The sequence below is a fragment of the Mariniflexile sp. genome (assembly GCF_052728615.1).
This window is the reverse complement of the sequence record NZ_JBFVFE010000030.1, coordinates 1-50700: the sequence shown is the minus strand read 5'-3', so window position 1 is coordinate 50700 and position 50700 is coordinate 1. Positions and strand designations below refer to the sequence as shown.

42 protein-coding genes and 1 tRNA gene are annotated in these 50700 nt (G+C 34.5%); 27 read left to right on the top strand and 16 right to left on the bottom strand.

Going from position 1 to position 50700, the window contains the following annotated elements:
* Window positions 1–425: 425 nt before the first annotated feature.
* From rnpA to ACU1LP_RS12170, 4 genes are all read left to right on the top strand, one after another.
* A complete protein-coding gene (gene rnpA / locus ACU1LP_RS12185) occupies window positions 426–803 on the top strand; it encodes a ribonuclease P protein component (RefSeq protein WP_445734606.1) in 378 nt (125 codons plus the stop codon).
* 175 nt (window positions 804–978) lie between these two features.
* Window positions 979–2613, top strand: a complete 1635-nt coding sequence (locus ACU1LP_RS12180) for a S41 family peptidase (RefSeq protein ID WP_445732947.1) — start codon at window positions 979–981, stop codon at window positions 2611–2613.
* Window positions 2614–2723: 110 nt separating this feature from the next.
* Window positions 2724–3578: an OmpA family protein gene (locus tag ACU1LP_RS12175; RefSeq protein WP_445734608.1), complete on the top strand. Its 855-nt coding sequence runs from the start codon at window positions 2724–2726 to the stop codon at window positions 3576–3578.
* Window positions 3565–4974 carry a T9SS type B sorting domain-containing protein gene (locus ACU1LP_RS12170; protein ID WP_445736389.1) on the top strand — a complete coding sequence of 470 codons (1410 nt, stop codon included), beginning with the start codon at window positions 3565–3567 and terminating at the stop codon, window positions 4972–4974. Before ACU1LP_RS12175 ends, ACU1LP_RS12170 begins: the two co-directional genes overlap by 14 nt.
* A gap of 303 nt (window positions 4975–5277) precedes the next feature.
* Here ACU1LP_RS12170 and ACU1LP_RS12165 read toward each other — a convergent pair whose 3' ends face one another.
* The 3 genes from ACU1LP_RS12165 to rpiB form a co-directional block, all read right to left on the bottom strand.
* Window positions 5278–5721: a GNAT family N-acetyltransferase gene (locus ACU1LP_RS12165; protein WP_445736388.1), complete on the bottom strand. Its 444-nt coding sequence runs from the start codon at window positions 5719–5721 to the stop codon at window positions 5278–5280.
* A 220-nt stretch (window positions 5722–5941) separates the two neighbouring features.
* Window positions 5942–6865: a cation diffusion facilitator family transporter gene (locus tag ACU1LP_RS12160; protein ID WP_445733311.1), complete on the bottom strand. Its 924-nt coding sequence runs from the start codon at window positions 6863–6865 to the stop codon at window positions 5942–5944.
* Window positions 6866–7300: a ribose 5-phosphate isomerase B gene (gene rpiB, locus ACU1LP_RS12155; protein WP_445736387.1), complete on the bottom strand. Its 435-nt coding sequence runs from the start codon at window positions 7298–7300 to the stop codon at window positions 6866–6868.
* Between the two features lie 727 nt (window positions 7301–8027).
* Between rpiB and rnr the strand changes: the two genes are divergently transcribed.
* From rnr to ACU1LP_RS12140, 3 genes are all read left to right on the top strand, one after another.
* Window positions 8028–10253, top strand: coding sequence for a ribonuclease R (gene rnr, locus ACU1LP_RS12150; RefSeq protein WP_445736386.1), 2226 nt, complete (start codon window positions 8028–8030; stop codon window positions 10251–10253).
* Between the two features lie 185 nt (window positions 10254–10438).
* Window positions 10439–11113, top strand: coding sequence for a head GIN domain-containing protein (locus tag ACU1LP_RS12145; RefSeq protein WP_445736385.1), 675 nt, complete (start codon window positions 10439–10441; stop codon window positions 11111–11113).
* Between the two features lie 134 nt (window positions 11114–11247).
* Window positions 11248–11928, top strand: a complete 681-nt coding sequence (locus ACU1LP_RS12140) for a LysE family translocator (protein WP_445736384.1) — start codon at window positions 11248–11250, stop codon at window positions 11926–11928.
* Window positions 11929–11974: 46 nt separating this feature from the next.
* Here the strand turns inward: ACU1LP_RS12140 and ACU1LP_RS12135 are convergent.
* Window positions 11975–12045, bottom strand: a tRNA-Cys gene (locus ACU1LP_RS12135).
* A gap of 90 nt (window positions 12046–12135) precedes the next feature.
* Complete coding sequence (gene folB / locus ACU1LP_RS12130; protein WP_445736383.1) at window positions 12136–12498, bottom strand: dihydroneopterin aldolase; 363 nt, start codon at window positions 12496–12498, stop codon at window positions 12136–12138.
* A 79-nt stretch (window positions 12499–12577) separates the two neighbouring features.
* Between folB and ACU1LP_RS12125 the strand changes: the two genes are divergently transcribed.
* The 3 genes from ACU1LP_RS12125 (at window position 12578) to ACU1LP_RS12115 (ending at window position 16443) form a co-directional block, all read left to right on the top strand.
* Window positions 12578–14581, top strand: a complete 2004-nt coding sequence (locus tag ACU1LP_RS12125; RefSeq protein ID WP_445736382.1) for a glutamine--tRNA ligase/YqeY domain fusion protein — start codon at window positions 12578–12580, stop codon at window positions 14579–14581.
* Complete coding sequence (locus tag ACU1LP_RS12120; RefSeq protein WP_445736390.1) at window positions 14577–15044, top strand: DUF1761 domain-containing protein; 468 nt, start codon at window positions 14577–14579, stop codon at window positions 15042–15044. The genes ACU1LP_RS12125 and ACU1LP_RS12120 overlap by 5 nt, the downstream gene beginning before the upstream one ends.
* Window positions 15045–15285: 241 nt before the next feature.
* Window positions 15286–16443, top strand: a complete 1158-nt coding sequence (locus ACU1LP_RS12115; RefSeq protein WP_445736381.1) for a GNAT family N-acetyltransferase — start codon at window positions 15286–15288, stop codon at window positions 16441–16443.
* 414 nt (window positions 16444–16857) lie between these two features.
* On the opposite strand, the gene ACU1LP_RS12110 is transcribed toward ACU1LP_RS12115, so the two are convergent.
* The gene (locus ACU1LP_RS12110) at window positions 16858–17787 is read right to left on the bottom strand and encodes an SPFH domain-containing protein (RefSeq protein ID WP_445733405.1); all 930 of its coding nucleotides are present in this window, start codon (window positions 17785–17787) and stop codon (window positions 16858–16860) included.
* 286 nt (window positions 17788–18073) lie between these two features.
* Entirely contained in the window at window positions 18074–19585 is a 1512-nt protein-coding gene (gene gltX, locus ACU1LP_RS12105; RefSeq protein WP_445736380.1) for a glutamate--tRNA ligase, read from the bottom strand.
* Between the two features lie 455 nt (window positions 19586–20040).
* On the opposite strand from gltX, the gene ACU1LP_RS12100 reads away from it, so the two are divergent.
* From ACU1LP_RS12100 to ACU1LP_RS12075, 6 genes are all read left to right on the top strand, one after another.
* Window positions 20041–23277: a hypothetical protein gene (locus ACU1LP_RS12100; RefSeq protein ID WP_445736379.1), complete on the top strand. Its 3237-nt coding sequence runs from the start codon at window positions 20041–20043 to the stop codon at window positions 23275–23277.
* Window positions 23243–23449: a hypothetical protein gene (locus tag ACU1LP_RS12095; RefSeq protein ID WP_445736378.1), complete on the top strand. Its 207-nt coding sequence runs from the start codon at window positions 23243–23245 to the stop codon at window positions 23447–23449. The genes ACU1LP_RS12100 and ACU1LP_RS12095 overlap by 35 nt, the downstream gene beginning before the upstream one ends.
* Window positions 23442–23852: an rRNA maturation RNase YbeY gene (ybeY, locus tag ACU1LP_RS12090; RefSeq protein ID WP_445733408.1), complete on the top strand. Its 411-nt coding sequence runs from the start codon at window positions 23442–23444 to the stop codon at window positions 23850–23852. The genes ACU1LP_RS12095 and ybeY overlap by 8 nt, the downstream gene beginning before the upstream one ends.
* 82 nt (window positions 23853–23934) lie before the next feature.
* Window positions 23935–25806, top strand: a complete 1872-nt coding sequence (gene mnmG, locus ACU1LP_RS12085; RefSeq protein WP_445733409.1) for a tRNA uridine-5-carboxymethylaminomethyl(34) synthesis enzyme MnmG — start codon at window positions 23935–23937, stop codon at window positions 25804–25806.
* A gap of 256 nt (window positions 25807–26062) precedes the next feature.
* A complete protein-coding gene (locus ACU1LP_RS12080) occupies window positions 26063–26935 on the top strand; it encodes a class I SAM-dependent methyltransferase (protein ID WP_445733410.1) in 873 nt (290 codons plus the stop codon).
* Between the two features lie 217 nt (window positions 26936–27152).
* Entirely contained in the window at window positions 27153–27668 is a 516-nt protein-coding gene (locus ACU1LP_RS12075; protein ID WP_445736377.1) for an OmpH family outer membrane protein, read from the top strand.
* Window positions 27669–27767: 99 nt separating this feature from the next.
* Here ACU1LP_RS12075 and ACU1LP_RS12070 read toward each other — a convergent pair whose 3' ends face one another.
* On the bottom strand, window positions 27768–28766 hold the full coding sequence (locus ACU1LP_RS12070) for a hypothetical protein (RefSeq protein WP_445730734.1): 999 nt from the start codon (window positions 28764–28766) through the stop codon (window positions 27768–27770).
* Window positions 28767–28919: 153 nt separating this feature from the next.
* On the opposite strand from ACU1LP_RS12070, the gene ACU1LP_RS12065 reads away from it, so the two are divergent.
* The 9 genes from ACU1LP_RS12065 to dcm all read left to right on the top strand — a co-directional run bounded on the left by ACU1LP_RS12065 (window position 28920) and on the right by dcm (window position 38758).
* Complete coding sequence (locus tag ACU1LP_RS12065) at window positions 28920–29273, top strand: hypothetical protein (protein WP_445733411.1); 354 nt, start codon at window positions 28920–28922, stop codon at window positions 29271–29273.
* 83 nt (window positions 29274–29356) lie between these two features.
* Window positions 29357–29953: a hypothetical protein gene (locus ACU1LP_RS12060; protein WP_445730732.1), complete on the top strand. Its 597-nt coding sequence runs from the start codon at window positions 29357–29359 to the stop codon at window positions 29951–29953.
* 82 nt (window positions 29954–30035) lie between these two features.
* The gene (locus ACU1LP_RS12055; protein WP_445733412.1) at window positions 30036–31298 is read left to right on the top strand and encodes a hypothetical protein; all 1263 of its coding nucleotides are present in this window, start codon (window positions 30036–30038) and stop codon (window positions 31296–31298) included.
* 19 nt (window positions 31299–31317) lie between these two features.
* The gene (locus tag ACU1LP_RS12050) at window positions 31318–33108 is read left to right on the top strand and encodes a T9SS type A sorting domain-containing protein (RefSeq protein ID WP_445736376.1); all 1791 of its coding nucleotides are present in this window, start codon (window positions 31318–31320) and stop codon (window positions 33106–33108) included.
* 962 nt (window positions 33109–34070) lie between these two features.
* Window positions 34071–35528 carry an ATP-binding protein gene (locus tag ACU1LP_RS12045; protein ID WP_445730741.1) on the top strand — a complete coding sequence of 486 codons (1458 nt, stop codon included), beginning with the start codon at window positions 34071–34073 and terminating at the stop codon, window positions 35526–35528.
* 46 nt (window positions 35529–35574) lie between these two features.
* Window positions 35575–35958, top strand: a complete 384-nt coding sequence (locus ACU1LP_RS12040) for a hypothetical protein (RefSeq protein WP_445736375.1) — start codon at window positions 35575–35577, stop codon at window positions 35956–35958.
* A 265-nt stretch (window positions 35959–36223) separates the two neighbouring features.
* Window positions 36224–37006 carry an enoyl-CoA hydratase/isomerase family protein gene (locus ACU1LP_RS12035; protein WP_445736374.1) on the top strand — a complete coding sequence of 261 codons (783 nt, stop codon included), beginning with the start codon at window positions 36224–36226 and terminating at the stop codon, window positions 37004–37006.
* A gap of 122 nt (window positions 37007–37128) precedes the next feature.
* Window positions 37129–37404 (top strand): DUF6471 domain-containing protein, encoded by a 276-nt coding sequence (locus ACU1LP_RS12030; protein ID WP_445736373.1) that lies wholly within the window; start codon window positions 37129–37131, stop codon window positions 37402–37404.
* Between the two features lie 13 nt (window positions 37405–37417).
* Window positions 37418–38758, top strand: a complete 1341-nt coding sequence (gene dcm / locus ACU1LP_RS12025; protein WP_445736372.1) for a DNA (cytosine-5-)-methyltransferase — start codon at window positions 37418–37420, stop codon at window positions 38756–38758.
* Here the strand turns inward: dcm and ACU1LP_RS12020 are convergent.
* Both ACU1LP_RS12020 and ACU1LP_RS12015 read right to left on the bottom strand, forming a co-directional pair.
* Window positions 38725–39414 carry an NgoBV family restriction endonuclease gene (locus ACU1LP_RS12020; RefSeq protein WP_445736371.1) on the bottom strand — a complete coding sequence of 230 codons (690 nt, stop codon included), beginning with the start codon at window positions 39412–39414 and terminating at the stop codon, window positions 38725–38727. The two genes, dcm and ACU1LP_RS12020, sit on opposite strands and share 34 nt — an antisense overlap.
* A 117-nt stretch (window positions 39415–39531) precedes the next feature.
* Window positions 39532–40215: a hypothetical protein gene (locus ACU1LP_RS12015; protein WP_445730690.1), complete on the bottom strand. Its 684-nt coding sequence runs from the start codon at window positions 40213–40215 to the stop codon at window positions 39532–39534.
* A gap of 347 nt (window positions 40216–40562) precedes the next feature.
* Here ACU1LP_RS12015 and ACU1LP_RS12010 point away from each other — a divergent pair, with 347 nt between their 5' ends.
* Complete coding sequence (locus tag ACU1LP_RS12010) at window positions 40563–41636, top strand: PA0069 family radical SAM protein (protein ID WP_445736370.1); 1074 nt, start codon at window positions 40563–40565, stop codon at window positions 41634–41636.
* 271 nt (window positions 41637–41907) lie between these two features.
* Here the strand turns inward: ACU1LP_RS12010 and ACU1LP_RS12005 are convergent, their stop codons facing one another.
* Window positions 41908–42516: a hypothetical protein gene (locus ACU1LP_RS12005; protein ID WP_445730692.1), complete on the bottom strand. Its 609-nt coding sequence runs from the start codon at window positions 42514–42516 to the stop codon at window positions 41908–41910.
* Between the two features lie 678 nt (window positions 42517–43194).
* Between ACU1LP_RS12005 and ACU1LP_RS12000 the strand changes: the two genes are divergently transcribed.
* Complete coding sequence (locus tag ACU1LP_RS12000) at window positions 43195–44067, top strand: AraC family transcriptional regulator (RefSeq protein ID WP_445730693.1); 873 nt, start codon at window positions 43195–43197, stop codon at window positions 44065–44067.
* 234 nt (window positions 44068–44301) lie between these two features.
* On the opposite strand, the gene ACU1LP_RS11995 is transcribed toward ACU1LP_RS12000, so the two are convergent.
* The 5 genes from ACU1LP_RS11995 to ACU1LP_RS11975 all read right to left on the bottom strand — a co-directional run bounded on the left by ACU1LP_RS11995 (window position 44302) and on the right by ACU1LP_RS11975 (window position 50639).
* A complete protein-coding gene (locus ACU1LP_RS11995; RefSeq protein ID WP_445733419.1) occupies window positions 44302–44955 on the bottom strand; it encodes an HD domain-containing protein in 654 nt (217 codons plus the stop codon).
* 52 nt (window positions 44956–45007) lie between these two features.
* On the bottom strand, window positions 45008–47893 hold the full coding sequence (locus ACU1LP_RS11990; protein WP_445736369.1) for an SNF2-related protein: 2886 nt from the start codon (window positions 47891–47893) through the stop codon (window positions 45008–45010).
* A gap of 254 nt (window positions 47894–48147) precedes the next feature.
* Complete coding sequence (locus ACU1LP_RS11985) at window positions 48148–49140, bottom strand: acyl-ACP desaturase (RefSeq protein ID WP_445730696.1); 993 nt, start codon at window positions 49138–49140, stop codon at window positions 48148–48150.
* A gap of 9 nt (window positions 49141–49149) precedes the next feature.
* Window positions 49150–49887: a lysophospholipid acyltransferase family protein gene (locus ACU1LP_RS11980; protein ID WP_445730697.1), complete on the bottom strand. Its 738-nt coding sequence runs from the start codon at window positions 49885–49887 to the stop codon at window positions 49150–49152.
* 440 nt (window positions 49888–50327) lie between these two features.
* The gene (locus tag ACU1LP_RS11975; protein ID WP_445736368.1) at window positions 50328–50639 is read right to left on the bottom strand and encodes a Fic family protein; all 312 of its coding nucleotides are present in this window, start codon (window positions 50637–50639) and stop codon (window positions 50328–50330) included.
* Window positions 50640–50700: the final 61 nt, after the last annotated feature.

Here is a 50700-nt window from a genome sequence, read left to right as displayed (position 1 = left end):
TAAACACAAAATTATTCAATAAATATGTCAGGGCTAACGCCCCTAATTCCCATCATGATACATTTTGCTACGAAGATCACTGGGCTGACGCTCCTAAATTTTCAAAAATAAAATCTATTTCAACACATTTCAGCTTTCCGCCTTAAAAGATTACTCATCTTTAATATTTTAAAAATTTGAAATCGTGAATGCTTTGCGTTAAGGATTGAGGCGGCATCCTTTTGGTTTTAATGGGCAAGAAACGGACCCTAGTAACAATGCCTCTAACTTTGATTGTGGATTCCTGCCTTCGCAGGAATGGCAAAAAACCAAAAGATACAGCCGAAAGCCTGACCCTTTTGGGTAACGCCCAAACATTAAATTAGAATCTTAGAACGATACCGTTTTTATAATTTACTACCTTTGGCATCAACTAAAAAACGCTTTTGAAATACACATTCAATAAAAAAGAAAAACTTAAAAGCAAAAAGCTTATTGAGCAATTGTTTGCTGAGGGGAAATCGGTTTCGGCGTTTCCGTTGCGCTTGGTTTTTTTGCCCACCAACTTTGATGAAAATGTAGTTGCGAAAACAGGTGTTTCGGTAAGTAAGCGTCATTTTAAACGAGCGGTGGATAGAAACCGTATAAAACGTTTGATGCGAGAGGTTTACCGACTTAATAAAACCGAGTATTTTAACAACATGACAACACAATATGCGTTTATGATTTTGTACATTGGCAAAGAGTTACCAACTATAGCCCAAATTGAAACCCGAATGAAACACTTGTTTGAAAAGTTTTTAAGCAATGTTTCTTCTGAATAACCTTTTTAAAAACAGACTGAAAGTCTGTTAAATTAGTGAAATTCAAAACCTTTATTAGTGGCAGAAATTTTTAAAATGAATGAATAGATTCGTGTATTTGTGGCAGAAATCTTTAGAGGTTAGAAACTAAAGCCCAAAAGACCCTATTAAATTCGAGACCAATAAACCCAGTAAAATGAAACATCTACTAAAAAAGAAAATCATAATTCCTGTTATAGCCGCTGCTTTGTTTTTTACAACCACAGCGTTTAGAAACGATTTTTTTGAAATAGCGAAACAAATAGAAATTTTTACCACGCTGTTTAAGGAGCTCAACATGAATTATGTGGATGAAACCAACCCTGGCGATTTAATGGACACAGCCATTAAAAGCATGTTGGCAGATTTGGATCCGTACACCAACTTTATGAACGAGCAGGATGTAGAGGCTGCCAGAATCAACAATACGGGCGATTATACGGGCATTGGCGCTAAAGTGAAAACCCTAAAAGATAAATTGGTAATTGTGGAGCCTTACAAAGATTATCCTGCCGATAAAGCAGGTTTGAAAGCGGGCGACGAAATTATAAAAGTGGGCAACACCCTGATTGCTAACTACAAAGAAGAGGCGGGCGAATTGCTTAAAGGTGCTACCGATACGCCTGTGGAAGTAACTTATAAACGCCAAGGAAAAACGCAAACAGCTACCATTAAACGTGCTGAAGTGGAAATTAAAGCAGTGCCGTATTTTTCGATGGTTAATGCCAAAACAGGGTATATTGTGTTGAGCCGTTTTAACGAACGCGCTTCTGCTGAAACCAATTATGCGTTGCGCGACTTAAAGGCCCAAGGTGCCGAAAAAATAATTTTAGATGTTCGTGCAAACCCAGGTGGTTTGCTTAACGAAGCGATTAATATCGTGAATTTATTTGTGCCTAAAGGGCAGTTGGTGGTCACCACAAAATCTAAAGTTAAAAAATACAATAAAACCTATTACACCCAAAACGAACCCATAGACACTCAAATACCTTTGGTGGTTTTAATTGATGGCAGTAGCGCATCGGCGAGCGAAATTGTTTCGGGAGCCTTACAGGATTTGGATCGGGCGGTTATTGTGGGTTCCAGAAGTTTTGGAAAAGGCTTGGTACAACGCCCAAAACAACTCACTTATGGTACGCAGGTAAAAATTACCATTTCACGGTATTACACACCTTCGGGACGCTGTATTCAAGCTTTGGACTATTGGCATCGCAACGAAAAAGGGGAAGCAGTTCGTGTAAATCAGGAAAACTACAACGAATTTAAAACCAAAAGCGGTAGAAAAGTGTATGATGGCGGTGGGGTGTTTCCTGATGTCCCTTTTGATGCTTCCAATAACGCCTTTATAATCAATGCCATTGTTGATAACGATTTGATTTTTAATTACGCCACCGATTATTATTATAAACATAACCTGAAAGATGTATCTAATTTTAAACTTACAGATACCGATTTTTCAAACTTTAAAAACTACTTAAAAACCAATAATTTTTCATTTGAAACCGCCACTGAAAAAGCGCTGAATAAAGCTTTTGAAGCGGCTAAAAATGAGGACTTGGACGATAACATTAAATCCGACTTTAATACCTTAATGGCTAATTTAAACAAATCTAAAACCAGCGTTATCGACGAAAATAAAGCCTACTTACTAGAGCTGTTAACCGAAGATATTGTAAAACGCTACGTGTATAGAGAAGGGTTGTACGACTATTACAAAACCCACGACGATAAAATAAAAAAAGCGGCCGAGATTCTTGGTAATCCATCAACATATTCAGGCTATTTAAGGTAGTACATCCTGTTTTTCAACCTATTGTATTGGTAGTTGAACTTAAAATGATTCCCGTCTTCATGGAAATTCATTAAAAATAGTATATTTATATTCAGTTCTATGCGCCTACTATGAACAAACTATTGGTTTTCATATTATTAATGCTTCATGCCCCCGCTGTTTTTTCACAAAATGAATTAACGCACGAAGTGTATTTTGATACTGATAAGTTTGATATTATTCCCACCGAAGAAAGTCGCTTACTTCTTTTCATTTCCAACCTAGCGGATATTGATATCGCGTCTATTTCCATATTTGGGTTTTGTGACGATATTGGTGCCGTTTCATATAACCTAAAATTATCGCAACAACGTGCCAATGCCATTAAAACCGTGTTTTCAAATAATGAAATCAGCGAGGATTTAATCAGTAATGTAGATGGTAAGGGCAAAATTTTATTGAAAATTGTTGAAGAAAAAAACCTTGCTAAAATTAGGGGTTTAAACCGAAAAGTAGAAATTATTGTAACTCCTAAACCACCTAAAATTGTTGAAGTTAAAGCCGAAAAGAAAGCTGAAGAACCTAAAAAGAAAGATGCTCCCGAAATATTAAAGGGCGACTTAAAAGTGGGCGATAAAGTGGTGTTTGAAAATATTTTATTTAAAACGGGTTACAGTCAAATAATGCCTGAATCTAAAAAAAACTTAGAGGCTATTGCCAATGTTTTGGTTGAACGAAAAGATATTTACTTTACCATACAAGGGCACGTGTGCTGTACCCAAAACAGTAGGGATGCTGTGGATAGAAAAACAAAACTGAGAAACCTTTCCGAAGCGCGTGCCGAATACATTTATAATTACTTTATAAAAAAAGGGGTGGATAAAAAACGCATGCGCCATTTGGGTTTACGAAGGAAGTTTCCGCTTGGTGGCGACCCAAAATTGGATCGGCGCGTTGAAATTGTAATAACCTATGTGGGCAAATAAAAACAATGTATGCGCCCTTATTTTAATATTAGTGGCTTTTGTTGGCGTATCGCAAACCACGGCGATTCCAGACCCTAATTTTGAACAGGCTTTAATTGATTTAGGGTACGATGCTGCGCCATTGGATGGATTAATATTAACGGCAAACATTAGTGGTGTAACCAACTTGGATGTTCAATCTAGAAATATTTTAAATTTAACTGGTATTGAAGGGTTTATTAATTTAACAATTTTTAACTGCGATGGAAATTTACTAACAAACTTAAATATTTCCCAAAACACAAAACTGACCCAGCTGTTTTGTAGTGATAATCAATTAACCGCCGTCGATACCTCACAGCAAATAAACTTAGATATTTTTTGGTGTTCTAACAATCAATTAACAACCTTAGATCTTACAAATAACACCAAATTAATATCATTGGTTTGTGCCAATAACTTTCTAACAAACTTAGATACCACACAAAATAACAGCTTAAATGTTTTGGTGTGCGAAAACAATCAAATTTTAAGTTTGGATGTTTCAAGCAATAATGCTCTCAGCAGATTGCAATGCGGTACTAACTTATTATCAGATTTGGACGTTTCAAAAAATCCAAATTTAGGATTTCTTCTATGTGAAAATAACCAATTGAGCACTTTGGATGTAAGTACCAATACCCTTTTAAGTACTTTAAATTGCGGGTTTAATAACCTTCAAGAGTTAGACCTATCAAGTAATAGCGCATTAACCGAATTGAATTGTAGTAACAATAACTTATGCCGATTGAATATTAAAAACGGCAACAATGCCAATGCAGTTGTAGATTTTCAATCGAACATCAATCTGAATTGTGTGGTGGTCGATAATCCGTCCGGAAACCATGGTTCTTGGAAACCTGCCAGCTTTTCAAACTACACATCTTCCCAAAACCAATGCCGTAATTTTGTGAATGTGGATACTCTCGAAAGTGTCGTTACTAATAAAATCTACACTTTGCCAATACTGACTTATGGCAACTATTTTACATTATCTGAGGGAAATGGGACGCCTTTATTTTCGGGTAAAGACATAACGACTTCTCAAACCGTTTATATTTACAATGAATCGCTTTGTGCTACCAACGAAAGCAGTTTTTATGTTTTAATTACTTCTGAAGATTATTATATCCCTAAATATTTTACCCCAAATAATGACGGAATGCACGATTTTTGGAAGGTTCAGGATTTTACGAATACCATTGAAAGCATCAGTATTTTTAACCGTTACGGAAAGCTTCTAAAATCCTTGCCATCCAATTCCTCTGGCTGGAACGGTATTTTTAATGGCAAACTATTGGTTAGCGATACCTATTGGTACGTTATTGCGCTAAATACAGGGGAAACCATTAAAGGCTATTTTGCTTTGAAACGGTAAGAAGTTATTGGGTTATTATTGGATGTCAAAAACACCCCTATAATCCCATTTAGGGGATAACCAATTGCGTACAAATAACGTAGATATTTTGTTTTTAAAGTACCTAATTAACTTTCGTAGATGACAAAAAATTAAAAAAAAAGCTCAAACCATTAATAATGAATGTCCTAATTATTCCTTCCTTTTTTTTAAAGGGAAAGCCCGTGCCGAATTCATTTCGGTATGCCGATAGGCGAGGGGGCCATGATATAAGCTACTCACATAATAACTAGGCTATTTTACCAGCTATTTAGAAAATTAACCTTATTCCCTTATCATCGCGATATGCGGAATACCATCTTCCAAATATTCCTCGCCTACTTCGGTAAAACCACAATTTCTATAAAAGGTTTTTAAATACGCTTGCGCGGAAATTTTAATTTTTTTCTCCTTAAAATGGGTTTCAATGGCTTCAACGGAAACCTTCATCATATCATAACCATATTTAAAAGCACGTTCTTTTTTTGAAACCACTACTCTACCAATACTGGCGTATTCAAAATAATCTCCACGTTTAAAAAGGCGTGTATAAGCAATAATTTGGTTGTTTTTTATACCTAAAACATGCAGCGCTTTTTCGTCTTTCCCATCAACATCTTGGTAAACACAATCTTGCTCAACAACAAAAACTTCACTCCGCAGTTGTAAAATTCCATACAACTCTTGAAGGGTTAATTCTGAAAAGGTTTTTACTTGGGTTTTTAACATAACCGTTTTAGCGAGACCTTAAAAAAGCCGTGGCAATCTTTTTTAAAATTGAACTTCTAATTGTTTTTATTAAAATCGTCATTGTGCGCTTTTTCATTAGAAAAAAGCAAAGCAATCTTTTTATTTGGACTAAAAATAAACTTTAAAGAAACCATCATAAGATTGCATCGTTTCTCGCAATTACGGAAATAATCAACAGATTCCCGCTTTTGCTGGAATTTTAATCCTGAACAATCACATCTTTAGCATCATTCTTACTATATTCGGGTTGAATGTTTACGTGGTTGATGTGATATTTTTCAAAAACCAAATCTTCTATATCATGTAAAATGGTATCAAATTGGGAAAGTGTAATATTCTCATTGAAATCGATGTGCGCTTCTAAATGTATTTCTTCTTCATTTAATTGCCATACGTGTACGTGGTGTACATTTTTAATAGGTTCAAAAGCATTGATTTGGTTGACTATGTCTTTTAAAGGAATTGTGTTTGGCGTAAATAACATCAACACTTTTGTGGAGTTTTTCAATAAATCATAACCCATCCAAATTAAATAAATGGCAATGGCCAAAGTTAAGGCACTATCTACCCAATAAATTTGGTAAAATTTCATAAGCAAACCACCTACTAGTACCGCAACACTCGCCATCATATCGGTTAATAAATGAATATAGGCGCTCTTCATATTCATGTTGGACTTGGAATCTTTTTTAAGTAAAAGCACGCTCAGCCCATTAGCTATAATAGCAATAAACGATAACCAAATTACTAAGCCGGTTTTTATTTCTTCAGGATTTTGAAATCGTTTTACAGCTTCAATTATCAATAGAACAGCCACAATTATTAATGTAGCAGCGTTTATAAACGCTGCTAAAATTTCGGCACGTTTATAACCAAATGTTCTATGTATGGATGCCTGTTTTTTAGAAAGTCTGTTAGCCGCATAACTAACAACCAGCGAAATAACGTCGCTAAAATTATGGAGCGCATCACTTAAAAGTGCCAAACTTCCAGAAACCAAACCCCCTATTACTTGAGACACCGTAATAAGAATATTCAGTAATATGGAAATAAAAAGATTGCGTCCTTTTAGGTCGTTATGGCTATGCGAATGCGCGTGATTATGCGTATGTGAATGGCCCATTTAGCAGGACAAAGGTATTTTATCTATTCTATTTTGATGTCTGCCACCTTCAAATTCCGTATTCAAAAAAACATCAACCATTTCAACAGCTTGATGAATAGCGGTAAAACGAGCAGGAATACATAATATATTCGCATTATTATGGCTGCGGATAAGATGCACAATTTCTTTGTTCCAACATAAACCAGCACGTATTTTTTGGTGCTTATTGGCGGTCATGGCAACGCCATTGCCACTGCCGCAAATTAAAATACCATACGTAGCTTGATTGGTTTCAACGTCGTTAGCAACCGGGTGTACAAAATCGGCATAATCCACGCTCGCATCATTATCGGTTCCGTGGTTAATAACCGTATAACCTCTAGCTTCCAAATGCTTTAAAATGGCAAATTTATAATCGGTGCCTGCGTGGTCGTTTCCTATGGAAATTATCATTTTTTTATAAATTGTATTAACCATACAAAGTTACTAAATATTTAAGATACCTGTTCATGTAAAAAAATAATAGCTTTAATAACAATCACCACACAAAATATATTCATTAACTGTTAATAAGTGTTTATTAGTTTTTAAAATAAAAATATTGAATATCCAATTAATTTTCCAATCAAAAACCAACATCACATCGCCAAAAATTTAACCCAGTTTTTTTAGCATAATTATTAGCCTTTAAGTCGGTGGATATAAACAGCAAAATTAATATAGTTATAAGCTTTTTGGGCATTTTTTATGTTGTTAACAACTGTTCATATCATAGCTAAAATAGCTAAAAATGAACTTATTGCATCCATATAACCTGTTAACTAACTATTAATGGAATGTAAAAAAATTGTAATCAAAATAAAAGCAAAAAAAGTTATCGCCACTATTAACACACTATAATAACCATCATTAATTTTTTTAAATTTTAAAAATAAAATAATAATATACTATATATTGTGGATAACCCTGTTTTGGTTAATTTAACATTAACAAAACACAGTTTAATATTTAAAGTGTAACTTTGCATAAAATAAATAGCAATTCTTCTCCTAATTAATGCTATTTTAACAACCTATTTTGTTCCTGACACTTCGGCGACTGAGTTAAAATAAAACAAAGAGATTCCCTCGTCCCGATAACTTTCGGGATCCAAAGGAATAAAATGATTACAATAAATTAAATGACAAGAAAGAAACAAGGGAAATCCAAAAAGAAAGGCATTTCCAACCTCACAAATACCATTCTAAGTATTTTAAAAAAAGATAGAAACCAATCCTTTAATTATAAACAAATAGCTGCTAAAATTGGTGTTAACGATGCCAGTAGCAGAAATCAAATTATAAAAAAGCTTCGCGATTTACAAGGGAAACAAGAAATTGAGGAAGTAGAACGCGGTAAATTTAAAGTGGTTATTAACACCGAATACCACAAGGGTGTTTTAGACTTATCCGGTAAAGGAACGGGTTATATTATCTGCGATGATTTTGATGATGATGTTTTTATAGCATCCAATAATATAAATAAAGCCTTAAATGGCGATGAAGTAGAATTTTACGTTTACAAACGCCGCCACCGCGGTAAGCTGGAAGGCGAAATTACACAAGTATTAAAACGTGATAAAAGTGAGTATGTTGGTGTTATCCAGTTACATAATAACTACGCATTTGTTGTTGCCGATAGCAATAAAATGTACAAGGATATTTTTGTGCCCATTAATAAAACCAATAAAGCGGAGGATGGTGATAAAGTTTTGGTAAAATTGGAAGATTGGCCAGAAAATGCCGATTCGCCCAATGGAAAAGTGATTCAAGTTCTTGGAAAACCAGGCGATCATGATACTGAAATACATTCTATTTTAGCCGAATATGGATTGCCCCATGAATTTCCTCAGGAAGTGGAGGAATTTGCCAATAAATTGGATACGTCCATTACTGCGGAAGAAATTAATAAGCGTCGGGATATGCGACAAGATTTAACCTTTACCATCGACCCAAAAGATGCCAAGGATTTTGATGATGCCTTATCGTTTAAAATTCTTAAAAATGGATGGTACGAAATAGGAATCCATATAGCAGACGTGTCGCATTATTTACAAGAAGGCACGGTGTTGGATGATGAAGCTTACCAGCGCGCTACCTCTATTTATTTGGTAGATCGTGTGGTGCCGATGCTTCCTGAAGTGCTATCAAACAATGCCTGTTCTTTAAGACCAAATGAAGAAAAACTGACATTTTCAGCAGTGTTTCAAATGAATGATGCCTGCGAAATTAAAAACGAGTGGTACGGTAGAACGGTAACCTATAGCGATGCCCGTTTTGCTTATGAAGAAGCCCAAGCTATTATTGAGAATAATGCACATATTCCTGCGAATGCAGGAATCCCTTCAATCAATACCAGCATTCCAAAAGAAATTTCCATCACAGATAAAACATATAACACAACCCCAGAAATAGCCCAGGCCATCCTAAAAATGGATTCATTAGCTAAAAAAATGCGAGCTAAACGTATGAGTGCGGGTGCTATTTCGTTTGATAAAGTGGAAGTAAAGTTTGATTTGGATGAACATGCAAATCCCGTGGGCGTGTTCTTTAAAACCAGTAAGGATGCCAATAAACTCATAGAGGAATTTATGTTATTGGCAAATAGAAAAGTATCGGAATTTGTCGGTAAAAAAGATCCTAAAAAAACCTTTGTGTATCGTGTTCATGATGAACCGGACGAGAGTAAATTAGCTAATTTACAAGGTATTGTATCAAAATTTGGCTATAAATTAAATTTTAAGGATCGTAAAACCACTTCGGCGTCCCTTAACTATTTACTTAAAGAAGTCAATGGAAAAAAAGAACAAAATTTAGTGGATACTTTAACCATTAGAAGTATGAGTAAAGCTGAATATTCCACCCACAACATAGGGCATTACGGTTTGGCGTTTGATTATTACAGTCATTTTACTTCGCCTATTCGTCGGTATCCTGATGTGATGGCGCATCGCCTTTTACAACTGTATTTGGATGGTGGAAAATCGGTTAATGAAGATATTTATGAAGAAAAATGCAACCATTCCAGTAATATGGAAAACCTAGCCACCAAAGCTGAACGCGATTCCATAAAATACATGCAGATTAAATTTATGCAAGATCATAAAGATGAAGAATTTGTGGGCGTTATTTCCGGGGTCACCGATTGGGGCATTTATGTGGAAATTATTTCAAATAAATGTGAAGGTATGGTAAGTGTTCGTGACATGAAAGACGACCATTATGCGTTCGATCAAGAGCAATATGCCATGGTTGGTAAAAACAATAAAATCACTTATCAATTAGGTGATGAAGTTATTGTAAAGGTTAAAAATGCCGATTTAGTTAAAAAGCATCTCGATTTTAATATGATAGGAAAAAACGAATAGCTAAAAAATATAACAATTTCAAATTTTTAAAAGTAGCCCCTTTAATGATTCCTCCCCTTTTTTTAAGGGGAGAGCCTGTGCCGAATTTATTTCGGTATGCCGATAGGCGGAGGGGTCATATTAGAAATAATTATTTTTAATGGAATAATTATTGATATTTCACGTTGAAACAAAAAAACAAACAAATGAAAAAAACAATTTTATTACTGGCAATCCTAATATCTGGAATAACCATGGCTCAAAAACCAATAGAAAAATCTATAGGAGACTTTAAGGAACTTAAAGTTTACGACTTAATAGAAGTGGAATTGGTAAAATCAGACGAAGACAAAGTCATTATAACAGGAAATAATAATGAAGATGTTTTTATAATCAACAAAAATGGCACCTTAAAAATCAAAATGAACATTGAGAAAATTTTTGATGGCAATAAAACAAAGGTCGTATTGCATTATAAATCCATAGATATTATAGATGTTAATGAAGGCTCTAAAGTCTATGGAAAAGATACCATTAAACAATACGAACTAGATTTAAGGGCACAAGAAGGCGGAAGTATTGAGGTGCCAGTGGATGTTAGTTACATAAACATTAAATCGGTAACCGGAGGACAAATAAAAGCAACAGGCCATTCCACATCCCAAAAAGTATCACTTTTAACAGGCGGTATTTACAATAGTGAAACCTTGGAAACTGAAAAAACCGAAGTTTCTATCAATGCTGCGGGCGAAGCGCATGTAAGGGCATCAAAACTGGTGGATATTAAAATTAGGGCAGGTGGCGATGTATATGTGTATGGAAACCCGGAAACCATAAATGAAAGCAAAGTTTTGGGAGGAAGAATAAAAAAAATGGATTAAATAGGCTCCAACAAATTCAAGGATATTTTTAGAAAACCCATTGCTTGCAGTGGGTTTTTCTGTTAATAGACATTTAAAGGAACCGTATTTTTTAAAATATTTCTTTACTTTGTGTAAAACCCTATCATAATTTTATGTTTGATGATATTTTAACGGCCATTCCATTTGGTATTATACTCGCTTTTACAATAGGCCCCGTTTTTTTTGTGCTTCTTGAAACGAGCGCTACCAAAGGATTTAAAAGTGCTTTAATATTTGACTGTGGGGTTATGTTGGCAGATATTCTTTTTATTCTAGTCGCTTTTTTTAGTACCAATAAACTTTTGGAAAAGGTTAAGGACGACCCAAGTTTTCTGATATTTGGGGGTGTTTTATTGGTGGCTTATGGCTTTATTTCATTTGTAAAAACCTCAAAATCATTTAGAAACATTGTTAGGGAATACCATAAGATCCAAATTAAAAAGGGCTATGGCAAATTGTTTTTAAAAGGGTTTTTATTAAACTTTATCAATATTGGTGTTTTAATAGGGTGGGTCGCTCTAATTGTTCTTGGCACCAGTTTAACAAAAAGTAAAGATGGTGTCATCGTGTTTTTAAGCACCATTTTAATCGTCTATTTTTTGGTCGATTTGGTTAAAATAGTGGTTGCTAAAAAATTGAGGAACCGATTGACACCAAGGTTAATTTTTAAAACCAAAAAAATTATTGCTTTGGTTATTTTAGGCTTTGGTGTTTTGCTTTTGGTACAAGGTTTTTTTCCTAAAGAAAAAGAGCTTATCAAGGAAAGACTTGAACAAATGAGTCCTATACGATAAATTTTACTCAATAAAAAAACCTCCAAGAACACTTGAAGGTTTTAAGAGGTGTCGAGCAGATTCGAACTGCTGTAGCAGCTTTTGCAGAGCTGAGCCTAGCCACTCGGCCACGACACCTTATTCCTGCGAATCCCGATAACCATCGGGAAGCAATCTCTATACGAGAGTGCAAATTTAAAAAAAAATAACACTTTTCAACACTTAAAATTACTTTTTACGCTTATCGGTCATTTTTATGGTTACTCTCGCTACATCACCACCAATGGGCGGGTTAAGTTTACTGATTAAAACAGTGGCTTTTTTAACCATGCTATCTTCGTTAAAAATACGGTTTAAAATACGTTTTGCAACGGTTTCCAACAATAGGGATGCCACCGCCATTTCCTGCTTAATGATCCGATTTAAAAACACATAATCCACGGTGTCACTAAGTTTATCTGTCTTGGCAGATTTCTGTAAGTTGGCCTCCACTTTTAAATCTACGCGGTAATCACTACCAATTTTTGATTCTTCGGTTAAGCACCCATGATAGGCAAATACCCGAATGTTTTCAACTTTTATAATTCCCATTATATGCGATTTTAAGTCGGTAAAATTACCTAATTTTACACAATATTTTTGTTTAATTTCCTATTGCGAAAAATTTTTTATGTCTGAAGAAAGAAAATCACTCAACTTTTTAGAACAAATTATAGAAGAAGATTTGGCCCATGGCATGCCAAAAAACAAATTGCGTTTTCGTTTTCCTCCAGAGCCTAACGGGTATTTGCATATTGGCCATACAAAGGCCATAGGTATTAGTTTTGGTTTTGGCGAAAAGTATGATGCCCCGGTAAACCTGAGGTTCGACGATACCAATCCGGCCAAGGAAGAACAAGAATATGTGGATGCCATAAAAGAAGATGTGGCTTGGTTAGGTTACAAATGGGATAAGGAACTATTTTCTTCCGATTATTTTCAACAACTTTATGATTGGGCTGTTCAATTTATAAAAGAAGGAAAAGCCTATGTAGATTCGCAAAGCAGTGAAGCGATGGCAGAACAAAAAGGAACACCCACACAACCCGGAATTGATGGACCTTATAGAAATAGAAGTATTGCCGAAAATTTGGATTTGTTCCAACGTATGAAAGCAGGCGAATTTGAAGAGGGTTCGCATATATTACGGGCAAAAATTGATATGCAACATCCCAATATGTTGATGCGCGACCCGATTATGTACCGTATTTTAAAGAAGCACCATCACAGAACGGGTAATGATTGGTGCATTTACCCCATGTACGATTGGACCCATGGAGAAAGCGATTATATAGAACAAATATCGCATTCGTTGTGTTCATTGGAATTTAAACCACACAGAGAGCTTTACGATTGGTTTTTAGACCAAGTTGCACACCCAAACCTAGTAAGACCCAAGCAATGTGAATTTGCGCGCTTAAACCTAAGTTATACCATTATGAGCAAGCGTAAGTTGCTTAAATTGGTGGAAGATGGCATTGTGAGCGGTTGGGACGACCCGCGCATGCCCACCATTTCCGGATTGCGCCGTCGGGGCTATACACCAAATGCCATTAGAAAGTTTGTGGAAACCGTGGGTGTTGCCAAACGCGATAATATGATTGACGTATCGCTTTTGGAATTTTGTATTCGAGAGGATTTAAACAAAACCGCCCCTCGTGTTATGGCGGTTTTAGATCCTGTAAAACTGGTAATTACCAATTACCCTGAAGGCAAAGAGGAATGGTTGGAAGCCGAAAACAATCAGGAAGATGAAAGTGCCGGTTTTAGAAAAGTACCATTTTCCAGAGAGTTGTATATTGAAAAAGAAGATTTTAAAGAAGTCGCCAATAGCAAATATTTTAGGTTGGGTTTAGGTAAGGAAGTACGCCTGAAAAATGCCTATATCATTAAAGGCGAAAGCGCTGTAAAAGATGCTGATGGAAATATAACCGAAATTCATTGTACCTATTCCGAAGATACCTCTAAAAAAATAAAAGGTACGCTGCATTGGGTGTCCATAAAACATGCCATTAAAGCGGAAGTGAGGGAATACGATCGCTTGTTTATGGATGAATCTCCAGACAGCCATCAAGAAAAAGGCTTTATGGATTTCTTAAATCCGGAATCCTTAAAAATCATTGAAGCTTTTGTGGAGCCCAGTTTAAAAGAGGCGAAAGTGGGCGATCGGTTTCAGTTTCAACGTTTAGGGTATTTTAATGTTGATAAAGATTCTACTTCAAATAAATTAGTGTTTAATAAAACCGTTGGATTGCGCGATACTTGGGCAAAAAAAGACACATCAAATCCATCTGAAAATAAACAAGTTCAACAAAATAACAATTCGCAATTGCAACGTAAGGCCATTGATGTCATTCAACAATTGGGAAAAAAATACACCAATCTGCCCGAAGCTAAGCAATTAAAGGCTAAAGAGGAAATCCAGCAATTGGCAAAAGAGGTGGGTTATGAAGAACTGCAACCTTATTTTAACACCGCTGCAAAAAAAGTGGGCACACGTATTGCCACGATGATAACATTGGGTATATTGGTTAAAAATGGTTTAAAAAGAACAGAGGAAGCAAACGAATTTATTAAAAATGCTTTAGAAGACTCCAATGAAATTTTAGTTTTAGAGGCAAAAAATTTAAATTAACGAATTTCATTGTATTGTATCTGCTCTGGTTGTCGGATTTATTTGGTACCATCCAAAAGTATTTGGAAATGCTTGGATGCAGGCAGCTGGTTTAACCGAGGCACAATTAAAAGGCGGTAACATGCTTAAAATTTTTGCTTTAGCACTTTTGCTTGCTTTTTTATTGGCAACGGCACTTCCCGGAATAGTTATCCATCAAATGGGTGCTTACAGTTTAATGGGTGCTGATGAAGGGAATGCGCTACCTTCTTATTTTGCTTTCGTAAACGATTACAAAGACGCTTTTAGAACCTTTAAGCATGGCACATTACATGGTATTTTAACAGGTGTTTTTGTTGCCTTACCCATACTTGGCACCAATGCTTTGTTTGAACGAAAAAGCGCAAAATATATTTTAATTAACAGTGGTTATTGGATAGTGTCCCTGGGCATTATGGGCGCCATTATTTGTGGCTGGAAATAATATTTTGTAATTATTTAACATACATGAAGACTGAGGTGGATTAACTTCGGTCTTTTTTATGGACTCTTTTAAAACCGTAAACTCTTATGTAGCTTTGTGCTTTTTTTGTGCAGCTTAGTGTAATAGCTATGTCACGTCCCGATAGCTATCGGGATCACAGAGAAAATAGAAATTTCACAAAGCAAAAAAAGTAATTCATAACCTAGTTTAAAAACTACAGGCAAACTTTTCATTCCATATATTGAAATCATTCCAAATTTATCAAACTGTTGAAAACTTTCCCGATGTATGGGACCATCTGGTTGCTCACGATATTTTTTTACAATCAAAATATTTAAAAGCGCTTGAAGAGGCGTCGCCAGATAACATCCGATTTTTTTATGTGGGAGTTTTTGATGAAGTTGACCTTGTTGGTGTTGCCATCATTCAACGCGTTCAATTGTATTTAAAAGACATGTTCCGAAAAACGGATGCATCCTGTTTAAAGGAATTTATTCAAAACACTGTTTCAAAAGCACTTAAAGGCAATATTTTGGTGGTTGGCAATTTGACGCATACCGGACAGCATGGTCTGTTTTTCCAGAAAGAAAAAATATCCCAAAAGGAATTTATAAAATCAGTTTTTGATGCTGTTGAGGCCATAAAAAAGGATATAAAAAAAGAAAAGGACAAAGCCATACGTGCCATCATGTTCAAGGATTTTTTTCAGAATGACAGCATTCATCTGGAAAACAACTTTTTTCAGTCAAATAAAGTGTACAAAGTTTCGGTACAGCCTAATATGATTATGCCAATTAACCCAGATTGGTTAAAGTATGACGATTATATAAATTCACTTAACAAAAAATATAAAAAACGCTTTAAAACGGCTAGAATCAATCTAAACGGGATAAGATGTTCAGAACTGGATTTGGAAGCCATTAAAGCCCGTGCCAATAGGTTGCACGAACTCTATTTAAATGTGTCAAACCATGCCAAGTTCAACACGTTCATACTACCTGAAAACCATTTTTATAGTTTAAAGCTACAGTTAAAAGATAATTTTAGGGTTTTTGGATATTATTTAAATGATGGCCTTATTGGATTTTTTACTTTAATATTGAATGGTAAGCATTTAGAAACGTATTTTTTGGGCTATGATGAAGCGCACCAATACAAAAACCAATTGTATTTAAACATGCTTTATGACATGGTTATATATGGAATTGAAAATAAGTTTAAAACGATTGTTTATGCCAGGACCGCCATGGAAATTAAAAGCTCTGTGGGTGCTAAACCCGAAGCCATGGTTATTTATTTAAAGCATACCAATAACCTGATTAACGCTCTTTTAGAGCAGGTTTTTGGCTTAATGAACCCGAAACAAGATTGGAAGGAACGGCATCCGTTTGTAAAATAGTTTTCCTGGAAGAACGTGAGTTCGCGATCGCCATTAATCTAAATAATTCCTCGACGGTTCTGCCTCGGGGTTTCCGAATTTACCTCCTTTGGGAGCTCGGAATTGCCTTTTCGCAATTCTGGGTGGGGCAAAACATATAATTCTATAGAGTGTATTTCCTCCTTAAGGAAGGTTAGGGAGGTGTTATTTGAAACTTGTTACACCCCTATGAGCTTCGCTCGGTAGCTTCCAAACAAAATATATTTTGCTTCTCGCTAATCCTCAATGGGATGATCCACAACCAACATGTGAGTTGATTACTTTGTATTCAATGTATTTAATATTATGTTGGATTTATCTTAAAAGACCTGACAGCCCCGATAGCTATCGGGATTAAAAACCTGTCAAGGTCTATAAAAAAAAGTCATTGTATTCTTATTTTTTACTCGGCTTATTGGGTCTATTCGCTTTCATAGCTTCACCAATTTGATTGCTTGCCGTAAAACTCGCTACCATATCGTTCAGCATTTGGCTTCCTGCTTGTGGTGAATTTGGCAATAAAATAAGATTGCTATTGGTTTCACTTCCAATGGCTTGTAAGGTATCGTAATGTTGTGTAACTACAATCAACGCAGAGGCTTCCTGACTGTTAATACCAACCCGATTCAAAACATCCACCGATTCTTCCAATCCGCGCGCAATTTCACGGCGCTGGTCGGCAATACCCTGTCCTTGTAAACGTTTGCTTTCAGCTTCGGCCTTTGCCTTTTCAACAATTAAAATACGCGCGGCATCCCCTTCGTATTGGGCCGCTGTTTTTTCTCTATCGGCTGCATTAATACGGTTCATGGCCGCTTTTACTTGGGCATCGGGATCAATATCGGTTACCAAGGTTTTAATGATGTCGTAACCATAATCCAGCATGGCATCGTTCAATTCTGTTTTTACGGCAATGGCAATATCATCTTTTTTTAAGAATACGTCATCCAAAATCATTTTTGGTACTTCGGCACGCACCACATCAAATACGTAACTTGTTATTTGGTCGTGCGGATAATCCAATTTATAAAAGGCGTCTTCAACTTTTTCTCTGATCACTTTAAATTGAACCGACACTTTTAATTTAACGAACACGTCGTCTTTGGTTTTGGTCTCTACAATAACGTCCAATTGCTGAATTTTAAGACTCAATCGGCCAGCAACTCTATCAACCAATGGAATTTTTAATTGTAAACCAGATTGACGGATGCTTTGAAATTTGCCAAAACGTTCAATAATAGCGGCGGTTTGTTGTTTTACCGTAAAGAATGATGAGATCAAAAGAATGGCTCCTAAGAATAATACAATGGAAAGAAAAAGGCTCATAATATTTATATTAAATGGTTATAAAATTTTAATTACTAAATAATGCTATATGTGTTTATAAGAAAACCTAAAGATACGATGAAAAACGCATAACTCGTCTTATTGGTAGCCTCTATATGATGTTTTTTTGCAAAAGATTTGCGGATTTAATAGAATGCTGCTATTGGGGCAGGTTTGGGATTTAGAAACTTGAAAACCAAAATTTAGATTTTTCTGGTGGAAAGTCAGGTTTTTAATCCCGATAGCTATCGGGGCTTACAGGTGTAACTTGTTGGTTAGTTGACACTTAAATAGATGAAACTGCCTTCTCGATCCGCTTCACGGCCTCTACTTTCCCAATCATAAACATGATATCAAACACATCGGGGCCTTGTAAAGCACCAACCAAAGCTAAACGAAGAGGCATCATTACCTGCCCGAAACCAATATTGTTTGTAGCTATCCAACTTTTAATTTCTGTTTGAAGGTTTTGTACTGAAAAGTCTTCAACTGAGTTAATGATGGATACCACTTGAGCTAAAACATCCTTTGTATTTTCTTTAAATGCTTTTTTAGAAGCTTTTTCATCATAAGATTTAGGTGCTTCAAAAAAGTAAGCACTAAGTTCCCAAAAGTCAGACACGAAGGTGGCACGTTCTTTAATCATACCAACTACAAGTGCAATATAGTTTACATCGATTTCAGCTAATTCTGATTGTTGATTTTTGAATATTTCAGCTAATTCATCATTATGTTGCTCTTGCATATAATGATGGTTAAACCACTTAATTTTATCAGGATCGAAACGTGCACCCGATTTATTGACGCGTTCCAATTCAAAAGCGTTAATGAGCCCATCAAGACTGAAAATTTCTTGTTCCGTTCCCGGGTTCCATCCTAAAAACGCTAAGAAATTAACCATAGCTTCCGGAAAATACCCATCTTCTTTATAACCTCTAGAAACTTCGTTGGTTTTAGGGTCTTTCCAAAGTAATGGAAATACAGGAAAGCCTGATTTATCGCCATCACGCTTGCTTAACTTTCCTTTTCCAGTTGGTTTTAAAATAAGTGGTAAATGTGCAAATTCTGGTGTTTCCCAACCAAAAGCATCATAAAGCTGATAGTGTAAAGCTAAAGAAGGTAACCATTCTTCGCCACGAATAACGTGGGTTATTTCCATTAAATGGTCATCGACAATATTTGCTAGATGATAGGTTGGCATGCCGTCACTTTTAAACAACACTTTATCATCTAAAATATTGGTATCGATTTTAATATCGCCACGAATCATATCTTTTAAGCGCAAAGTTTCATCATGGGGAGATTTAAAACGGATGACATAATCATCACCAGCATCTAATTTAGCTTTTACTTCTTCCGCGCTAAGCGACAAAGAATTGCTCAATTTTAAACGGTTGTGCCAATTGTAAATAAAGGTTTTTCCTTTGGCTTCATGGTCTGTTCTGTGGAAATCCAAGGTTTCAGCGGTATCAAAAGCATAATAGGCATGGCCACTGGCCATTAACTCGTTAGCATACTTTTTATATAAATGTTTGCGTTCGCTTTGACGGTATGGCCCAAATTTTTCATTTTTATTAATACCTTCATCAAACGGAATTCCGCACCAATTTAGGGTGTCAATAATATACTGTTCGGCACCTTGCACATAGCGGTTTTGGTCGGTATCTTCAATTCTTAAGATAAAAGTACCTTGGTGTTTTTTGGCAAATAAATAGTTGAACAACGCTGTACGAACGCCGCCTATATGAAGTGGTCCTGTTGGGCTTGGTGCAAAACGCACACGAACATTTTTGGTCATGTTTTGTAATTAAAATGAACTCTTAAACGTTAAGTTTAAGTATCGATTGAAACTGTCATCCTGAACTTGTTTCAGGAAGTTGTGGCAAAGATATGTATTAAGACAGAAGACGTAAGACAGAAGACGTAAGTTTTTTGTTAAGACACGAATTTGCTTCGCCTGTTCGCTAATGCTCGGGCCACAGATTGGCATGAATAAATGGGTTTAACTCATTTAAAATCAGTAAAACCTTCCTGCCAGAATAGGCTGGTAGTAGTCCAAAGAGATAACTCGAATAGAAAAATCTTTAGATTTTTCAGAAATTAGTGAAATTCGTGTCTTATCATTTTTAATACATTGGCTCTTTAATTAACAACTAAACATAAATCCCGTAATAAATAAAATTGTAGTTTAGTAAATTGTATTTATCACATGTCCGCGCATGCAGAAATCTCGTAACACAGAACTTAACCACAATGACAAATTTTAATAACATACAAAACAAATTAGAGGCATTCATTAAGCGCTATTACACCAATGAATTGCTAAAAGGCGCTATTTTGTTTTTCGCCTTAGGGCTGTTGTATTTTTTATTTACCCTTTTTGTGGAGCATGTTTTATGGCTTAACACCACGGCAAGAACGCTCTTGTTTTGGCTGTTTGTTTTAGTTGAATTAGGGTTATTGGTTAAATTTATCGCTATTCCTTTGGCTAAATTGTTTAAGCTTCAAAAAGGAATTAATTACGAAGACGCCTCTAAAATTATTGGGCAGCATTTTCCTGAAGTGAACGATAAATTATTGAACGTGCTTCAGCTTCACCAAAACCCATCACAAACAGAATTGCTTTTGGCAAGCATCGAGCAGAAATCGGTTGAATTGAATCCCATCCCTTTCAAACTCGCTGTCAATTTCAGAAAAAACATAAAGTACTTAAAATTCGCCGCCATTCCTGTATTTATCCTTTTGTTCACGTTTTTATTTGGAAAAACCAATTGGTTCAGTATGAGTTTGGAGCGTGTGGTGCATTATAAAACAGCTTACGAACCACCAGCACCGTTTCAGTTTTTTGTAGTGAATGGCAATTTGAATGCCATTGAAAACAACGATTTTAAACTGATAGTTAAAATAGCGGGAGATGTTATTCCAGAAAGCGCACAAATAGTGTATAATGGTGAAACCTATTTTTTACAGCAAAAAGGCATCGGCGAGTTTGAATATGTATTTTCGCAACCCAAGGAAGCGATTGAGTTTCAATTGACTTCCAATAATGTAACTTCCAAACCATACATTATTAATGTAGTAGAGATGCCATCCCTGTTGAGTTTTGAAATGGTTTTGGATTACCCCAATTACACAAAAAAAACTGACGAAACTTTAAAAAGCACGGGTAATGCGATGGTGCCCGAAGGAACCTATGTTACTTGGCGACTTAAAACAAAATCCACTGATAAGGTACAATTGTTTTCTAAAGACACCATAGATTTTTCCTCTCTTGAAAAAGGAATTTTTGAAACGGCGAAAAGGGTTTATAACAATTTCAGTTATGGTTTGAGTACCAGTAACAAGGCGTTGAAAAATTACGAAAATCTGGCGTTTCGTATGGATGTCGTAAAAGATGAATATCCAGCAATCGATTTAAAAATGAAGCAAGATAGTCTCGATTTACAAACCCTTTATTTTTACGGACAAATTAGCGACGATTATGGTTTTAGCAAGTTACAGTTGGTTTATTATCCGTTGGATAATGAATCCAAAAAGAAAACACAAACAATAGCAGTTTCAAATTCAAATATTGCTGATTTTATCACAGCTTTTCCAAATAATTTAAATATTGAAGCGGGCATTCCTTATGAGTTGTACTTTCAAGTATTTGATAATGACGAGGTTAACAAGTATAAAAGTGTAAAAAGCGCTATTTTTACCTATAGAAAGCGCACCAAGGAAGAAGAAGCTAATAAACAACTGAATGCACAAAGCGAATCGATTAAGGATTTGAATAAATCCTTAAAAAAGTTTGATGAGCAGGAAAAGCAATTGGAAGAATTATCGAAAACCCAAAAGGAAAAGTCGCGATTAAATTTCAATGATAAAAAGAAATTGGAATCCTTTTTAAAACGTCAGGAACAACAGGATGAACTGATGAAAAATTTCAACAAAAAGCTTAAAGATAATTTGGAGGAATTTCAAAAGGAAAACAAAGAAAAGGATGCTTTTAAGGAAGATTTAAAAGAGCGATTAAAAGAGAATGAAGAGCAATTTAAAAAAGACGAAAAGCTTTTAGAAGAATTAAAGAAGCTTCAAGATAAAATCAATAAGGAAGATCTAACCCAAAAACTGGACGAGCTGGCAAAACAAAACAAGAATAAAAAAAGAAGTTTAGAGCAGTTGTTGGAATTGACCAAGCGTTTTTATGTAGAGAAAAAGCTTGATAAACTTAAAGACGATTTAACAAAACTAGCCATAGACCAAGAAAAATTATCCAACGAATCTGAGGATAATAACACTCAGGAAAAGCAAGAGGAATTAAACAAGGCTTTTGAAGAATTTAAAAAACAATTGGAGGATGTAAAGAAAGAAGGAAAGGCTTTACAGAAACCTATAGAAGTGCCACAGGATAAATTGGAGGAAAATGAGATTCAAAAAGACCAGCAAAAAGCCTCTGATGAATTGATGAAGAAGAAAAAAGAGCAAGCTTCTGAAGAAAATAAGAATGCACCAAAAGACAACAACCAGAATTTAAAAAATGCGCAGCAAAGTCAAAAGAAGGCAGCGAAAAAGATGATGAACATGAGCCAGAAAATGCAAAGTGCCATGCAAGCAGAAGGTGGCGAACAAATGCAAGAAGATGTTGAAATGCTTAGGCAGGTTTTAGATAATGTGTTGCTGTTTTCTTTTGACCAGGAAAAGCTCATGAAACAGTTTGAATCGGTTGAGGAAAACCACAACAAATTTGCTTCCTACCTTAAAAAACAAAATAGCTTACGGGAACATTTTGAGCATGTTGACGACAGTTTATTTGCCTTGTCGCTTCGTCAACCTAAACTATCAGAAGAAGTAAATAAACAAATTACAGAAGTATATTATAACATTGACAAAGCTTTGGAGTTGTTTGCAGACGACCAGATGTACCAGGGCATTTCCAACCAACAATTCACGATTACGGCAGCCAATAATTTATCGAATTTCTTGAGTGATGTTTTGGATAACATGCAGGAAAATTTAAATATGTCCGCAGGTAAAGGGGGTCAAGGCGACATGCAACTTCCGGATATTATTATGAGTCAGGAACAGCTCAATAAAATGATGGAAGAGGGTATGAAGAAGGGCGAAAACGGAAAACCAAAAGGTGAGGGCGGTAAGAAAGAAGATGAAAAAGGAAAAGATGGCGAAAAGGGTAATAAAGGTGATAAACAGAGTGAAGGAAAGGACGGCAATAAAAGCGGAGGAGAAGGCGAAGGGTCTAATGATGAATTGAACGGATTGTTATATCAAATATACCAACAGCAACAGGAATTACGCAATGCGCTCCAAGAGAAGTTGGCTAAGGAAGGTAAAAGCGGCAATGGCGATGCGTTGGTCAGGAAAATGGAAGAGATAGAATTTGATTTATTGAACAAAGGGTTCACGAACCAAACGCTTCAAAAAAATGATGGAATTAAAACATCAGTTGCTCAAATTGGAAAATGCAACCTTGCAACAAGGGGAGGATGATAAACGCGAATCGAAAACCAATCAAGGCGAATATAATAACAATTCCAACAACCAGATCCCTACGGCGAAGCAATATTTTAATACCACTGAAATATTAAACAGACAAAGCTTACCTTTGCAGCAAGTTTATAAAAAGAAGGTTCAAGAGTATTTTAAGCAAAGCAATGATTAATTTTAATTACGAAACAGCGTTCTCATTAGCTAATGAGGAACAATTAGCGAATTGGATTGCGAATGTTATTTCTTCCGAAGGGTACAAATTGGAGGAGGTCAATTTTATTTTTTGTGATGATGAGTATTTGCTGAAATTGAATGTAGAATTCCTTAATCATGATACCTTAACGGACATTATAAGCTTTGATTACTCGGTCGGAAAACTTATACAAGGCGATATTTTTATTTCTGTGGAAAGAGTTGCTGATAACGCCAACGATTTCAATGTATCGATGCTTGAGGAATTGCATCGTGTTATGGTACATGGTATTTTACATTACTGTGGCTATAAGGACAAGTCTGAAGCCGATGAAAAGATGATGCGCCAAAAGGAAGACCATCACTTAAAGCAACTGGCTTGATATTAGAAAATCAGTGTATATTTGCAAACCCAAATTTTAAAAATAAATAATGTTCCACGTGGAACAATCAAATAAATAAGTTATGTTTAATGATGTTTATGATGTTATCGTAGTTGGTGCTGGCCACGCAGGAAGTGAAGCCGCCGCCGCTGCCGCCAACATGGGAAGTAAGACATTGCTTGTTACAATGAACCTTCAAAACATCGCACAAATGTCATGCAATCCTGCTATGGGTGGTATTGCAAAAGGACAGATTGTACGTGAGATTGATGCGTTGGGCGGGTACTCAGGTATCGTTTCTGATACATCGGCTATTCAATTTAAAATGCTCAATAAATCCAAAGGGCCTGCTATGTGGAGCCCCAGGGTTCAAAGCGACCGCATGCGTTTTGCTGAAGATTGGAGATTGATGTTGGAAGGAACGCCAAACCTTGATTTCTACCAAGAAATGGTTGCTGGTTTATTGATAGAAAATGGTAAGGTTGCCGGGGTTAAAACATCGTTGGGAGTTGCAATAAAAGGAAAGTCCGTAGTGTTAACAAATGGCACTTTTTTAAACGGGTTGATCCATATTGGCGATAAGAATTTTGGTGGTGGTAGGGCAGGAGAAAAAGCCGCTACAGGAATTACCGAGCAATTGGTAAGCTTGGGTTTTGAATCTGGGAGAATGAAAACAGGAACACCTCCCAGAGTGGATGGGCGTTCCTTGGATTATTCTAAAATGATTGAACAACCAGGGGATGAAAACCCGGAAAAGTTTTCGTATTTGGATATTACCAAACCTTTGGAAAACCAACGGTCTTGCCACATGGCTTATACCAGTGAATTGGTGCACGATTTGCTTAGAGAAGGCTTTGATAGATCGCCCATGTTCAACGGTCGGATTAAAAGTTTGGGACCGCGTTATTGTCCGTCCATTGAAGATAAGATCAATCGTTTTGCGGATAAAGATAGACACCAATTATTCGTGGAGCCTGAAGGTTGGAGCACCTGCGAAGTTTATGTTAATGGCTTTTCAACATCGCTTCCTGAAGACGTACAATTTAAGGCATTGCGTTCCGTAGTTGGTTTTGAGAACGTGAAGTTTTTTAGACCAGGTTACGCTATTGAATATGATTATTTCCCACCAACGCAATTGAAACATACTCTAGAAACTAAACTAATTGAAGGGTTATATTTTGCAGGTCAGATTAACGGAACTACGGGCTACGAGGAAGCAGCTTCCCAAGGTTTGATGGCCGGTATTAATGCAAGTTTACAAGTTCAAGAAAAAGACTCTTTAGTGTTAAAAAGGGATGAAGCTTACATTGGCGTTTTAATAGATGATTTAATAACTAAAGGCACAGAAGAACCTTATAGGATGTTTACTTCTAGAGCCGAATATAGAACACTATTACGACAAGATAATGCTGATTTAAGACTAACTCCTAAGGGTTTTGAAATAGGTTTAGCTAGTGAAAAGCGTTTAAGACGTATGGAACAAAAACATGAAGAAGCTGAAAAGTTTGTGAATTTTTTTGCTGATACCAGTGTGAAACCAGAGGATGCTAATCCGGTGCTTGAAGCAAAAGATTCAGCCCTTGTGAAACAATCTGATAAGATGTTTAAATTGTTTTCAAGACCTAATATAACCATAGAAGATATGCGTAAATTTGATCTGGTTGAAGCCTACATAAATGATAATAGTTTAGACAATGAAGTTATAGAACAAGCAGAAATTCAAGTAAAGTATGCTGGTTATATTTCCAAAGAAAAGAATAATGCTGATAAATTAACGCGATTAGAATATGTAAAAATACCAACTAATTTTGATTACTCGCAAATTAAATCCATGAGTTTTGAAGCACGAGAAAAGCTAAAAAAAATACAGCCTACATCGGTGTCGCAAGCATCCAGAATCAGCGGGGTATCGCCTAATGACATATCTGTTTTGTTGGTTTATATGGGACGTTAAATTTCTGCTAATCCCGATATCTATCGGGAAGAAATCACATGATTGAGGACACATTGTAAACCGTTAAATTTTGAAAACAAATTCTTTCTATTGACTTAGTTTAATCGTGATTTTTGTGTCTTCTTTGTGTCATGTTATTGCACAGAATCAGACGAAGAACACACAGAGTTACACAAAGGGTTAAACGTTCCACGTGGAACACTCAAAAGATTTTATAAAAAACATTAGTGCATTTCCCTAAAAATCGGGACAAGCTATGGCAAAAAACAATTCAAAGCATCAATCTCTAAAAGTAAAAGACCATGCCGTTTCAGGAGAAGTTTTCGAATTAATCCAGAATCCAGAATACGGTTTTTTGGAAACGACCCCACAACCATCTTCAGATAAATTGCCCGATTATTATAAAAGCGAAGACTATATTTCCCATACGGATTCTAAAAGAAATGGGTTTGAAAAGGCATATCATTTGGTTAGAACCATTTCATTAAAACAAAAATTAAAACTTATAAATAACGTCAGTTCAACGGAAAAAAATCTTTTGGATGTAGGATGTGGCACAGGCGATTTTCTTCAGTTTGCAAAAAATAATAATTGGAACGTAACAGGAATTGAACCCAACGAACAAGCTCGAGCAATCGCAAATAGTAAAACTGAAAATTCGGTTTTTGATACTGAAGAACTTTTAAAGTTTCAAGTTGAGAGTTTTGATGTTATAACCCTTTGGCATGTATTAGAACATTTACCAAAGTTAGAAGAACAGATTCAAATTTTCAAAAAACTAATAAAACCAAACGGCACCTTAATAATTGCTGTGCCAAATTATAAAAGTTATGATGCCAATTATTATAAAGAATTTTGGGCAGCTTATGATGTGCCAAGACACCTTTGGCATTTCAACAAAGAATCTATTTCAAAATTGGTTTCTAAAGTCTCCATGCAAGTCGTTAAAACAAAACCCATGTATTTTGATGCATTTTATGTAAGTCTGCTTTCAGAAAAATATAAAAATGGTAAAATGAACTTTTTTAAAGGAATTTATATTGGGTTGCTTTCAAATTTAAAATCTTTATCAACAAAAGAGGTTTCTTCTTTAATATATGTCATTAAAAAAGCTCAAAACCAATTTTAAAGGCTTTTAACGCGTTTTCCATACCCTAAACAAACAAACACCTTGCTAAATCCTGTTAAAGCATATAGGCTCTTTTGGCGAGCCCTATTTTAATAGTGATTCGTTATTGAAAGCGGTATTTGATATAAATTTTGCTTATATATTAAAATCAAATAAAATTCTACCATATTTATGGTTTACTTTATTACTTTTGCTTGCGTTAATAAAAATTAAACAAATGAGAAATATATTTTATGTTGTTGTATTAGCATTGGCTTTTACATCTTGCCAAAAACAGGCAAAAATTGGATTTGTAGATAATGGTACCGTTATAAACGATTACCAAGAGAAAAAAGATTTAGAAGCTAGAGTTCAGGCTAAAAGTAATGTTTTCCAAAAAAGAAGAGACAGTCTTGTTGGTATGTATCAAATAGAATTGAAAGAAGCACAATTAAAAGCTCAAGGAATGTCTCCTGCAAGTCTACAAAAGTTGTCTCAAGAGATTCAACAAAAAGAGCAATTATTATCTCAAAAAATTCAGTTAGAGCAAAAACAAATCGAACAAGGGTATCAAACTGAAATTGATTCTGTTATAAGTAAAGTAAAGAAATTTGTTAAAGATTACGGTAAAAAGAATGGTTATACGTTTATTTTAGGTACTAGTGATGCAGCAGCAACCGTTATGTACGGAACAGATGAACATGATTTAACAAAAACGATTTTAGAGGCTTTAAATAAAGAGTATAAAAAGTAGTAAGAAATACTTTTTTAAAATCTAAAACCCCTTTTGGCAGATGCTAAAAGGGGTTTTTCATTTTTTGAACATTTTTAATAGAAGAAACGATTTACTTAGCTATTCCAAGCCAAAATTGTGATTAATGATGATACTTTCTTTTAGCCTGTCTATTTTTTCATGCATTTTGTTAAAAAAAAGGGTTCTGTCTTTTTCTCCCGAATGAACAAGTAATTTTGAATTGGACATCTGCTTTTCAAAAAAATATTCCATAACATCACAAGTATCTTGATGTTCTATTTTTAAATATTCCAAGACGGTATAAGGCACAAAGAATACCTTCTTATAAGTGGTTTTTGCCATTATTACATTGCTCATGGTCAATAAATCACTTTTGTATAAATTATAAGTAGCATTATTTTTTGAATTTATAATGCTTTGTTGAATAGTTTGTTTTTCAACATGTTTAATAATATCGTTTAAATCATCACATATTTTTAGGGCAAGTTCTTTAGAAAGTAATTGCGCTTCATAAAAATATATAATTTGTTGTAGTGTTCCATTAATAGTGTTTTCATTCCAGAATTCCGTAATGTTTATATAGTTATAGGTCTCACCCAATGTAATTGCTTTTTGCAAGAGGGAATCAGGAAGCGTTTCAATAAAAGTATCAAAAGATATTTTGTTTTCAATCATTTCCTTATTTGAAAATTTCAACCAAACGTAAATTTTATAGCGCGTAATCAGGGAGTCTTTTAAAGTGTAAAATAGCGGAATGTCTTTGGCAGAATATAATATAGTAGCGTTTTTTAATTTAGTAAGTGGTATTAAATTAGCAATGGATTTGGCAAAATAAGACTCCAAATCGACTTCATTAACTATTATTGGAGACCTTTCTACTAAAATGGTATTCTGGTTTCCTACTTCAAAAAGATTATTTAATGATACATTAAAATGTTTTGCCAGTTTTACACTTTCTTCAAGTGTTAATTGGGTTTTTAAATTGATTCTTCTATAAGCAGCATCATGCCCAATATCCAAAACCGTTGCAAATTCATCCACAAAAGAACTGTTACTTAAATTTTGTGCTTTTAGATGCAGAATAAATGTTTTTTGCATTATTTACAATTTATTTAATTAAACAATAATTTTTTTGTGAAATGTAAGAATTTTATTTTGAATTAACGATAATTATTAAGTGCTTTTACAGTGCTCTTGAATTAAATTTACAAGGCTGTTAATCACATCATGTTAATATTAAAATACAAAACTATGAAGCCTATTATATATATTTTGTCGTTTTGCTTGCTACTTTCTAGTTGCTACAGTTATAAACATGTTGATTCAAATAATCATGAATTTGTAGTTTCTAAAAAGTACAAGATTAAGACACAAGAATTCGATAAAATTAAAGGTAAAATTTACAGTGTAAATAATGATTCTATTATTTTAATGAATAAAGGGATTCAAACAAGCATACCGGTTTCTAAAATTGAAGACGTAAAACAAAGAAAATTTTCATACTTAAAAACCTCTGGAGCGATAATTTATATTGGGCTTGCAGTTTATTTAGCTTCTTCATGGGAACTAAGTTTAGGGGATGGTAATATACAATCGCCTAATTAATCAAGTATAGCAAGTCAATACGGATAAGATAATGATATGCACTTATTATAAATATTACTAAAGAAAAATAAACATTAAACATTATGAAAACAACAATTTTAATTTTAAGCCTATTATTGCTACAAGGTTGTAGTGAAAATGACAAGGATTTCACCCCTACGTTACCGTCCATAACTCAAACTGGCGCAAACACTTTTGGCTGTTATGTAGATGGTAAACTATTGACTCCTAGAGATGGAACAGGATCTACTTTAAGTCCTGATTACGGAATGCTTTTTTTTAGAGGTCCAGATAATTCTCCTTACAACGAATTACGCGTAAGAGATTATAAAAGTGGAAATGGAGGCTTATTGCAAATACATTTCGATGCCTTGGAAGAAAACGGAGTAGGTACTTTTGTAATTAATGAAAGTAATTGTGAAAATGGTATAGATGCTAACCCAACCATAAATATCAGATGTAGAATTTGGGATGTTAGTTTACAAATTTTCAAGTGGTACTGTTCCGTCGAGAATGGAGGTACAATAGCTGTTACAAAGTACGATTCTGATAATAGAATTGTTTCTGGCACCTTTAGCTGCAAAGTAAAGAATAAAGATAATCCCGAAGATGTTATTGAAATTACTCAGGGTAGATTTGATATAAATAGATTCACATTGTCAAAAACGGAATTTCCATAAAAAAAGGGTGCTACGCCAATAGCACCCACATAACAAATAAAACCATTTACAGAGATGTTTCACTTATTAATTCTTTAAAATTATGAGAAATTTAATTACTTTAATTGTTTTTTTAACTGCCATTAACTTTAGCTTTGGACAAGTTAAAGACGTCATTCCAGAACCAAACATAGATAGCATGTTGGTACATATAGATAAAACCAAACTTACGTCTTCTTTTTTATATGAACGAACCACACCAATTGCCAACCTTACCCATTTTAACACCAAAGGAAAAAACATTTCCGTTTTAGGGTATTTTGAACAAGCACTACAAGAACTTTATAAAGCTTCTAATAAAACGAGGTTCGAATCTTACAAAGATGCACGTAAAGATTACAAAAAGAACCAAGAATTAAATACAGTTAACATTGGTGTTTTACATGTAAAATTGCAAAGCCTAAACTATAATAGAGAAAATGAATCGTTGGGTGCGTTGCGTTTTGAGAATAATAAAATAACCAAAATAAATGAAAACCCTGTGTTTTTAGAACACGATGTTCTTGTGATATCACCCTTGTTGGATTATGCTGTGGGAAACACGATTAATTACTTGTTTAACCCAAATTTATGGTTTGAAGATAGTGAAAATGAAATTATATTCATTACAGCTAATTTTGATACCAATAAAGATTATATAATTTATAGCAAAAATAATTATAACCAGATTAAACTACCTATTACGTACAATACATCGGGTTATAAAACCTTAGAGTTTACTGCAACCTATAAAGATGGAACGGTAAAAACCACGTATGGTAAATTGCATGTAAAATTACCTGAAACTGTTCAGAACCGAATGATGGATCCTTTAGTAGAAGATGTAGAGGGATTTGTATCTACCATTTCGTTTCAGGGTTATGACGAAACTTCGCCAATTTATGGCGAGATTGATTATCGCATATTTTACCATACAAATAATGGAAATACCCAACCCACGTTATTAAGGCCAATAATAATTATTGATGGTTTTGACCCTGGCGATAAACGTAAAATACAAGATGAAGACTCACCAAAACCTGCTAATGAACATGTTTCTATTGAAGAGTTTATGATTTATCTTGATAACAATAATGATCCTGTCGATTTAATAGAAGAGTTAAGAGGTTTAGGGTACGATGTCGTCTTGGTTAACCACCCAACTTATACCCGAGGAAGTAATACCATAGATGGAGGAGCAGATTATATAGAGCGCAATGCTAGGAACCATGTTTCGTTGTATAATCATTTAAACGCTACTTTATATACAAATAACAGTAGTGAAAAACTTGTTATTGTTGGGCCAAGTATGGGGGGGTCAGATTAGTAGATACGCATTAGCTTATATGGAAAAAAACAATATAGACCACAATACACGGCTTTGGGTTAGTATAGATAGCCCACATTTAGGAGCAAATATTCCCATGGGCATACAGTCCATGATAAACTTGTTGGATGCTTTTGGAGATAGTGTTGCTGCTGCAGATTTTTATAATAACCAATTAAAATCTACCGCTTCGCAACAACAATTAATAGAGCAACACAAAATAGGTCATTTACCCAACTATCTTAATGGGGGTTCTCCAGTATATCAACAATATTACAGCAATTTAGAATCCAATGGATTACCAAACTCGAATGGTTACCCTCAAAACTTAAGAAAAGTGGCCATTGTTAACGGTTCTCTTGATGGTACTAAAGTTGGTGTGGCTGGAGAAGAAGATTTTAGAATACATGGTTTTGTTAACCAATTGTGGTGGGATGTTAAAGTAGTAGAAATGAATACTAATTATATGCCTAACACAGGAAGCAATGGGCAAGTTGCAAGGTTTTGGAGAGAATTAAAGCCATTGCGTACCGCAAGTTATACTAATAACAATCCACGTGGTAGTTTGGATATTGTGCCAGGAGGTTTATTTAATAGTGAAGACGAAATTCATTCTGCTGTTATAGGTGCTGGTGTTGGTATTTCAGATTGGAGTAATGGTTTAAACTTTCAAGAACTTGCATTAGCTTATTATTTAGGTATATGGGGAGATCATTTTGAATCAAGAACCAACAAAGAAGTACATTCATTTATACCAACAGTTAGTGCTTTAGGGTTCAATAATCCCAACTTTAATTGGTCTCAAAAACTAGACAGAAACTTGGTATGTTCTGGTGAGATTCCTTTTGATAGTTATTTCGGACCCAAAGTTAATGAACGACATACATCTTTCACCGAAGAAAGTGTTAATTGGTTATTATTAGAATTGGCGGGTAACCCTCAAGTCCCAAATTATCCTTTGAGCCCAAATAAATTAAATGGTTCAGAGCAGGTATGTGGGCTTGAAACATTCACATTTGATAATTGTTCAACTCCAAGTCCAGTAACAAGTTGGGAAGTATCATATAACTTACAGATTGTGAGTAGTAATGATAATTCTGTAACAGTAAATCTAATTTCTACGAACTCAACTGGTGGAGGCTGGATTAAAGCAACATTTGGTAATGGAAAAGTAATTCAAAGGAATATCTGGTTAGGTGTACCCAGTACAATTAGTGAATTATCCCACGTTGCTGTATTTGGTTGTACCATGGGCGAAATAAATGCGCAGCAATCACCAAATATTGAGGGTGTTTATCAGTATGAATGGATTATTTCGGGGGGCAAAGTGGTTATTCCAAACGTTAACAGTAGTACTTATAATGGCATAAGCACTGTTTTTGTAGACCCTATAGACGGAAATTATGGTATGACGGTAAAAATTAGGGCCAGGAACGATTGTGGCGTATCGGAATGGTACACCAAATATATACCAACAGATTGTGATGATGGAGGAGGGGTAACTCCATTAAAAGCTGTTAAACAAAAAAAAGTTAACAACACCAGTAGTAGTCCAGGGTATATCGGCATATATCCGAACCCATCAAATGGGATTGTTAATATTCAGCTCGAGGGTGTAAGTTATAGTAGCACGGGCGATCAAGGAAAAATGGAGGCCAAATTATTTGACACATTGGGCAGGTTAAAAAAAAACATACAGATAACAGAGAATAAAACAGAGGTCAATACCTCAGATTTGGAAACAGGGATCTATATACTGTCAATATCTAGAGCGGGAGAGATTAACAACCATAAGCTTGTTGTAAAATAGATTTCATTGTAAAAGTAATAATGAACAATGGGCATGTTATTACAAAAAAATTATAAAATGAGGAATCTGTAATCAATGCCATTTAGTTAAGGAAATTGGGTAATGATTAGCAAAAAAATATCAAACAAAAAGATACTGAAACAAGTTCAGCATGACAATGTGCTGGCAAGTTTGTCATCCCGAACTTGTTTCGGGATCTAAAAAGAACCTTAACTAAATGGCATGGCATTATAATATTGAAAATTGTTAGCAAATTGCTTCTGTATGGATGATACGAGGCATTGTTTTTTGATTTTATCATACTTTGTCGGATCGTTTGTTTTTCAACGTGGTTTACAATGTCATTAAAAACAAAACCATGAATCCCTTTTGTTTACTGACAATCAAACGGTTACAATCTTAATGGCTATTAATGTTTAATTTGTGAATTCCGAATAAAAATAAGCCAAACTCCTTTAAGCCAAAATTTAAGTAGTTTGGCTAAAATATTTTATTAGACACCTTCACCCCTGTATATTTGACCCACCATAACATAAGTAGGTTAAGTTCATGGTAGATTTGGGGCAAAAAGGTGAACTCTCGTTCACCTTTTTCATTTTATAAATTCTCACGAATATTCCTAAATTTAATTTCAAAACAAAGGGACAGTTTTCAAGCAACCGGTTGGATATCATTCCAAAAAAAACAAGTTTGATTTACTTTTTAAAAAACACCAAACCCAATTGTTTATCCAAAGTGGTTTAAGGGAGATACTGAACTCGACCCATACCAAGCCCCGTGAAGTGACCAAGGTATCAAATTCCTTTAAAAACATCATAGAAATCACTAGTACACCCACCAACCCACATCAAGTTTGCAAATTAACCTGGACTGTTTGGTTCAATTATTGCTATATTTATTGCATCATTCTTTTAAATGAAACTTCCATAACGAACGCTTTGATGCCCAGAGGAATTAACTATATGAAACTAAAGAAACTCTCTTTACGCACCCGTATTTTTTTGGCCATGATACTGCTGGTATTGTTGGCATCCATCCTTATTTCGGCAGTAGCCATATTTCAATATAAAGAACAAAGTGAGGATTATCATAAAGACCGTTTAAAGCGAAAAGAAGAAAACGTCCAGACACATTTAAAACGCATTTTAAATGGACGGCAAAACACATGGGAAGTTAAAACAGAAAACATTCCATTAATATTTAAAGAAGAAGTTTATAACATAGCAGACATCCATAAACTGCAAATTAATCTGTACGACTTAGAAGGCTCCTTATTAATTTCTTCAAAAGCAGGTTTACAAAAAAACACTGCCGATAAATGTCTTGATGCCCAAACTTTAAACGCTATTTCAAACACGGCATCGCATCGGTTTGTTGATAAACATGATGAAAATGGAGAGATTTTTCAATCGTCATTTACCTATCTTTTAGATCAAAAGTCAAAAGCCATAGCCATTTTGAACATCCCTTATCTAGAAAAGGATGATTTTCTTACCAAAGAGCTCCAAGAGTTTTTAAAACGATTAGGTTTTGCTTTTATGCTGGTATTGGTCATGGCCATTTTTATAGCTTTTTTACTCTCTAAATACATTACAAAATCGTTAAAAACCATTAGCGATAAAATAAACACCACACGACTGGAAAAGCGCAACCAAAAAATAGATGTAGACGATACCAGCGAAGAAATTACTACTTTGGTTACATCGTATAACAGCATGATTGACGAACTGGAGGAAAGTGCCATACAACTGGCAAGAAGCGAGCGTGAACAGGCATGGAGGGAAATGGCCAAACAGGTAGCGCACGAAATAAAAAACCCTTTAACACCCATGCGCTTAACGGTTCAAAACTTTCAACGCAAGTTCGACCCTACCGATGAAAAAATCCATTTAAAAGTTGACGAATACAGTAAAACCTTAATTCAGCAAATAGATACCATGAGCTCCATTGCCTCAGCATTTTCTAACTTTGCAAAAATGCCGGCGCAACAAAATGAAACCTTAAACGTGGTCAATATTGTAAAATTGGCACTCGATATTTTTAATGAAGATTACATTGTATTTACTGCCGAATCTGAAGAAGTTATCGCAAAATTTGATAGAACACAATTAATTAGAGTGGTTACAAATTTGGTAAAAAACGCAATTCAGGCATTGCCGGAAAACCAGGATCCGAAAATCAACGTTAATGTGGGCACTAATAACAATGATGTGGTTATAACGGTTGCCGATAATGGCTCTGGCGTTTCAGAAGAAAATATAGAAAAAGTGTTCGAGCCAAAATTCACAACCAAATCCAGCGGCATGGGACTTGGTTTGGCCATGGTAAAAAACATTGTAGAAACCTATAAAGGCAGCATCACTTTTACCACTCAGAAAGGAAAAGGAACGGTGTTTAAAGTCATGTTTCCAAAAGAATAAATTATTCCTGAGGAGACAGTAATCTTATAAATTAAACTTTATGATATTGAAAAACCTATTTTTAATAGTAACTTTTACCTTTAGCTTCGCAACGTTTGCCCAATCTGAATCTTTTGTTGGAAATTATACAAGAATCCCAAATTTAGCAGATGGGACAAAAATGAAATGGACACTATCTTTGAACGCCGACGGTACGTTTTTATACAATTTTTATAGAGACATTGCAGGTAAAATGAATCCTGCAGAAAATTTTATGGCAAAGGTTCTTGGAAAGCAGAAAAGTATGTTGTTTACTTTTTTGCCAACAAAGAAACAGATATGGATGACATACACACAAAGAATTTCATTAACTAAAAAGCAAGGATTAATAGTAAATCGGCCAGAGATAAATCAACTAAACCACTATGGACTAAAGTGCCATAGGTTTTAAAATCTGACTAAAGTCAGCAATACGTGATTACTCGAATGAAACCAACATATTAATTCGATTACCTGTATACTCTTTTTTGGCTCAAAGGAAACTGAATAAAGATTTTTAGAAGCTAAAGCGAGATGCACTAAAGTACATAGTTTTAACTAAATTTGAGACCAATAAAATCATTAAAACTTCCATAAGGGTTTTTGAGTCGGATATACCTGAAATAAAAGGATTAGAACTTTTTAAAGAAGAATAAAAACATAAAATAATAAAAACCATGAGTTACAACAATATTGTAGTAAAAGAAAACAATGGCATCACCACCATAACCATTAACCGTCCTAATAAATTAAACGCCCTAAACATGGAGACCATTAAGGAGTTGCATGAAGCGTTTAAGGATGAGGAAGCCGATGAAGGCACCAAAGTTATTATACTGACCGGAAGTGGCGAAAAAGCGTTTGTTGCCGGTGCAGATATTAGCGAATTTGCCGATTTTGATGTGAAAGAAGGCACTAATTTAGCCGCAAAAGGGCAAAGGATATTATTCGATTTTGTTGAAAATTTATCAAAACCCGTCATTGCTGCCGTAAATGGTTTTGCACTAGGCGGCGGACTGGAATTAGCCCTGGCATGCCACTTTAGAATAGCCAGCGACAATGCCAAAATGGGACTTCCGGAAGTATCGCTTGGGGTCATTCCGGGGTATGGAGGTACACAACGTTTACCACAATTAATTGGCAAAGGGCGCGCTATGGAATTGATTATGACGGCAAGTATGATTGATGCCAACCAAGCTTTGAATTACGGATTGGTAAACCATGTAACCACACAAGAGGAATTGCTTCCACTTTGTGAAAAAATAGCCCGTAAAATAAGCAACAACTCAACGGTTGCAGTAAGTTCTGCCATTAAAGCCATTAATGCCCATTATAAAGATGGCGTTAACGGATTTAACATTGAAATCCAGGAATTTGGAAACTGTTTTGGTACCGATGATTTTACCGAAGGCACCACGGCTTTTTTACAAAAAAGGAAGGCTGATTTTCCGGGGAAGTAAAGTTGGAGGATATTTTGACTGTTTTTTCCAATAAACTTGCTAACAATTTATTTATATCTTCATTAAATTATTTGCATATTTGCAAATAATTATCCACATTTGCGATTAATCAAGTAGAAAATATGACGGATTGGAATAATAAAGTCAAGCGTTTATTAAAGTCAGAATTGGTTCGTAGAGGAATTTCAAATTCAGACTTGGCAACTATGCTTGAACAAATTGGAATTGACGAAACCAAATCGAGTATCGATAGTAAAATTAGTCGAGGTACTTTTAGTGCATCATTTTTTTTTCAATGCTTAACCGTAATTGGTTGTGAAAAAATAGAAATCGATCCTGATGGCTATCGGGACGAAAATCAATTGTTAATTGCTGCTGAACCACAAATTATAACCTAAAAAAATAATAAAAATGCCAAAAGTTAAATTTATAGACTTATTTGCTGGACTTGGAGGAATAAGATTAGGTTTTGAAAAATCGTTTAACGAATTAGGTTTTGAAACGGAATGTGTAATGACTTCTGAGATTAAACCATATGCAGTTGAAACTTTAGAAAAGAATTTCAGTCACAATTATTTTGTAGGAGATATTTTCCGAGTTGATAATGAACAAATTCCAGATTTTGATTTTTTATTGGGAGGTTTTCCCTGTCAATCATTTAGCGCAGCGGGAAATCGTCACGGATTTTCTGAAACAAGAGGCACCTTGTTTTTTGAAATTGAAAGAATCATAAAAGAAAAAAAACCTTATGGTTTTATATTGGAGAATGTTGAGGGTCTTGTGAAGCACGATTTAGAGAATAAAAACGATAAAATCGGAAAGACGTTGTCGATTATTTTAGACAAGCTTAAGAATGAGTTAGGTTACAAAGTTTCTTGGAAAGTTTTGGATTCTATTGAATTTGGCTTGCCACAATCACGCAAACGAATTTTTATAGTTGGAACGAAAGATGAAAAACCAAATCTTACTTTTTCAGACAAAGAATTTAAGCCCTTAAAAACTATTTTAGAAAGCGGTTTAGAAACGATTAAATCTGACTTTACAGAAAAGCTTTTTCGTCATTTTGAAATGGAAGATTTGTATGGAAAGTCCATTAAAGATAAAAGAGGAGGCGATAACAATATTCATAGTTGGGACATTGGAATTAAAGGCGAGGTCACGGACGAGCAAATAATTCTGCTGAATAAGCTTTTTAAGGAACGAAGAAAAAAGCATTGGGCGGAAAAAATTGGAATTGACTGGATGGACGGAATGGCATTGACTTTAAAACAGATCTCGACTTTCCATAAAAATGATACCCTTAAAGAATTGTTGGATGATTTGGTTAAAAAAGGATATTTAAGATTTGAGCATCCTAAAAAATTAGTTCTGGAGAAAACTGAAAATGGAGAAAAAAGTTTTCGTGTTCATGATGAAACAAAACCGAAAGGATATAATATTGTAACTGGAAAATTGAGTTTTGAGATAAATAAAATATTGGATCCAAACGATATTGCCCCAACGCTTGTTGCTACTGATGTTTCGAGATTGGCTGTTCCGGATAATGGTGGTTTGCGACGGTTGACAATACGCGAAGGATTACGCTTATTCGGTTATCCAGAATGGTATGAAATTCCCGTTAAAGAAACTGAAGCTTTTGATTTATTAGGAAATACCGTTGCTGTTCCTGTTGTCGAACACGTAGTTAACCAAGTCGCTGAAATTTTCAAAGCAAATTATCACCTCAAGGATTTACCAGTCGAAGCTGTATAGCCCTTTTTTACTTTGTCTAAAAACAAAGCAGTGCCTTTTTCATGTCTAGTTTTGCCGTATTTATATTGGTTTTCCTGAAAAGCTTCTAGAAATTCTAATGCTGATTTAAAAGGTTTATAAGTTGTTCTATCATTATCATACCATTTAATGGGTCTGATATTTACTAAATCGCCTTGTTTAACCTGGCATCTTAATGGCCAATCACCGCTGGGTCCCGTTATTTCCCAAATCTTTTTTAGCCACACATCGGCAATCTCAATCTGACCATTCATCATTTTATATCCAAATATTAAATAATCAGAATCGAGCCTGTAGGGAAATTCAATGATTGACCTTCTATATGCCATAAAATTTGCAACATCAAAATTTGCACCGCTATCATAATCAAACGATTTAATTTCAACCAATCCTTTATCTTGATTTTCTAAATCTAAATTTAAATCAGGGAAATCTTGTGTATTGGGTTTCAAAAAGAAATCAACGTCATTTGCGTTTAACCAAGCGGCCAACCATTCTTGAATTAAATTTCCTATAGTGTCTTTTGTTTTTACAGTAATAGTGAGGTCTTTTAAAGTAAATTCAACACTTCCTTTTTCTCCTATTATTTTGTATTCTTTTGTTAGTTTATGGTATAACTGTTCAGGAGTTAATTTCATTAATATTGTTTTTACTTAATCTTCAAATGTAAATAAATTTTCGTGGATTTTAATTTCATAAAAGTTTAAACAAAAACTGTCCGTTTAAATTAATATTCTAATTGATTAAAAACGTTTCTATTCATGAAAAATACTGGATTTACCTTTTTTCTTTCTGTAAATTTTAATCGAAATAATTATAACCCAAACTATTAATAAACTCAAGAAGAAGTAAGTAGCTATTACATAGCCTAATCTATATTTTGGAGGTTTACCTAAATATTGGCTAATATCCTTTTTAGTGTCTATTTTAACGGAATTAAAGAGTTCAGTTTTAACATTGGGGTCAAATTGTGTGTCGCTTGCATAGAAAAAAGTATATAAGTTTTTATTTAATAAATAAAACTCGGCTTCGTAAGTAGGCGTTTCCAAATCATTTACAAATTTCAAATTATAACCAGTAAAGCCTTCTTTTTTTACCAATGTTGTAGTCCTTAAATAATAAGGAACTCTATATCTCATTATGGCAATAACCCTATTATATTCGTCTATCAAACTGGTATAATCGTATGGTAGCCTAGAAAGACTTTGTTTTTGGTCTTCATTTTCAAAAAGCACTTTTTGGACAATAAAGTTATAAGATTCTGTTTTAAATCTAATTTGGTGTATTTTTACACCATCTATAAGTGTGTCTGATTCAACGAAATTTTTTGGAACATCCAAACTAACCAAGTCATCTAATTTATGCGAGAACATATCGCTATTTTGAGAGGGTAATATGCTGGTAATTAAAAAGAAAAATAATATAAAAAGCTTTTTCATAATAGTAAGGTCCTTAAAAATCCTTTAATAAAGTTTAAAAAATTTGAATAAGCCTAAATTATACATTTTTTCAACTCCATAGACAATTCACAGTCACATTTAATAAACATTATTATTTACTCTGTTTAAAATATAGTTTATGAATATAAATCAAGAGGATAGCTTTTAGAAGAAAATCTAATAATAAGTTCTGTTGGGGGAACTTATTGATTAAAGGTAACTTAACCAGTCCCCCATTTTGTTAATAACCCATTCCTGTTTTAACATTTTTCAGCGTAAATTATAAGTAATTTTAAATCCCGATAGCTATCGGGACTACGCAGCATTCAATCTTTATTTTTACTAAAATGGACCCAAAATCCACTATAAAAGGCCGTGGCGCACAACTTAATGTACATAACCGTTTCTTCGAATTAAGCCACGAAATGCGTGACGATTTTTTAGAATTCTGCCATAAAGAGGGTGAAGAAAGCGATAAAAACAAAACCCTTTATTTAGAGGTTTTTCCTAAAACTATTGTAAATAAGGTGGAAAGCCCAGATATAGGCATGTCTTATTCCATGAATGCCTACCAAGGTTGCGAACATGGTTGCATATACTGTTATGCGCGCAATAGCCATGAATTTTGGGGCTATAGTGCCGGTTTGGATTTTGAAAGTCGCATTATGGTAAAAAAAGATGCACCAAAACTTTTGGAAGCGCTTTTAAAAAAGAAAAGTTGGAAGGCGCACCCCATTGTGATGTCTGGCAACACCGATTGCTACCAACCTGCCGAAAAACAATTTGAAATAACCCGTCGGTGTTTAGAAGTGTTCCTAAAATATAAGCATCCAGTTGCCATTATTACAAAAAACGCTTTAATACTTCGGGATTTAGAGGTTATAAAAGAACTTTCAAAGGATAATTTAATAGGTGTCAATGTTTCCATTACATCGCTTTCAGAAGATACCAGACGTGTTTTGGAACCCAGAACCGCTTCCATTAAAAAACGTTTGGAAACCGTAAAAACATTAAGTGATCATGGCATTCCTGTAAACGTGATGTTGGCGCCCATTATTCCGTCCATAAACAGCCATGAAATACTAGCATTGGCAAAAGCAGCATCAGAACATGGTGCATTATCAATAGCCCATACCATTGTAAGACTCAATGGCGCTATTGGCGAAATTTTTACCGATTGGATTCATAAAACCATGCCCGATAAAGCTGAAAAAGTACTGCGCCAAATTGAAAGTTGCCATGGTGGGACCTTAAACGATTCGCGTTACGGCACTCGGATGCGCGGTGAAGGAAAAATTGCTGAGCAAATCAATAATCTTGTAATACTCGCCAGACAAAAATATTTTAAAAACAAGGTAATGCCAAAATTGAACACCAGCTTACATGCCCAATTTAAAGATGGGCAATTAAGGTTATTTTAAATCATTGTTGTCCGGGAAAGAATCAAGACCGCTTCGCTGTTAGAATATAGAATAAAGACTTGGTGGTAACTAACAGATAAACATTCTAATTATTTTTTTAAATCCTAAATTTTTATTATGATTTCAAAACTAGGTCAAAAAGACTAATAATTGAGCGAAACACCTAAAAATATAAAAAACGACAGTCTGTAAACATTTTATCGGATAACACTGATTTTAAATGAAAAAAGTGGACTGGCGCCCACTCTTTTCCAGTATTCAGATTTGTTTTTTAGTTTTTAATGTCATTAGTAAATACACGTCCATCTGTGTTATAAACAATTTTATAATCGCCATGTTTTAAACCAGATAACTTATAAACTCTATTAATGTGCATGGTGTTTTTAATAGTTTCAGAATAAATAAGTTCTGATTTTAGATCATTATCAATAAAGTAAATCTCAACCTTTAGAGGGGCCTCATTTAAAGCCAGTTTTGTTAGGTAAACTAAATTACCCTTTACCCTTGTAAAAGGTTTAAAAATTGTTTTTTCAAGTTCCTTGTTAAAAGTAACTTCATTGGACAATACGCTAAAAGGGATGGTATTGATTTCTAAATCTTTGTTCAATTCAAAAATATAATTGCCATTTGGCAATGCTGTTAAATCAAACCCTTTAGTGTAGATTCCTGTTTCCTGAATGGTTTCCTTATATAGTACCATACCGTTGTTGTCTATAATGGACAATAGGTTTCCTTGCTTTACATCTGTTAAAGTAAGTGAGGTTCTGTTAGCCTCATTTTTAATGATGTAAAATGGGGCATCATTGGCGAAACTTAACAAGGTAGCAAACATAGTTACCATTAAGATTCCTTTTTTTGTGTTTTTCATTGCGTTTTTCATGATTTGGTTTTTTAATGTTTTTATACTGCAAATATAAAGCGGGTATTAACTTTATAAAACATTGATATTTACATATTTATATGCTATTTTATCTATTAATTTAATATCATGTTTATGTTAAATTAATATAGAATACAATGGGGTTAATTGAGTATAATTACTACAAAAAACATAAATGTGGCATCAAAGGATTTAAACTGATTTTTTGAGCGGTATTTGTTTTGTGCTAGGAGCAGTTTTTTGGAACATTAAAATAAAGCAAAAAAAAGTGGGCCACCACAGCCCACTTTACCAACTAAACTAAATAAGACATTAAACTAATTATTAATGAATATTGTAAACTCTTTGTTGTTAGAGTTGAAAACGATTTTATAATCTTGTTTTTCTAATTTATTTATACATTCTACTTTTTGTGCTACTTAACTTTAAGGCTAAGACAGATGTAAGTAGGAATTGTTTTCTTTGTTATTTTAATGATTTGGGTTTATTAACATTCAACAATACAAAGGTATCATATAAGTGAAGTATAGAAAACATCAAATTTGACCAATTTGTATGCTATATTAACTGTTAATTAAATGTTAACGGCATGTAAAGTTAATATAGCATATAATAAGGGTAAAAAAAGCTATGTTTGCATAACAATATCCCGTAATTTTGTTGTAAATAAATTATGTTATGATTAATAAAAAACCAACTTTTAGAAAGCTTACCCCAAGTTTCGGAAGTTCTATATTAGTTAAACAACATGTAGATACGGTAGATAAGAATGGTGCATTCTGGCATTTTCACCCAGAATTGGAACTTATCTATATAAACAAAGGGCAAGGAAAAACACATATAGGAAACCATTTATCCTATTTTAACAATAGTCAATTAATACTTATTGGATCTAATTTACCACACAATGGTTTTACCGATAGGTTAACGGCTAGTGGCACAGAAACCACTGTACAGTTTAAATCGAATTTTTTAGGAGACGATTTTCTTAGTGTACCGGAAATGGCTGCCATAGTGTCGCTTTTTGAAAGGGCGAAACAAGGCATTCGATTTAAAATAGAAACAAAAAAGAAAATAGGCCCGAAAATAGAGAAGCTTTTGGAACACGACGGCTTAAAACGCGTCTTGAAATTTTTGGAAATATTACATTTTTTAGCAACAACAGATGATTATACTTTATTAAATGCCGATGGTTTTGCTTTTGAAACCGAGCCACAAGACAGTGCTAAAATTGATATTATATTTAAATACATCAATAAAAATTTTCAAAACCACATTTCGTTAGATGAAATTGCCGATAAAGTAAGCATGACCGTACCGGCTTTTTGCCGCTATTTTAAAAAGGCCACCGGTAAAACTTTTACAGAACTCGTTAACGAGTATAGAGTGGTGCACGCTACCAAACTTTTAAATGAAAGCCAAATGAGCATTGCCGATATTTGTTATGAATGCGGGTTTAATAATTTCTCGCATTTTAACAAACAGTTTAATGAAATAACGGGCAAAAGTGCTTCCAATTATAGGAAAGAAATAAAACTGATTATTCAGTAAATGATTTTTTTTTTACAGGTTGGATTAAGAACATCACAAAAAAATTAAATCTTATTTAAATATCTAATATCATAAACCCCTCCGCCTATCGGCACCTCCCCTTAAAAAAAGGGGAGGAATTATTACGTAATTTATAATTATTTGAACTTTTTAATTTTACACTTAAATTACTTGGAGGAAAGTAACCTGTGTAATCCGTGTATTTGGAATTTTTGTTTTTGGAATTTTTGTTTTTTACTTTCTACCTTCCCACTCAGCATAAAACTGTTCTAAAAACCGCTCCATATATTGATGTCTTTCCAAAGCGATTTTTGTTCCTGTTTTGGTGTTCATTTTATCTTTTAAAAGCAGAAGTTTTTCGTAAAAATGATTGATGGTTGGTGCGGTTGATGTCTTGTATTCGTCTTTACTCATATTTAGGTTTGGTTTAATATCCGGGTTATAAAGAGTCCTGTTCCTAAAACCCCCATAATTAAAGCATCTAGCAATCCCAATAGCACCCATGGCATCCAATCTATCGGCATCTTGAACCACATCCAGTTCTGGGGAGCGGAATTTTTGAAGTTCATGGCCTCCTTTAAAAGAAATGTTTTCGATAATGGTTACAACATGCTCTATGGTTTTGGAGTCCACATTGTGTTCATATAAGAATTTTCGTGCCATTTGCGGCCCAACGGTTTCATCGCCATTATGGAATTTACTATCGGCAATATCGTGCAATAAAGCCCCTAACGAAACGATAAACATATCTACAGCCTCATTCTTAGAGATGAGCAGGGCATTGTTATACACCCTTAGGGTGTGGAACCAATCGTGCCCGCCTTCGGCATTCGCAAGGGTTTCTTTTGCAAAATCGATGGTTTTATTTATTATTTCAGTTGAAGTCATAAAAAGCTTTTTTTTGTTGAAATTTTGTTAAATCAGGTCTATTTACCTTTTTTTAAGACAGTAAATAACCTAAATTATTGCTTACGTCGTCAGGAATATTATCGGTTTCGATAATGGTATTTGAAATTTCTTTTTTCTTTTCCTGCAACGAACGTATTTTTTCTTCAATCGTATCTTTTGCAATAAATCGCACCACGTTTACTTGCTTTTTTTGTCCTATGCGGTGGGCTCGGGCAATGGCTTGGTTTTCGGCAAAAGGGTTCCACCACGGGTCCAATAAAACCACATAAGAAGCCGCCGTAAGATTAAGCCCAACGCCGCCTGCTTTTAGAGAAATAAAAAACAATAAAACTGTTTGGTCGTTTTGGAATTTATCAATTTCAGTTTGCCTGTTTTCCGATTTTGTAGCGCCCGTTAATTCACAAAAACGTATGTGGTGTTCTTTGCACCACTGCGTATAAATGGCTAAATGTTTTACAAACGAACTGAACAAAATAATTTTTTGGCCCGCTTTAATAAGCGTTTGCAAATATTCAATAACATCTAAAAACTTACCCGAATCTCCTTGAAAATCAGGGACTACCAGTTTTGGATGGTTACCAATTTGGCGTAAACGCATTAAAGTGTTCAACACGTTTATTTTTGTTGGATGCTCGTTAGCGTGCAACAACGAATTTCGGGCTTTCGATTTTTCCTCTTCATACCATTCTTGTTGTTTGGGTTGCATTTCGCTATAAAATACTTGTTCTAAAATAGGGGGCAAATCCTTGGCTACCTGCTCTTTTGTTCGTCTTAAAATGTAGGGTTGAATAAGGTTTTTTAAGGCTTCTGTTTTGCTTTCGTCCTGATGTTTTTCTATCGGAATTTTAAAATAGTTTTTAAAAAACGTGAAAGTTCCTAACAAATCCGGGTTAATAAATTGCATTAACGACCATAAATCGTCGAGTGAGTTTTCAATAGGTGTTCCACTTAAGGTTATTTTGTGGGCTGTTGAAATACTGTTGATGGCTTTGAATATTTTAGAGTTTTTGTTTTTTATATATTGGCTTTCATCTAAAATTAAATAGGTAAAATCGAGCGTTTTAAAATGGTTGATGTCTTTTAAAACAATAGGGTAAGAGGTAAAAACAATATCGTATAAATGCAGTTTTCGCTTTATTGTTTTTCGGTCTTTGCCTGTATAACCAATGGTTTGCAAAAATGGAGCAAACTTTTTGGTTTCGTTCTTCCAATTAAAAACCAACGATGAAGGCACGATAACCAATGCTTTTAAAGGTTCTTTTTTTAATGTTGTTTGCGAAAACAAATCGAGGGGCTCTGTTGTAACGGCGGGGTTTAGTTGGTCTTTAATATGGGTTAAAACAGCCAGTGTTTGCAGGGTTTTCCCTAGCCCCATGTCATCGGCAAGACAAGCTCCCAATTGGTTCTGGTTATGGTCTAAAAGCCATTTTACGCCCTCGGTTTGATAATTTCGCAAAGTGGCCTTTAAATTATTGGAAGGGATATATGCAATGTTTTGTTTTTTGCAAACGGCACCAATGGCTATGTTTGGTAGATGGTTTATGATAGGTAATTGATTGCGTTTTAATGTTAATTGTCCGTTTTTAATAACCCCAAATTCTGTAAGATCTTTATAGGTTGAAAACCATATGCGTGGGATTAAAAAATAAGAACCATCGGGCAATTCATAAAAAGGATTGTTGTTGCGGATATTTTCTATAATATTTGAAAATGGAAATGAAAAATCGCCACACGAAATTTGCATTTTCAAATCAAACCAATCTTCTTTTTCTTCATATTTTGAAGATATAAATGCAGAATTTGGAACTATTTTTTTGCCTTCAACCGCTATGTCTTCTATAAAAAAACCTTGTTTTATAAAGGATTCCTTGTTTTTTAAAAGTTCTTGGATTTGCTGGTATGGATCTTCGTTTTTAGGCGTGTTTTCAAAATAAAAAAAATTGTTTTCTGTTTTTTTTAACCCCAAATCAGTTGCTTTTTCTATCCATTTTTTTTCTTCTGTAGTGTTTCTTTTGGTTTGAAAAACAACAATATCGTCTTCAATGTGCATTTTGGAAGCAAACTTTTTTTTGTTGCTAAATGAAAACGAAAAATCTTCGTAAACAAAGCATATATCCAATAAATAACGGTTCTTGAAAAAATTGTAGAATGTGCGGATTTCACATTTTTTTATGTCTGTTTTTTGTTCAAAACCGAAGCCTTCGGTTTCTATTTCTACATGGTTTAAAATGTCTTTTATAAAGGTTTTAAAATAGATTTTACTTGTTCGTTTAGGTATTTCAATACTTTTTTTGGTTATAAAAGGCTTGATTTTGTTGCCATTTATTGTTTTTAATCGATATACGTTTTTGTTGATCGCAATATAACTGGGGTCATTTAGAATAAGAATGGTTTTTTCGGTATATGGCTGTATGGTTTCGGTATCCGTTTTTAGCGAAAGCGTATAAAGTATGTTGTCTGCGGTTTTTAGAAAATGTAAAATGGGGCTTATTTCTTTTTCAGAAAAAGAAAATTGTTGTTTATAAAAAGGGGTGGTTTTCTCTAAATAAAAAGCAAAAGGGATATTGTTTTCTTCTAAATTTTTAAGCAACATATCTAATTTTAGAGCATAGTATTGTTCAAAAATTTTGTTAAAACCTTTATCCTTTAATAATTCCGATAACGGTTTTTGTTTGTTGGTTTTGGCATTGTATTTTTTGGTTATAGCAATTAAGGAGAGTTCGTTACAAAGATCTATGGCAGATTGAAGGTTGGAAAGGTTTTGAATGTTAAAACTTTCTGCCAGCTCGAATGTGGCTATTTTTTCAACATAGGTTAAGTTATTTTCATTTACTTGGGCTATGTATGCTTTAGGGAGTATTTTTTGAATGGATGTTTCCAAATAAAAATCAACACAGACAGCGTATTCCTCATTCATGTATGTATGTTATTTGTTTTTTATTGGACACATGGTGCTTCCATACAATCATTTCCTTTAGTATTGAAATTTAGTTATGGAAGGTTCATACTTTTTAATTCCATCTAAAAAATGGCGTTTACAAAAATATAGTTTTATATGTTGAGTAGCCAAACTTTAAAACAGGAAGCACTTTATTTTATTAAAAACACGTCTAATTTAAAAACATGAGTTCAATAGAACAGATTTTGCACGAACAGTATGATTGTAAAAAACTACTTGACCGCAGCTGGCTCCACCCATTTAAATTGGAATGAGTTTTCGGGTATTTTTATCCTATCAGCCAATCGATACATTCTAGCTGGCAAATTCATTAAATAATCCCTGGCTTTTTCAGCTTCATCGCTAAGGTTGGTAATTTTATCAATTTCCCAACGTTTAATCAATTTGTCTAAAATATCTACATAATCGTTTGAGGTATAAACACCTATGCGTTGTGCGGTATTTGAAAATTCTTCGAAAGCAGAACCTATCTTGTTGCCCGATTCCCTTAAAAAATGTGCAGGCATGGTAATTTTTAGTTTCATCATATCGTGAAACGCCATCATCATTTGGCTAGGATCTACCTTAAAAATACGCTCTACAAACTCAGAATAGGCATGGTGGTGTCTCATTTCGTCTCCGGAAATGATTTTACACATTTTACCCAACTGCTTGTTGCCACTCTGGGTTGCTATTTTAGCCACACGGTTGTGCGAAACATAAGTTGCCAATTCCTGAAAACTGGTGTAAACAAAGTTTTTGTAGGGATCTCTATCGGTGCCAATATCAAAACCATCAGCAATTAAATGCTGGGTGGTAATTTCTATCTCGCGCATATTAACACGACCAGACAGGTATAAGAATTTATTAAGTACATCGCCATGGCGGTTTTCTTCGGCAGTCCATTGGCGCACCCATTTAGCCCAGCTATTTTCTCTATCTACGTTGTCTACGCCTTCCACGTCCATCAACCACGACTCGTAAGTCGGCAAAGCTTCTTCAGTAATCATATCGCCCACTAAAACCACCCAAAAATCATAAGGCAATTCTTTTGAGAGCTCTCTAATTTCCCTAACTTCTTCAAAAAAATCATCCCCTTCAGAGTTTGGTAAAAAATCTGTGGGTTGCCATATTTTTTCAACAGGAATCAAATATTTTTGAATAAGTGCATCTACGTCTTTTTCCAAAAACTGCATCACTTCTAATCTCACATTCTTCAACGACATATTTAAATTTTAAAGGTGTATTCCACTTTTTATTGTAGATTCAATTCTACTTAAAAGCGCATCTTTATCTACAAAGGTAGACAATTTTATGGGCTCGTGTACAGTAAATGTAATATGAGAGCCAATTCCCATAGGAAATTTGCCATACCGATACATTTTCCAAGAGTTATTTATGGAGATAGGAACAATTAAAGCGGAAGGTATCTTTTTAAGCAAAATTTCCAAACCTTTTGTCTGAAATGGCTTGGGCGCACCATTTTTGCTTCGGGTGCCTTCCGGAAAAATAACGGCGGCACGTTTGGTTTCTTCAATATACTCACCAAACTTCATGAGAGCAGGTAATGATTGCCGGGGGTTTTTTCTATCAATTAAAGCCGCACCTCCATGACGTAAATTGTAAGATACACTGGGGATGCCTTTACCTAACTCTATCTTGCTAATAAATTTTGGATGGTGTTTGCGCATATACCAGGTAATCGGATATATGTCGTGCAAACTTTGGTGGTTTGCAACAATTATTAAAGGCAAGTTGGTATCAATTTTATGCATATTGGTAAATGTATAGCGAGTTCCTAAAACATTGCCGCAACGCATTAGGAACCACTGCATAATGTCCACACTTTTTTTGTGTGCCTGATAACCAAACAGATTAAAACACACCCATTGGATGGGATGAAAAATGACCAATGTTGTAAAAAAACAAAGTAAATGTAAAACGGTTAAAGGGTATGACAGTAGTTTTTGCATGCCCCAAAAATAAGTAAAAACTTAGTTTTAATAAACAGCAACACATTTGTTATTTTCGCAAACAACACTTGTTGGTGGATTGGCAATGGCACAATCTGAAAAAAACACTCCATTTTTGATTAAGTGTAGCTTTTTTTTATTGTAGGCTTTTACCAAATTTTGTAGCCTCTGTTCATCAATAGACGTGGAATGCACCAAATAAAATGTTGTACCCGAACAAAAAAAACCTTTACAAGAAATGATGTAAATGCTTGGTAATGAAGGCTGAACTAACCAAATTTTAGTTTTTTGAGGATTAACTGGGGTTTTCAAAGGGTTAAAATTTCACTGACACCAAATTCGCCCATTTTTATGAAAACTTTAACATTTGTATGAGAAACTACAATCAAATTAAGCTAACTTGAATCAAATTTAATGTGATTTTGTGAATTGAAACCTATTTAATTCCTTGTATCTATTTTAGCTATAGGCGCACCTTTTAAGCCTGCCTTAACTAAATAGGCAATATATTCTGCAAACGGTTTTATATTTTGATCAAAGCTAGCATGCTCTAAAGCATTCATATATTTATCCCGTTCTTCAACCGGTATTACAGTCCAAGGGTAGCCTCCTGAGGCAAGCATTGCGTTCATTAAAAACCTTCCCATCCGTCCATTACCATCCATATATGGATGCGTGTAGACAAAAATAAAATGCCCTAATACGGCTCTAACACTAGCTTGTTCTTCATTTTCTATTATTAATAAGAGCATTATTTAGTTCGTATTCTGGTTTTTTATTCCTATCTTTGCGGGGAACAACGTAAAAACCCAC

Excerpts from the sequence above, each read along its gene's own strand:
- ACU1LP_RS12180 (WP_445732947.1), top strand. The coding sequence starts at position 979 with ATGAAACATCTACTAAAAAAGAAAATCATAATTCCTGTTATAGCCGCT.
- ACU1LP_RS12175 (WP_445734608.1), top strand. The coding sequence starts at position 2,724 with ATGAACAAACTATTGGTTTTCATATTATTAATGCTTCATGCCCCCGCT.
- ACU1LP_RS12170 (WP_445736389.1), top strand. The coding sequence starts at position 3,565 with ATGTGGGCAAATAAAAACAATGTATGCGCCCTTATTTTAATATTAGTG.
- ACU1LP_RS12165 (WP_445736388.1), bottom strand. The coding sequence starts at position 5,721 with ATGTTAAAAACCCAAGTAAAAACCTTTTCAGAATTAACCCTTCAAGAG.
- ACU1LP_RS12160 (WP_445733311.1), bottom strand. The coding sequence starts at position 6,865 with ATGGGCCATTCACATACGCATAATCACGCGCATTCGCATAGCCATAAC.
- rpiB (WP_445736387.1), bottom strand. The coding sequence starts at position 7,300 with ATGATAATTTCCATAGGAAACGACCACGCAGGCACCGATTATAAATTT.
- rnr (WP_445736386.1), top strand. The coding sequence starts at position 8,028 with ATGACAAGAAAGAAACAAGGGAAATCCAAAAAGAAAGGCATTTCCAAC.
- ACU1LP_RS12145 (WP_445736385.1), top strand. The coding sequence starts at position 10,439 with ATGAAAAAAACAATTTTATTACTGGCAATCCTAATATCTGGAATAACC.
- ACU1LP_RS12140 (WP_445736384.1), top strand. The coding sequence starts at position 11,248 with ATGTTTGATGATATTTTAACGGCCATTCCATTTGGTATTATACTCGCT.
- folB (WP_445736383.1), bottom strand. The coding sequence starts at position 12,498 with ATGGGAATTATAAAAGTTGAAAACATTCGGGTATTTGCCTATCATGGG.
- ACU1LP_RS12125 (WP_445736382.1), top strand. The coding sequence starts at position 12,578 with ATGTCTGAAGAAAGAAAATCACTCAACTTTTTAGAACAAATTATAGAA.
- ACU1LP_RS12110 (WP_445733405.1), bottom strand. The coding sequence starts at position 17,787 with ATGAGCCTTTTTCTTTCCATTGTATTATTCTTAGGAGCCATTCTTTTG.
- gltX (WP_445736380.1), bottom strand. The coding sequence starts at position 19,585 with ATGACCAAAAATGTTCGTGTGCGTTTTGCACCAAGCCCAACAGGACCA.
- ACU1LP_RS12100 (WP_445736379.1), top strand. The coding sequence starts at position 20,041 with ATGACAAATTTTAATAACATACAAAACAAATTAGAGGCATTCATTAAG.
- ybeY (WP_445733408.1), top strand. The coding sequence starts at position 23,442 with ATGATTAATTTTAATTACGAAACAGCGTTCTCATTAGCTAATGAGGAA.
- mnmG (WP_445733409.1), top strand. The coding sequence starts at position 23,935 with ATGTTTAATGATGTTTATGATGTTATCGTAGTTGGTGCTGGCCACGCA.
- ACU1LP_RS12080 (WP_445733410.1), top strand. The coding sequence starts at position 26,063 with ATGGCAAAAAACAATTCAAAGCATCAATCTCTAAAAGTAAAAGACCAT.
- ACU1LP_RS12075 (WP_445736377.1), top strand. The coding sequence starts at position 27,153 with ATGAGAAATATATTTTATGTTGTTGTATTAGCATTGGCTTTTACATCT.
- ACU1LP_RS12070 (WP_445730734.1), bottom strand. The coding sequence starts at position 28,766 with ATGCAAAAAACATTTATTCTGCATCTAAAAGCACAAAATTTAAGTAAC.
- ACU1LP_RS12065 (WP_445733411.1), top strand. The coding sequence starts at position 28,920 with ATGAAGCCTATTATATATATTTTGTCGTTTTGCTTGCTACTTTCTAGT.
- ACU1LP_RS12060 (WP_445730732.1), top strand. The coding sequence starts at position 29,357 with ATGAAAACAACAATTTTAATTTTAAGCCTATTATTGCTACAAGGTTGT.
- ACU1LP_RS12055 (WP_445733412.1), top strand. The coding sequence starts at position 30,036 with ATGAGAAATTTAATTACTTTAATTGTTTTTTTAACTGCCATTAACTTT.
- ACU1LP_RS12050 (WP_445736376.1), top strand. The coding sequence starts at position 31,318 with ATGGAAAAAAACAATATAGACCACAATACACGGCTTTGGGTTAGTATA.
- ACU1LP_RS12045 (WP_445730741.1), top strand. The coding sequence starts at position 34,071 with ATGAAACTAAAGAAACTCTCTTTACGCACCCGTATTTTTTTGGCCATG.
- ACU1LP_RS12035 (WP_445736374.1), top strand. The coding sequence starts at position 36,224 with ATGAGTTACAACAATATTGTAGTAAAAGAAAACAATGGCATCACCACC.
- ACU1LP_RS12030 (WP_445736373.1), top strand. The coding sequence starts at position 37,129 with ATGACGGATTGGAATAATAAAGTCAAGCGTTTATTAAAGTCAGAATTG.
- dcm (WP_445736372.1), top strand. The coding sequence starts at position 37,418 with ATGCCAAAAGTTAAATTTATAGACTTATTTGCTGGACTTGGAGGAATA.
- ACU1LP_RS12020 (WP_445736371.1), bottom strand. The coding sequence starts at position 39,414 with ATGAAATTAACTCCTGAACAGTTATACCATAAACTAACAAAAGAATAC.
- ACU1LP_RS12015 (WP_445730690.1), bottom strand. The coding sequence starts at position 40,215 with ATGAAAAAGCTTTTTATATTATTTTTCTTTTTAATTACCAGCATATTA.
- ACU1LP_RS12010 (WP_445736370.1), top strand. The coding sequence starts at position 40,563 with ATGGACCCAAAATCCACTATAAAAGGCCGTGGCGCACAACTTAATGTA.
- ACU1LP_RS12005 (WP_445730692.1), bottom strand. The coding sequence starts at position 42,516 with ATGAAAAACGCAATGAAAAACACAAAAAAAGGAATCTTAATGGTAACT.
- ACU1LP_RS12000 (WP_445730693.1), top strand. The coding sequence starts at position 43,195 with ATGATTAATAAAAAACCAACTTTTAGAAAGCTTACCCCAAGTTTCGGA.
- ACU1LP_RS11995 (WP_445733419.1), bottom strand. The coding sequence starts at position 44,955 with ATGACTTCAACTGAAATAATAAATAAAACCATCGATTTTGCAAAAGAA.
- ACU1LP_RS11990 (WP_445736369.1), bottom strand. The coding sequence starts at position 47,893 with ATGAATGAGGAATACGCTGTCTGTGTTGATTTTTATTTGGAAACATCC.
- ACU1LP_RS11985 (WP_445730696.1), bottom strand. The coding sequence starts at position 49,140 with ATGTCGTTGAAGAATGTGAGATTAGAAGTGATGCAGTTTTTGGAAAAA.
- ACU1LP_RS11980 (WP_445730697.1), bottom strand. The coding sequence starts at position 49,887 with ATGCAAAAACTACTGTCATACCCTTTAACCGTTTTACATTTACTTTGT.
- ACU1LP_RS11975 (WP_445736368.1), bottom strand. The coding sequence starts at position 50,639 with ATGCTCTTATTAATAATAGAAAATGAAGAACAAGCTAGTGTTAGAGCC.